64 protein-coding genes and 1 pseudogene (1 of these 65 cut by a window edge) are annotated in these 54,937 nt (G+C 55.8%); 52 read left to right on the top strand and 13 right to left on the bottom strand.

What is annotated here, in order from left to right:
* Positions 1–1,945: the 5' portion of a Tex family protein gene (locus ACZYUB_RS09775; RefSeq protein ID WP_463947479.1), read on the bottom strand. It extends 359 nt beyond the left edge of the window; 1,945 of the gene's 2,304 nt are visible here — the first part of the coding sequence; the start codon lies at positions 1,943–1,945; its stop codon lies beyond the left edge, outside the window.
* Positions 1,946–2,190: 245 nt separating this feature from the next.
* On the opposite strand from ACZYUB_RS09775, the gene greB reads away from it, so the two are divergent.
* A complete protein-coding gene (gene greB / locus ACZYUB_RS09770; RefSeq protein WP_463947477.1) occupies positions 2,191–2,676 on the top strand; it encodes a transcription elongation factor GreB in 486 nt (161 codons plus the stop codon).
* Positions 2,677–2,779: 103 nt separating this feature from the next.
* Here the strand turns inward: greB and pckA are convergent, their stop codons facing one another.
* The 3 genes from pckA to hslR all read right to left on the bottom strand — a co-directional run bounded on the left by pckA (position 2,780) and on the right by hslR (position 6,045).
* Positions 2,780–4,402 (bottom strand): phosphoenolpyruvate carboxykinase (ATP), encoded by a 1,623-nt coding sequence (gene pckA / locus ACZYUB_RS09765; RefSeq protein ID WP_463947475.1) that lies wholly within the window; start codon positions 4,400–4,402, stop codon positions 2,780–2,782.
* Between the two features lie 318 nt (positions 4,403–4,720).
* Positions 4,721–5,605 carry an Hsp33 family molecular chaperone HslO gene (gene hslO, locus ACZYUB_RS09760; protein ID WP_463947474.1) on the bottom strand — a complete coding sequence of 295 codons (885 nt, stop codon included), beginning with the start codon at positions 5,603–5,605 and terminating at the stop codon, positions 4,721–4,723.
* Positions 5,606–5,634: 29 nt separating this feature from the next.
* On the bottom strand, positions 5,635–6,045 hold the full coding sequence (gene hslR, locus ACZYUB_RS09755; protein WP_463947473.1) for a ribosome-associated heat shock protein Hsp15: 411 nt from the start codon (positions 6,043–6,045) through the stop codon (positions 5,635–5,637).
* Between the two features lie 184 nt (positions 6,046–6,229).
* On the opposite strand from hslR, the gene gspC reads away from it, so the two are divergent.
* From gspC to ACZYUB_RS09695, 12 genes are all read left to right on the top strand, one after another.
* A complete protein-coding gene (gspC, locus tag ACZYUB_RS09750; protein ID WP_463947471.1) occupies positions 6,230–7,123 on the top strand; it encodes a type II secretion system protein GspC in 894 nt (297 codons plus the stop codon).
* Between the two features lie 23 nt (positions 7,124–7,146).
* Entirely contained in the window at positions 7,147–9,159 is a 2,013-nt protein-coding gene (gene gspD / locus ACZYUB_RS09745) for a type II secretion system secretin GspD (RefSeq protein ID WP_463947469.1), read from the top strand.
* Between the two features lie 11 nt (positions 9,160–9,170).
* The gene (gspE, locus tag ACZYUB_RS09740; RefSeq protein WP_463947467.1) at positions 9,171–10,691 is read left to right on the top strand and encodes a type II secretion system ATPase GspE; all 1,521 of its coding nucleotides are present in this window, start codon (positions 9,171–9,173) and stop codon (positions 10,689–10,691) included.
* Between the two features lie 2 nt (positions 10,692–10,693).
* A complete protein-coding gene (gspF, locus tag ACZYUB_RS09735; RefSeq protein WP_463947465.1) occupies positions 10,694–11,914 on the top strand; it encodes a type II secretion system inner membrane protein GspF in 1,221 nt (406 codons plus the stop codon).
* 63 nt (positions 11,915–11,977) lie between these two features.
* Complete coding sequence (gene gspG, locus ACZYUB_RS09730) at positions 11,978–12,418, top strand: type II secretion system major pseudopilin GspG (RefSeq protein WP_463947464.1); 441 nt, start codon at positions 11,978–11,980, stop codon at positions 12,416–12,418.
* Positions 12,419–13,072 (top strand): type II secretion system minor pseudopilin GspH, encoded by a 654-nt coding sequence (gspH, locus tag ACZYUB_RS09725; protein WP_463947462.1) that lies wholly within the window; start codon positions 12,419–12,421, stop codon positions 13,070–13,072. It begins immediately after the preceding gene.
* A complete protein-coding gene (gspI, locus tag ACZYUB_RS09720) occupies positions 13,069–13,428 on the top strand; it encodes a type II secretion system minor pseudopilin GspI (RefSeq protein WP_463947460.1) in 360 nt (119 codons plus the stop codon). The genes gspH and gspI overlap by 4 nt, the downstream gene beginning before the upstream one ends.
* Positions 13,415–14,050: a type II secretion system minor pseudopilin GspJ gene (gene gspJ, locus ACZYUB_RS09715; protein WP_463947459.1), complete on the top strand. Its 636-nt coding sequence runs from the start codon at positions 13,415–13,417 to the stop codon at positions 14,048–14,050. The genes gspI and gspJ overlap by 14 nt, the downstream gene beginning before the upstream one ends.
* Entirely contained in the window at positions 14,047–15,045 is a 999-nt protein-coding gene (gspK, locus tag ACZYUB_RS09710) for a type II secretion system minor pseudopilin GspK (RefSeq protein ID WP_463947457.1), read from the top strand. Before gspJ ends, gspK begins: the two co-directional genes overlap by 4 nt.
* Positions 15,042–16,226 (top strand): type II secretion system protein GspL, encoded by a 1,185-nt coding sequence (gspL, locus tag ACZYUB_RS09705; RefSeq protein WP_463947455.1) that lies wholly within the window; start codon positions 15,042–15,044, stop codon positions 16,224–16,226. The genes gspK and gspL overlap by 4 nt, the downstream gene beginning before the upstream one ends.
* Complete coding sequence (gene gspM, locus ACZYUB_RS09700; protein ID WP_463947454.1) at positions 16,223–16,699, top strand: type II secretion system protein GspM; 477 nt, start codon at positions 16,223–16,225, stop codon at positions 16,697–16,699. Before gspL ends, gspM begins: the two co-directional genes overlap by 4 nt.
* Positions 16,696–17,451 (top strand): type II secretion system protein N, encoded by a 756-nt coding sequence (locus tag ACZYUB_RS09695; protein ID WP_463947452.1) that lies wholly within the window; start codon positions 16,696–16,698, stop codon positions 17,449–17,451. Before gspM ends, ACZYUB_RS09695 begins: the two co-directional genes overlap by 4 nt.
* A gap of 122 nt (positions 17,452–17,573) precedes the next feature.
* On the opposite strand, the gene yrfG is transcribed toward ACZYUB_RS09695, so the two are convergent.
* On the bottom strand, positions 17,574–18,314 hold the full coding sequence (gene yrfG / locus ACZYUB_RS09690; RefSeq protein ID WP_463947450.1) for a GMP/IMP nucleotidase: 741 nt from the start codon (positions 18,312–18,314) through the stop codon (positions 17,574–17,576).
* Between the two features lie 101 nt (positions 18,315–18,415).
* Between yrfG and nudE the strand changes: the two genes are divergently transcribed.
* Positions 18,416–18,979 carry an ADP compounds hydrolase NudE gene (nudE, locus tag ACZYUB_RS09685; protein ID WP_463947594.1) on the top strand — a complete coding sequence of 188 codons (564 nt, stop codon included), beginning with the start codon at positions 18,416–18,418 and terminating at the stop codon, positions 18,977–18,979.
* A 258-nt stretch (positions 18,980–19,237) separates the two neighbouring features.
* On the opposite strand, the gene metJ is transcribed toward nudE, so the two are convergent.
* Positions 19,238–19,558, bottom strand: coding sequence for a met regulon transcriptional regulator MetJ (metJ, locus tag ACZYUB_RS09680; RefSeq protein WP_463947592.1), 321 nt, complete (start codon positions 19,556–19,558; stop codon positions 19,238–19,240).
* A 168-nt stretch (positions 19,559–19,726) separates the two neighbouring features.
* Between metJ and metB the strand changes: the two genes are divergently transcribed.
* From metB to ACZYUB_RS09665, 3 genes are all read left to right on the top strand, one after another.
* Complete coding sequence (gene metB, locus ACZYUB_RS09675; RefSeq protein ID WP_463947448.1) at positions 19,727–20,893, top strand: cystathionine gamma-synthase; 1,167 nt, start codon at positions 19,727–19,729, stop codon at positions 20,891–20,893.
* 25 nt (positions 20,894–20,918) lie between these two features.
* On the top strand, positions 20,919–23,351 hold the full coding sequence (locus tag ACZYUB_RS09670; protein WP_463947446.1) for a bifunctional aspartate kinase/homoserine dehydrogenase II: 2,433 nt from the start codon (positions 20,919–20,921) through the stop codon (positions 23,349–23,351).
* 180 nt (positions 23,352–23,531) lie between these two features.
* Positions 23,532–25,196 (top strand): sensor domain-containing diguanylate cyclase, encoded by a 1,665-nt coding sequence (locus ACZYUB_RS09665; RefSeq protein ID WP_463947444.1) that lies wholly within the window; start codon positions 23,532–23,534, stop codon positions 25,194–25,196.
* A 123-nt stretch (positions 25,197–25,319) separates the two neighbouring features.
* Here the strand turns inward: ACZYUB_RS09665 and ybaK are convergent, their stop codons facing one another.
* From ybaK to argE, 3 genes are all read right to left on the bottom strand, one after another.
* A complete protein-coding gene (gene ybaK, locus ACZYUB_RS09660) occupies positions 25,320–25,784 on the bottom strand; it encodes a Cys-tRNA(Pro) deacylase (protein ID WP_463947442.1) in 465 nt (154 codons plus the stop codon).
* Between the two features lie 146 nt (positions 25,785–25,930).
* Entirely contained in the window at positions 25,931–28,561 is a 2,631-nt protein-coding gene (ppc, locus tag ACZYUB_RS09655; protein ID WP_463947441.1) for a phosphoenolpyruvate carboxylase, read from the bottom strand.
* A gap of 148 nt (positions 28,562–28,709) precedes the next feature.
* Entirely contained in the window at positions 28,710–29,855 is a 1,146-nt protein-coding gene (gene argE / locus ACZYUB_RS09650) for an acetylornithine deacetylase (RefSeq protein ID WP_463947439.1), read from the bottom strand.
* 240 nt (positions 29,856–30,095) lie between these two features.
* Between argE and argC the strand changes: the two genes are divergently transcribed.
* The 33 genes from argC to rplQ all read left to right on the top strand — a co-directional run bounded on the left by argC (position 30,096) and on the right by rplQ (position 49,572).
* Positions 30,096–31,103, top strand: coding sequence for an N-acetyl-gamma-glutamyl-phosphate reductase (argC, locus tag ACZYUB_RS09645; RefSeq protein ID WP_463947438.1), 1,008 nt, complete (start codon positions 30,096–30,098; stop codon positions 31,101–31,103).
* A gap of 14 nt (positions 31,104–31,117) precedes the next feature.
* The gene (argB, locus tag ACZYUB_RS09640; RefSeq protein WP_463947436.1) at positions 31,118–31,897 is read left to right on the top strand and encodes an acetylglutamate kinase; all 780 of its coding nucleotides are present in this window, start codon (positions 31,118–31,120) and stop codon (positions 31,895–31,897) included.
* Positions 31,898–31,951: 54 nt separating this feature from the next.
* Positions 31,952–32,869, top strand: a complete 918-nt coding sequence (locus tag ACZYUB_RS09635) for an ornithine carbamoyltransferase (RefSeq protein WP_463947434.1) — start codon at positions 31,952–31,954, stop codon at positions 32,867–32,869.
* Positions 32,869–34,080 carry an argininosuccinate synthase gene (locus ACZYUB_RS09630; protein WP_463947432.1) on the top strand — a complete coding sequence of 404 codons (1,212 nt, stop codon included), beginning with the start codon at positions 32,869–32,871 and terminating at the stop codon, positions 34,078–34,080. The genes ACZYUB_RS09635 and ACZYUB_RS09630 overlap by 1 nt, the downstream gene beginning before the upstream one ends.
* Positions 34,081–34,199: 119 nt before the next feature.
* Positions 34,200–35,585: an argininosuccinate lyase gene (argH, locus tag ACZYUB_RS09625; RefSeq protein ID WP_463947431.1), complete on the top strand. Its 1,386-nt coding sequence runs from the start codon at positions 34,200–34,202 to the stop codon at positions 35,583–35,585.
* A 334-nt stretch (positions 35,586–35,919) separates the two neighbouring features.
* Complete coding sequence (gene rpsJ, locus ACZYUB_RS09620) at positions 35,920–36,231, top strand: 30S ribosomal protein S10 (protein WP_005307944.1); 312 nt, start codon at positions 35,920–35,922, stop codon at positions 36,229–36,231.
* Between the two features lie 23 nt (positions 36,232–36,254).
* Positions 36,255–36,893: a 50S ribosomal protein L3 gene (gene rplC / locus ACZYUB_RS09615; protein ID WP_463947429.1), complete on the top strand. Its 639-nt coding sequence runs from the start codon at positions 36,255–36,257 to the stop codon at positions 36,891–36,893.
* 17 nt (positions 36,894–36,910) lie between these two features.
* The gene (gene rplD / locus ACZYUB_RS09610; RefSeq protein ID WP_463889620.1) at positions 36,911–37,516 is read left to right on the top strand and encodes a 50S ribosomal protein L4; all 606 of its coding nucleotides are present in this window, start codon (positions 36,911–36,913) and stop codon (positions 37,514–37,516) included.
* Positions 37,513–37,818: a 50S ribosomal protein L23 gene (rplW, locus tag ACZYUB_RS09605; RefSeq protein WP_460885163.1), complete on the top strand. Its 306-nt coding sequence runs from the start codon at positions 37,513–37,515 to the stop codon at positions 37,816–37,818. The genes rplD and rplW overlap by 4 nt, the downstream gene beginning before the upstream one ends.
* A 15-nt stretch (positions 37,819–37,833) precedes the next feature.
* On the top strand, positions 37,834–38,655 hold the full coding sequence (gene rplB, locus ACZYUB_RS09600) for a 50S ribosomal protein L2 (protein WP_460885164.1): 822 nt from the start codon (positions 37,834–37,836) through the stop codon (positions 38,653–38,655).
* A 22-nt stretch (positions 38,656–38,677) separates the two neighbouring features.
* The gene (gene rpsS / locus ACZYUB_RS09595) at positions 38,678–38,956 is read left to right on the top strand and encodes a 30S ribosomal protein S19 (protein WP_377150763.1); all 279 of its coding nucleotides are present in this window, start codon (positions 38,678–38,680) and stop codon (positions 38,954–38,956) included.
* A gap of 10 nt (positions 38,957–38,966) precedes the next feature.
* Entirely contained in the window at positions 38,967–39,299 is a 333-nt protein-coding gene (gene rplV, locus ACZYUB_RS09590) for a 50S ribosomal protein L22 (protein WP_460885165.1), read from the top strand.
* Positions 39,300–39,317: 18 nt separating this feature from the next.
* Positions 39,318–40,031, top strand: a complete 714-nt coding sequence (gene rpsC, locus ACZYUB_RS09585; RefSeq protein WP_460885166.1) for a 30S ribosomal protein S3 — start codon at positions 39,318–39,320, stop codon at positions 40,029–40,031.
* 13 nt (positions 40,032–40,044) lie between these two features.
* Positions 40,045–40,458 (top strand): 50S ribosomal protein L16, encoded by a 414-nt coding sequence (gene rplP / locus ACZYUB_RS09580; RefSeq protein ID WP_460885167.1) that lies wholly within the window; start codon positions 40,045–40,047, stop codon positions 40,456–40,458.
* Positions 40,458–40,649 carry a 50S ribosomal protein L29 gene (rpmC, locus tag ACZYUB_RS09575; protein WP_460885168.1) on the top strand — a complete coding sequence of 64 codons (192 nt, stop codon included), beginning with the start codon at positions 40,458–40,460 and terminating at the stop codon, positions 40,647–40,649. Before rplP ends, rpmC begins: the two co-directional genes overlap by 1 nt.
* Positions 40,650–40,898, top strand: a complete 249-nt coding sequence (gene rpsQ, locus ACZYUB_RS09570; protein ID WP_460885169.1) for a 30S ribosomal protein S17 — start codon at positions 40,650–40,652, stop codon at positions 40,896–40,898.
* Between the two features lie 144 nt (positions 40,899–41,042).
* Positions 41,043–41,411, top strand: a complete 369-nt coding sequence (gene rplN / locus ACZYUB_RS09565) for a 50S ribosomal protein L14 (protein WP_460885170.1) — start codon at positions 41,043–41,045, stop codon at positions 41,409–41,411.
* Positions 41,412–41,424: 13 nt separating this feature from the next.
* Complete coding sequence (gene rplX / locus ACZYUB_RS09560; protein ID WP_463947426.1) at positions 41,425–41,742, top strand: 50S ribosomal protein L24; 318 nt, start codon at positions 41,425–41,427, stop codon at positions 41,740–41,742.
* A 13-nt stretch (positions 41,743–41,755) separates the two neighbouring features.
* Entirely contained in the window at positions 41,756–42,295 is a 540-nt protein-coding gene (rplE, locus tag ACZYUB_RS09555) for a 50S ribosomal protein L5 (RefSeq protein WP_463947425.1), read from the top strand.
* Positions 42,296–42,306: 11 nt separating this feature from the next.
* Positions 42,307–42,612, top strand: a complete 306-nt coding sequence (gene rpsN, locus ACZYUB_RS09550; RefSeq protein WP_460885173.1) for a 30S ribosomal protein S14 — start codon at positions 42,307–42,309, stop codon at positions 42,610–42,612.
* A 21-nt stretch (positions 42,613–42,633) separates the two neighbouring features.
* The gene (gene rpsH, locus ACZYUB_RS09545) at positions 42,634–43,026 is read left to right on the top strand and encodes a 30S ribosomal protein S8 (RefSeq protein WP_463947422.1); all 393 of its coding nucleotides are present in this window, start codon (positions 42,634–42,636) and stop codon (positions 43,024–43,026) included.
* A 12-nt stretch (positions 43,027–43,038) separates the two neighbouring features.
* Entirely contained in the window at positions 43,039–43,572 is a 534-nt protein-coding gene (rplF, locus tag ACZYUB_RS09540; RefSeq protein WP_463947420.1) for a 50S ribosomal protein L6, read from the top strand.
* 9 nt (positions 43,573–43,581) lie between these two features.
* Positions 43,582–43,935: a 50S ribosomal protein L18 gene (gene rplR / locus ACZYUB_RS09535; protein ID WP_460885176.1), complete on the top strand. Its 354-nt coding sequence runs from the start codon at positions 43,582–43,584 to the stop codon at positions 43,933–43,935.
* A gap of 14 nt (positions 43,936–43,949) precedes the next feature.
* Positions 43,950–44,450 carry a 30S ribosomal protein S5 gene (gene rpsE / locus ACZYUB_RS09530; RefSeq protein WP_460885177.1) on the top strand — a complete coding sequence of 167 codons (501 nt, stop codon included), beginning with the start codon at positions 43,950–43,952 and terminating at the stop codon, positions 44,448–44,450.
* 6 nt (positions 44,451–44,456) lie between these two features.
* A complete protein-coding gene (rpmD, locus tag ACZYUB_RS09525) occupies positions 44,457–44,639 on the top strand; it encodes a 50S ribosomal protein L30 (protein ID WP_460885178.1) in 183 nt (60 codons plus the stop codon).
* A gap of 3 nt (positions 44,640–44,642) precedes the next feature.
* Positions 44,643–45,077: a 50S ribosomal protein L15 gene (gene rplO, locus ACZYUB_RS09520; RefSeq protein ID WP_460885179.1), complete on the top strand. Its 435-nt coding sequence runs from the start codon at positions 44,643–44,645 to the stop codon at positions 45,075–45,077.
* Between the two features lie 7 nt (positions 45,078–45,084).
* Positions 45,085–46,416: a preprotein translocase subunit SecY gene (secY, locus tag ACZYUB_RS09515; protein ID WP_463947418.1), complete on the top strand. Its 1,332-nt coding sequence runs from the start codon at positions 45,085–45,087 to the stop codon at positions 46,414–46,416.
* Positions 46,417–46,447: 31 nt separating this feature from the next.
* The gene (gene rpmJ, locus ACZYUB_RS09510) at positions 46,448–46,561 is read left to right on the top strand and encodes a 50S ribosomal protein L36 (RefSeq protein ID WP_005319705.1); all 114 of its coding nucleotides are present in this window, start codon (positions 46,448–46,450) and stop codon (positions 46,559–46,561) included.
* Between the two features lie 143 nt (positions 46,562–46,704).
* Complete coding sequence (gene rpsM, locus ACZYUB_RS09505) at positions 46,705–47,061, top strand: 30S ribosomal protein S13 (protein ID WP_460885181.1); 357 nt, start codon at positions 46,705–46,707, stop codon at positions 47,059–47,061.
* Positions 47,062–47,078: 17 nt separating this feature from the next.
* Positions 47,079–47,468 (top strand): 30S ribosomal protein S11, encoded by a 390-nt coding sequence (gene rpsK, locus ACZYUB_RS09500; RefSeq protein ID WP_012728351.1) that lies wholly within the window; start codon positions 47,079–47,081, stop codon positions 47,466–47,468.
* A 36-nt stretch (positions 47,469–47,504) separates the two neighbouring features.
* Complete coding sequence (gene rpsD, locus ACZYUB_RS09495; RefSeq protein ID WP_460885182.1) at positions 47,505–48,125, top strand: 30S ribosomal protein S4; 621 nt, start codon at positions 47,505–47,507, stop codon at positions 48,123–48,125.
* A gap of 24 nt (positions 48,126–48,149) precedes the next feature.
* On the top strand, positions 48,150–49,139 hold the full coding sequence (locus tag ACZYUB_RS09490; RefSeq protein ID WP_460885183.1) for a DNA-directed RNA polymerase subunit alpha: 990 nt from the start codon (positions 48,150–48,152) through the stop codon (positions 49,137–49,139).
* 43 nt (positions 49,140–49,182) lie between these two features.
* Positions 49,183–49,572, top strand: a complete 390-nt coding sequence (gene rplQ / locus ACZYUB_RS09485; RefSeq protein ID WP_460885184.1) for a 50S ribosomal protein L17 — start codon at positions 49,183–49,185, stop codon at positions 49,570–49,572.
* 190 nt (positions 49,573–49,762) lie between these two features.
* On the opposite strand, the gene rpoH is transcribed toward rplQ, so the two are convergent.
* The 4 genes and pseudogenes from rpoH to ftsY all read right to left on the bottom strand — a co-directional run.
* Positions 49,763–50,617, bottom strand: a complete 855-nt coding sequence (gene rpoH / locus ACZYUB_RS09480; RefSeq protein ID WP_463947415.1) for an RNA polymerase sigma factor RpoH — start codon at positions 50,615–50,617, stop codon at positions 49,763–49,765.
* Positions 50,618–50,925: 308 nt separating this feature from the next.
* Positions 50,926–51,879 (bottom strand): permease-like cell division protein FtsX, encoded by a 954-nt coding sequence (gene ftsX / locus ACZYUB_RS09475; protein ID WP_463947413.1) that lies wholly within the window; start codon positions 51,877–51,879, stop codon positions 50,926–50,928.
* Entirely contained in the window at positions 51,869–52,552 is a 684-nt protein-coding gene (ftsE, locus tag ACZYUB_RS09470; protein WP_463947411.1) for a cell division ATP-binding protein FtsE, read from the bottom strand. The genes ftsX and ftsE overlap by 11 nt, the downstream gene beginning before the upstream one ends.
* Before the next feature lie 3 nt (positions 52,553–52,555).
* A pseudogene (ftsY, locus tag ACZYUB_RS09465) lies at positions 52,556–53,500 on the bottom strand (signal recognition particle-docking protein FtsY); the annotation flags it as partial.
* A gap of 441 nt (positions 53,501–53,941) precedes the next feature.
* On the opposite strand from ftsY, the gene rsmD reads away from it, so the two are divergent.
* Positions 53,942–54,556, top strand: a complete 615-nt coding sequence (gene rsmD, locus ACZYUB_RS09460) for a 16S rRNA (guanine(966)-N(2))-methyltransferase RsmD (RefSeq protein ID WP_463947409.1) — start codon at positions 53,942–53,944, stop codon at positions 54,554–54,556.
* On the top strand, positions 54,553–54,873 hold the full coding sequence (locus ACZYUB_RS09455) for a DUF1145 domain-containing protein (protein ID WP_463947407.1): 321 nt from the start codon (positions 54,553–54,555) through the stop codon (positions 54,871–54,873). Before rsmD ends, ACZYUB_RS09455 begins: the two co-directional genes overlap by 4 nt.
* Positions 54,874–54,937: the final 64 nt, after the last annotated feature.

Here is a 54,937-nt window from a genome sequence, read left to right as displayed (position 1 = left end):
CCATCTCGGGTTGCAGATCACGAATGGTTTCCACCCCTTCCCGGAAGGTGGCAGTCTTGAACTCGGGACGCGGATCGCGGCCGGGTTTATCCAGTTCACCAATGATATCGCTGACGGTCGGTACTCCGAACTGAGGATCAGTAAACTCGGCGGGTTTGAGCTCTTTGAGGAGCGAACTGTTACCAATCAGTTCATGCACGGCTTTACCGGTACGCGCCAGGATGCGCTCGACCACCGGATAGGCCTCCGGGTGCACCGATGAGGCATCGAGCGGGTTATCGCCACCCTGAATGCGCAGGAAACCGGCGCATTGTTCAAAGGCTTTGGGGCCGAGGCGACTGACTTTGAGCAGTTGGGCGCGGCTGCGGAATGCCCCCTGTTCGTCACGATGGGCGACGATATTCTGGGCCAGGGTTTTGCTGAGGCCGGAAACCCGCGTCAGCAGCGGCACCGACGCAGTATTCACATCCACCCCGACAGCGTTCACGCAATCTTCAACCACGGCATCCAGATTGCGAGCTAACTGGCTCTGGCTGACATCATGTTGGTATTGACCGACGCCAATGCTTTTGGGATCAATCTTGACCAGTTCGGCCAATGGATCCTGCAGGCGGCGCGCAATCGATACCGCCCCGCGCAGTGAGACATCCAGATCCGGGAATTCCAGCGCCGCCAGCTCGGACGCGGAATACACCGAAGCCCCAGCTTCGCTGACCACCACTTTCTGCGCCTGACACTCGGGGTACTGTTTCAACATCTGGGCCACCAGCTTGTCGGTTTCTCGTGACGCTGTGCCATTGCCAATGCTGATGAGACCGACATTATGCTTCTGGCACAGGGCATGGATGGTCTGGATGGCTCGTTCAACCTGCATTTTGGGTTCAAACGGGTAAACCGTATCGGTTGCTACCACTTTGCCGGTGGCATCGACCACAGCAACTTTAACGCCAGTGCGGATCCCCGGATCCAGTCCCATGGTGGCTTTCATTCCGGCGGGGGCCGCCATCAACAGATCCTTGAGGTTGCTGGCAAAGACGCGGATCGCTTCCGCTTCGGCCAGCTCTCGGAGCCGCCCCAGTAATTCAGTTTCCATCTGGGTTGCCAACTTGATCTTCCAGGTCCAGCTGACCACGCTGGCGAGCCAATTGTCTGCTGGGCGGCCCTTGGTTTGAATGCCAACCTGATTCGCTATCATGGCCTCACAGGGGTGAGCTGTGGATTCGCCTTCGACACCGATGGCGAGGGCTAGGATCCCTTCGTTGCGTCCGCGCAGCATGGCCAAGGTGCGGTGGGAGGGGGTTTTGGCAATCGGCTCCTGATGTTCAAAATAGTCTTTGAACTTGGCACCTTCTTGCTCTTTGCCGGCCACCACTCGGGATTGCAGCAGGCCGTTTTGCCACAGGTAATTGCGCAGCTTATCCAGCAGGGTTGCGTTTTCGGCAAAGCGCTCCATCAGGATATAACGAGCACCATCCAGTGCGGCTTTGGTGTCGAGGATCTGTTGCTCCAGGTTCACAAACGCCTGCGCTTCTTGTTCCGGATTGCGGGTCGGATCGGTGTACAGCAACTCGGCCAGCGGTTCCAGACCCGCCTCAATGGCAATCTGGCCTTTGGTCCGCCGTTTTTGCTTGTAGGGCAGATAGAGATCTTCCAGCCGGGTCTTGGTATCGGCAGCGACAATGTCAGCGCGTAACGCGGGCGTTAACTTACCCTGTTCGTCGATAGCATGCAGGATGACCTGACGTCGCTCTTCGAGTTCACGTAAATAGCCGAGCCGTTGCTCCAGATTTCGTAGTTGGGTGTCGTCGAGCCCGCCGGTGATCTCTTTACGATAACGGGCAATGAAGGGTACGGTTGCACCTTCATCGAGTAAACGAACAGCGGCTTCGATCTGCTCGGGACGGGCATGGAGCTCGGTGGCCAGGATATGGGAAATGGATTGCATCGGGATTCTCTTCTGTAGCAACAACGGATCGTATCTGACGGCACACCCGATATCGGGCATCTGTTGTTTTATCGGGGGCTACAGCATAGCTCAGCTTGCCGGGAGCGAACAGCAGGGCAGAAAATGGTGCCGGATTCCGGGATCCCCATGCCAGGCTGAACGCTTAGCGCTTCAAACTCGGGGCCACAGTCGTTATAAAGAAGGCTCGCGTTTCCAGTCTGGATACTATTCCTCAAGTTTGCCCTATGAAAACAAATCTGATCACCCGAGAGGGTTATGAAGCCTTACAGCAGGAACTTGACCATTTGTGGCGTGAAAAACGACCGGATGTGACCAAAAAGGTGGCCTGGGCGGCGAGCCTGGGGGATCGTTCAGAGAATGCCGATTATCACTACAACAAAAAATTGCTGCGCGAAATCGACCGCCGGGTGCGTTATTTACGCAAGCGGTTGGAAGAGATCCGGGTCGTGGACTACTCCCCTCAGCAGGATGGCAAGGTCTTCTTTGGCGCTTGGGTCGAAATTGAGAATGACGCCGGAGAGAGCCTGTGTTTACGGATCGTCGGGCCGGATGAAATCTACCAGCGCAAGGATTACATCTCGATTGATTCACCGATGGCGCGCGCCTTGCTGAAGAAATCCGTGGATGATGAGGCGCTGGTGGAAACCCCCAGCGGAAAGAAAAGCTGGTATATCAATCGGATCCGCTATCCCTCCGCCAGAGAGTCCTGACCGGGATTTTGCCATTTTTCTCTGGCATGCAAGTAATGGCAAGCGATGAAAAACCAAACGGACCTTGCGGTCCGTTTGTCATATGGGACGGATTGGAGCTGGATCAAGGGAGTTGGGGTCCCGCCGCAACCAGTCGCTTGCCTTCCTCGTTGTCGGTGTAGGGCACAAAGTTTTTGATGAAGCGCCCGGCCAAATCGAGAGCTTTACTTTGCCATTCGGCATCACTGGCGTAGGTGTCGCGAGGATCCAGAATATGCGAGTCCACATTGGGCAATTCCAGCGGGATCGCCAGGTTGAATATGGGCAAGGTCTTCATCTCGGCCCGCTCGATGGAACCATCGAGGATGCCATCGATGATGGCGCGGGTGTCTTTGATGGAGATCCGTTTGCCGGTGCCGTTCCAGCCGGTATTGACCAGATAAGCTTGAGCGCCTGCGGCCTCCATGCGCTTGACGAGCTCCTCGCCGTATTTGGTTGGATGCAGCGTCAGGAAGGCTTTGCCGAAACAGGCCGAGAAGGTTGGTTGGGGTTCGGTGATGCCGCGTTCGGTGCCGGCCAGCTTGGCAGTGAAGCCGGACAGGAAATGGTACTTGGTTTGCTCCTTGGTCAGTTTGGATACTGGAGGTAACACCCCGAAGGCATCGGCGGTCAGGAAGATGACCTTGGTGGCATGCCCGGCAGCGGATACCGGTTTGACGATATTGTCGATATGGTACAGCGGGTAAGAGACCCGGGTATTTTCAGTCTTGCTGCCATCATTGAAATCGACAACGCCCTGCTCATCGACGGTGACGTTTTCCAGCAAGGCATCCCGGCGGATGGCATTGTAAATATCCGGCTCGGCCTCCTTACACAGCTTGATGGTTTTGGCATAGCAGCCGCCTTCAAAGTTGAAGACACCGCTGTCGTCCCAGCCATGTTCATCATCACCGATCAATGCCCGTTTCGGATCGGTCGATAGTGTGGTTTTACCGGTGCCGGAGAGACCGAAGAACACCGCCACATCGCCCTCTTTTCCCACGTTGGCAGAGCAGTGCATGGAGGCAATACCACGCAGCGGCAACAGGTAGTTCATGACCGAGAACAGACCCTTTTTCATCTCGCCGCCATACCAGGTGCCGCCGATAACCTGCAAGTTTTCCGTCAGATTGAAGGCGACAAAGTTTTCGGAATTGAGGCCCTGTTCTTTCCATTGCGAATTGATGCATTTGGAACCATTCAGCACCACAAAATCGGGTGCAAAGTCGACCAACTCCGCCTCGGTCGGGCGGATAAACATGTTTTTGACAAAATGCGCCTGCCAGGCCACTTCGGTGACGACTCGAACCTTCAATCGGGTATCCGGATTGGCTCCACAGTAGCCATCCACCACAAACAGGCGTTTGCCGGAGAGTTCTTCGCCGACCAACTGCTTGAGATGGGCCCAGACTTCCGGGCTGATCGGTTTGTTATCATTCTTGCCGCCATCGCTCCACCAGACTGTGTCTCGGGTCGTATCGTCCAGCACCAGATACTTATCCTTGGGTGAGCGTCCAGTGAAGACTCCGGTATCCACTTTGACCGCCCCCATCGAAGTCACGACACCGCGCTCGAAACCAGTGAGTGCGGGATTCAATTCTTCGATAAACAGTTGTTCATAGGAGGGGTTGCGTACGATCTCGGCTACATCGTGAATGCCGTATTGCTCGAGGCTTAATACATCAGCCAGGGTAGCTTGGTTTGCCATTGTCTTCTCCTGGTGTCGTAGCTGTATGGTCTATCTGGATCTGAGTCTAGACAGCGCTGACAGGGAGAAAAGCGACCCGAGTCAAAGAACCGGGATAGCTTATGAGCCGGATCGGGCGGATCTGTTGTCAGGCGCTGTGGATACGCCATTGAAATCATTTCATTCCAGTGACTTATACTGCGCAAGGCAAAATAGACAGATAAATAATGGCAATATAAAAGATGTGGATAATGTGCGATGCAGCACCAATTTTGTGCGGGCCCGGCGATAAAAAGGAGGCCAGTGGCCTCCTGCGGTAAATGGTTGGCGGCTTAGGAGTCAGTGTAGTGCGCCATCATTGCTGGCCAGGTTGTCACTGAACAATGCCTGAGCATCAATGGCATCAAACCGATAGTGAGTGCCACAGTAGTCACAGTGCATATCAACTTGCCCTTGCTCCTCAATCATGGACGCCACCTCACGTTGACCAAGCTGCAACAGCGCCTGTTCGCAACGCTGGCGGGAGCAGGTGCAGAGGAAGCGGATGTCCTGAGGCTCGAACACGCGGACTTCTTCTTCGTGGTACAGACGGTACAGGATCTCCTCGGCTGGCAAGGTGAACAGCTCTTCGTCCTTGATGGTATCCGTCAGTTTGCTCAGATGGTCAAACTGGTTGGCATGCTCCTCGCCACTGGCCGGGAGGGATTGCAACAGCATACCGGCTGCCAGCGGTGCATCCTGGGTGCCGCCGGTACGGATCCAGATCCGGGTGGCCAACTGTTCAGATTGCGCAAAATAGCTTTCCAGCGAGCGAGCCAGACTGTCGGCTTCCAGCGCAACTATGCCTTGATAGCGTTCGCCCTCCTCCGGGGAGATGGTGATAATCAACTGGCCATCGCCGACCAGGGCTTTGAGTGTCGGCTCGGCTGGCATCTCGCCTTCCCAGCGTGCCACGCCGCGCAGTTGCTGCTGGTGGTCGCCGTTGATGACCGCCAGTCGCACCGGGCCATTGCCTTGCAACTGCACCGTGATGGCGCCGGAAAATTTCAGGGTCGCAGTGAGCAAGCTGGTCGCTACCAGCAATTCGCCCAACAACTGGCGTACAGGCTCAGGATATGTCTGGGCCGCCGCCATCTGGTGAAAGGTCTCATCCAGTTGCACCAGTTCGCCGCGGACTTGGTAGTGTTCGAATAGATAACGATACAGTTGATCCGGTTTTTTCATCATCTCTCTCTATATGGTCTTGGCTGCGGTTATGACTCAGTGTTGTCCTGTTTGAGGCGGACTAATTGACGCCGTTGTTTCTTGTCCGGTCGCTGATCCGGATGCGGGGCGTACAGGTTGTTTAGCCGTCTGGCCTCGGCTTGACGTTCGCGCTTGATGCGGCTGGACTCCGTTTCGGCATACAGTTGTTGAGCCTCCGGAGCGCCGCGCCGCTGTTCGCTAAGCTGCAGTACAATGACTTCTTTTTCTTCGTCACTCTGCCGCAGGGTGATCAGGGCTCCGACTTCAAGCACTTTCCCGGGTTTGCTGCGTTGGCCATTGTAATGAACCTTACCGCCTTCAATCATGGCCCGAGCGATGGCGCGAGTCTTGTAGAAGCGAGCGGCCCACAACCACTTGTCCAGACGCACCGCGGTGCTGGCGGATTGGGCTTTTGTCATCGAATTGTCTCACCTTGTGACACTCGGAGCGATTATAACAGAGGATATCGACTGGCAGGATTCAGGAATTTGAACTAGCGCGGACTTGGTGGGTTGTCAGCTCTGAGCTGACGGGTGAGAATACCGAGCTCGTTCGCAGGGCGAGGATTCTGTCATTTTGGTATTGCGACATCAGGGAACAGGCATGGAACCACGGGATCGTCTTGTTAAATGGCTGGCTGGCTTGCCCATATCCCGATTAAGCCAGGGGGCATTCGGGATTTTGCTAATCCTCTGTTGTCAGCAGTTGGCCACTCTGACCTGGCAGTTGCTGCCTACGGCCAAGGGGCCCACACAACCCTTGATGCGTCCGACGCTGGCAGGTGGTAGCGGAGCACCTCAGGCCGCCAATCCGCTGGATGTGCGCTCTTTGCTGCAACTGGCGTTGTTTGGTAAAGCGGAGGCGCCCGCAGCCAAACGCCCAGTCGTCGGCAGTGCGGATCGGCAGCAGACGATGCCGCGCACGCGATTGAATTTGACGCTGACTGGAGTGCTGGCCAGTAATCAGGCCGATCGGTCGATTGCCATCATCATCAATGGTGGTCAAGAGTCGAGTTATGGCATCGGGGATCTGGTGGCAGGTACTCAGGCCAGGTTACAGGATATTTTACCGGATCGAGTGATCCTGGATAACCAGGGTCAGGATGAGACCCTGATGCTGGATGGTGAAGAGTTCAAGGCGCTGGGGCAACAGCAATCGACGGCCCCGGTGGCGAGCGGCAGCGCATCCGAGCTGGGCCAATTACGCAACGATCTAGTGAAAAATCCTGGAAAGTTGCTCGATTATGTCAACATTTCCCCGATCATGACGGACGGCAAGATGCAGGGATATCGTATCAATCCCGGCAAGGATGTGGCCTTCTTTCATCGGATCGGGCTGCAATCCAATGACCTGGCGGTCAGCATCAATGGCTATGACCTGCGCGATAATGGCCAGGCTATGCAAATCATGAATCAATTGTCCTCGATGACCGAGATGAACCTGACGGTGGAGCGTAATGGCCAGCAGCAGGATATCTACATCAAGCTGACGGAATAACCAAAACTGGAGTCACGCAGTTAATGAGTAACAAGGGAATCTCTACGCTACTGGCCTGTGTCTTGGCCGCGACCCTGCTGGGCAGTCCGGTTGCCCGGTCGGCCGAGTTTTCTGCCAGTTTCAAAGGAACTGATATTCAGGAGTTCATCAATACGGTCGGCAAGAACCTGAACAAGACCATCATTGTTGACCCTTCCGTGCGTGGCAAAATCAACGTCCGCAGCTATGACCTGCTAAACGATGAGCAGTATTACCAGTTTTTCCTGAGCGTGCTGGATGTTTACGGCTTCTCCGTGGTGACCATGGATAACGGCGTGCTCAAGGTGCTGCGCTCCAATACCGCGAAAACCTCCGGGATCCCGGTGGTGGATGATGCGGCCCCAGGCTCTGGTGACGAAATGGTGACCCGAGTGGTTCCGGTACGCAATGTCTCGGTGCGTGAGTTGGCGCCGCTGTTGCGGCAGCTCAATGACAATGCCGGTGGTGGCAACGTGGTGCATTACGAGCCCTCGAACGTACTGCTGATTACCGGGCGTGCCATGGTGGTCAATCGTCTGGTGGATATTGTCCGCCGCGTGGATAAGGCCGGTGACCAGGATGTGGATATAGTGCGGTTGAAATATGCATCTGCCGCCGAGATCGTGCGCCTGATCAGTGCCTTGACCAAGGATGACGGCAAAACCAGCATGAGCTCCTTGCTGGCACCGAAAGTGGTCGCCGATGACAGAACCAATTCCGTGGTGGTATCAGGGGATCCCAAGGCCAGGCAGCGGGTGATGCAGATGATCCGGCAGTTGGACAAGGATCAGCAAAATGACGGCAACACCAAGGTGTATTACCTGAAATATGCCAAGGCCAAGAATCTGGTCGAAGTGCTGACCGGTGTCAGCAAGAGTATTCAGGATAAGAAGCAGGGGGGTGGCCAGCCGGGTGCTGCTACTGCTAAAAAGATGAGCATCGAAGCGGATGAACAGACCAATGCGCTGGTTATCACCGCCCAACCCGATGAGATGCAGGAGCTGGAGAAAGTGATCTCCCGACTGGATATCCGTCGCGCTCAGGTCCTGGTCGAAGCGATCATCGTCGAGGTCGCCAATGGCACGGGCGCACAACTGGGCGTGCAATGGGGTAATACCAATGCGGGTATGGTGCAGTTTGCCGACAGCACCACCTCCCCACTTCCAGTTAGTACCTTTGTCGATGCGATTGGCTCGGATCCCAGCGATGCGAGCAAGAGTGCGCTGGCCGGCGTGTCGGGGGCGGCACTGGGTTTCTACCATGGTGACTGGTTTGCCTTGTTGACAGCCTTGCAGACCGATTCCAAGAGTGATGTCTTGGCGACCCCAAGTCTCTCCACCATGGATAACCAGGAAGCCGAGTTTAATGTCGGGCAGGAAGTGCCGGTTAAGACCGGTTCCCAGAGTTCGACCGATGCATCAACGGTGTACAACACCATCGAACGTAAGACTGTCGGTACCAAGTTGAAATTTAAGCCGCAGATCAACGAAGGCGATTCGGTACTGCTGGAGATAGAACAGGAAGTCTCCAGCGTGGATAGCGCCAGTGCCAATAGCGATCTTGGTTCTACCTTTAATGTGCGCACCATCAAGAATACCGTGCTGGTCAAGAGTGGCGAGACTGTGGTGCTCGGTGGTCTGTTGGACGAGAAAACCAATGAGGTGGTCTCCAAGGTGCCTTTGCTGGGGGATATCCCAGTACTGGGCGAACTGTTCAAATCTACCAAGACGGATAAAACCAAGCGTAACCTGATGGTGTTTATCCGCCCGGTGATCCTGCGGGATCCGGTGACTTACTCCGGGATTTCCAACGCCAAATACAGCATGTTCCGCGCCGAGCAACTGGATCGGGCCAGTAAGGGTTTGCGCCTGATGCCCGATGAGATAACCACGCCAGTGATGCCGGCCTATGGTTCTGGTGCCGCTGTTTCGCCTGAGTTGCAAAAAGAGATCGAGCAGTATCGCACCAAGCAGGCCGAGGCCGCAGCTGCGGGTCGTGCTACGACCCAAGGCCAGTGAGGGAGGTGCCGGTGTTGGAGCAGTCACAGGAGGTTCTCGGCGCCGAGTCACAGGCGGAATATGGTGATGGAGTCCGGTTACACTTTGCGTTTGCCCGTGATCGCGGCGTCATTCTCGAAGGGCAGGAGGGCGAGTTGCGTCTTCTGTGTCGGCCAGGTGTATCACCGGAGACCCTGCTCGAGGTGCGTCGCGTAGCCGGAGCACCGTTCCGGGTCGAGTTTCTGGAAACGGAAGCCTTCGATGAGCACCTGATGATGAGCTATCAGCGCGACTCATCCGAGGCGCGGCAGATGATGGAGGATATCGGCAACGAGGTCGACTTCTTCACCCTGGCCGAAGAGTTGCCGGATAACGAAGATTTGCTGGATGCCGAGGATGATGCTCCGATCATTCGGCTGATCAACGCCATGCTCAGTGAAGCCATCAAGGAAGAGGCGTCGGATATTCATATCGAGACCTTCGAACGGCACCTGATCATCCGTTTCCGCATCGATGGTGTGTTACGTGAAATTCTGCGCCCGCATCGCAAGCTGGCATCACTGCTGGTGTCGCGAATCAAGGTCATGTCCAAAATGGACATTGCCGAGAAGCGGGTGCCCCAGGATGGCCGGATTGCCCTGCGTATTGGTGGCCGCGCGGTCGATGTCCGGGTTTCGACCATGCCCTCCAGCCATGGCGAGCGGGTGGTATTGCGCTTGCTGGACAAGAACAACGTCCGTCTGGAACTGAAACAGCTGGGCATGACCGCGCGCAATCGGGAACATATCTCGACCCTGATCCGCAAGCCTCATGGCATTATTCTGGTCACCGGACCGACCGGTTCGGGCAAGAGTACCACCCTGTATGCCGCGCTGTCGGAAATCAACTCCAAGGATCGCAACATCCTGACGGTGGAAGATCCTATCGAATATGACCTGGAGGGCGTCGGCCAGACCCAGGTTAATACCAAGGTCGACATGACCTTTGCTCGCGGCTTGCGTGCCATTTTGCGTCAGGATCCGGATGTGGTGATGGTTGGGGAAATCCGTGATCTGGAAACCGCGCAAATTGCCGTGCAAGCCTCGCTGACGGGGCACCTGGTGATGTCGACCTTGCACACCAACACCGCCATCGGCGCGGTTACCCGCTTGCGGGACATGGGCATTGAGCCCTTCTTGCTGTCGACTTCGTTATTGGCTGTTCTGGCCCAGCGCCTGGTGCGAACCCTGTGTCCGCACTGCCGTGAGCCTCATCAGCTGACCGAGCAGGAAAAACTGTTGCTGAGTATTCCAGCGCAGGACAATCCCACCATCTACCGACCTAAGGGGTGCGAGGAGTGCAACTACTCCGGTTATCGTGGCCGCACCGGTATCCATGAATTACTGCTGGTGGATGAAGCGGTTCGGGAGGCGATCCACGCCGAAGCGGGTGAACTCGCTATCGAGCGCATGATCCGCGCCCATACCCCGAGCATTCGCAGCGACGGTCTGGATAAGGTGATGCAGGGCATCACCAGTCTGGAAGAAGTGCTGCGGGTCACCCGGGAGGATTAGCCATGGCTGCTTACGAGTATCAGGCCCTGGATGCCAAAGGCCGCCGCAAGCAGGGCGTGCTGGAGGCTGACTCCGCGCGCCTGGTGCGTCAGCAACTGCGTGAGCAGGGACTGACACCATTGGAAGTCACGGAGACGGTAGAAAAAGCCCGACGGGAGGCGAGCGGTTTTTCATTGTTTCGACCGTCGGTGAGTACCGGCGATCTGGCGTTGATCACCCGTCAGCTGTCCACCCTGGTGGCGGCTGCCCTGCCGATTGAAGAGTCGCTCAAGGCGGTAGCCGAACAGTGCGAGAAACCCAAGCAGCGTACCCTGATCTCGGCGGTGCGCGGCAAGGTGCTGGAAGGCCATGCCATGGCCGAGGCGATGGCAACCTTTCCATCGGTGTTTGACCAACTCTATCGCGCCATGGTGGCGGCTGGGGAGAAATCCGGTCACCTGGAAAAAGTACTCAACCGGTTGGCGGACTACACCGAACAGCGCCAGCTGATGAAGAACAAGCTGATGCAGGCGATGATCTATCCGATTGTGTTGACGCTGGTCGCAGTCGGCGTGATCGCGATCCTGCTCTCCTCTGTGGTACCCAAGGTGGTCGAACAGTTCGTGCACATGAAGCAGGAATTGCCGCTCTCGACCCGCATCCTGATGGGGGCCAGTGATTTTGTTCGTGACTATGGTCTTGGCATGGTGCTGTTGATGGGGTGTGCCTTGCTGTTTTTCCGCTGGTGGAACCGCAAGCCGGAGCGGCGGATCCGCTATCATGCCTTGCTGTTGCGTTTACCGGTCATCGGTCGGGTCGCGCGCGGCATCAATACTGCCCGCTATGCCCGCACCTTAAGCATTCTCAACTCCAGCGCCGTACCCTTGCTGGAAGGGATGCGCATCAGTGGTGAGGTGTTGACCAACGATTATGCCCGCGCCCGGCTGGTGGCCGCCTCGGAGCGGGTGCGGGAAGGTAGTAGCCTGCGCACGGCCTTAGAGCAGACCAAGCTGTTTCCACCCATGATGCTGCACATGATCGCCTCGGGTGAACGCAGCGGCGAGTTGGACAGCATGCTGGAGCGGGCGGCGGATAACCAGGATCGGGAGTTTGAAAGTCAGGTCAATCTGGCACTCGGGGTGTTTGAACCGGCGCTGGTGGTGTCGATGGCAGCGATCGTGCTGTTTATCGTCATGTCGATCCTGCAGCCGATCCTGGAGTTGAATAACATGGTGAGCATGTAACGGCCCTGGGTCGTTCCGGCTCGCCTGGCCTTTAAGTTAGCGACGTTATAACGGGAGTTTTTCATGTCTACACAGCGTCAAGGTGGTTTTACCCTGCTCGAAATCATGGTGGTCATCGTTATCCTCGGCATTCTGGCCAGTCTGGTGGTGCCGAACCTGATGGGGAACAAGGAGCAGGCCGATCGGCAGAAGGCGGTCAGCGATATAGTGGCGCTGGAAAATGCCCTCGACATGTACAAGCTGGACAACAGCCGCTTCCCGACCACGGAGCAGGGGCTCGAAGCCCTGGTGACCAAGCCGCAAAGCGAGCCGGAGCCTCGTAATTACAAGGAGGACGGCTATATCCGTCGTCTGCCGCAAGACCCGTGGGGCAATGCCTACCAACTGATGAGCCCGGGTGAGCACGGCAAGATCGATGTCTTCTCCATGGGGCTGGATGGCGAAGCCGGTAGCGATGATGACATCGGTAACTGGAATATGGACCAGAAGAAGGGCAACGAATAAATGCCCAGCAAGAGCCGTGGCTTTACCCTGATTGAGATCATGCTGGTGATGGTGATTATCGGCTGTGCGGTCGGCATAGTCGTACTCTCCATACCCGGCGTAGGTTCCCGGGGTGACGGCGATATCAAGACCCAGAGCGAGCGCCTGCAGGCTCTGGTCAGCCAGATTGCCGAACAGGCGATGCTGGAGGGGCGCACCATAGGTCTGCGGGTCGACAAGAGCGGCTATCAGTTTATGGTGCGCCAGCAAAAAAGTACGGATCAGACCGTGACGACCGAGCCGAACCAGGTCGCGACGGCTTGGGACGATCAAGTCTGGGTGAACTACGAAAAAGAGAAGTTGCTGACCAAAGCCACCTTCCCGGAGGGCACCGAAGTCGAACTCGAGCTCGGGGGGCTGGCTCTGGACAACGAGGAGAATCGGGTTGGTCTGGAGAAGGTCGACTGGTTTAGCCAACGCGATGAAACCAATCCTGAACCTCAAATCCTGCTGCTGCCCGGTGGAGAGATCACCCCATTCCAGCTGACGCTGACGCCACCCGTGGATGAGGAAGCCAACGAGCTGGATAAAAACTATATCCAGCTGCGGGGCGATGAAACCGGCCAAGTCCGGGTACTGACCCGGGCCGAAGTGGAAGCCGAGGAGAAGGAATGAGAGTCCGCGGTATGACCCTGCTCGAGGTGATGGTGGCTCTGGCCATTTTTGCCGTTGCCGGGTTGACCGTGGTGCGTACCGTGTCGCAACAGCTGGTCGGTCTGACTCTGCTGGAAGAAAAGACCATTGCCACCTGGGTGGCGGATAACCGCCAGGTCGAGGTTGCACTGCGTAAGAACTGGCCGGGTTTATCATGGACCGAAGGCAAGGAAGAGATGGCTGGGCAGACCTGGTACTGGCGCTGGCGCGGCGTGGAAACCCAGGATTCGAATTTTCGGGCACTAGATGTTGAGGTTCGCAGTGAAGAAAAGGCCAAAAATCCTCGCATGTCACTGCGTACTTATGTCTCCCGCTAAACGGTTTCGTGCGGATCGTTACCGTTCGGCGGGTTTTACCCTGCTGGAGGTGCTGCTGGCGTTGGTGATCCTGGCAGGACTGAGTCTGAGTGCTTATCAGGTGCTCCAGGGCGTGATGCAAAATGACGCTCAGACCAGGATCAAGGTCGAGCGCCTGGCAACGCTGCAGCGGGTATTCACCATGCTGGAGCGGGATTTTAGCCAGGCAGTCCCAAGAGGCTCACGCACCAATGGCGAGATGAGCAAGGTGGTGTTTCAGGCAGCCCGTTTCCAGATGGAGAGTGATGACTGGTCGGTCTCCTTTGTCCGCAATGGCTGGTTTAATCCAGGTGCTCAACTACCACGCTCCAACTTGCAGAAGGTCGGTTATCGATTGCGTGAGAATAAGCTGGAGCGGCTGAGCTATCTGTATGTGGATCCCGCGGTCGGCACCGAACCTGTGGTGACCCCTCTGCTGGATGGCGTGAAAGGTTTCAAACTACGTTTCTATGCCAATGGGCTCTGGGCTACCGAGTGGAGTAACACGGCTCAACTTCCCAGAGCCATAGAGCTCGAGTTGGAGCTCACTGATTATGGCGTGCTGCGGCGGTTGTTTTTATTGACGCAGGCGGGAAGCCAATGAAGCAGCAACGAGGCGTCGCGTTATTGGTGGTTCTGCTGATCCTGGTGGTTATGGTGGTCCTGGCTGCCAATATCAGCAATCGCTTCCAGACCGAACTGTTCCGCACCTCGAATCTGGTGCGACAAAGCCAAGCCAAATGGTACGCCTTGGGCGCGGAAACCCTGGTGATCAAGACGCTGAATCAGGATATCAAGGACAGTCAAGATCGCACCCATCTGGGCCAGTACTGGGCTACCCCCAACCAGGTGTTTCCGGTGGATGAAGGCGTGATCATGGGGGATGTGAGAGACGGACAAGCTTGTTTTGATCTCAACGCCATCAATGGCGGCAGTGCCACCGCAGAGAGCAATCTGCCATATAACGCTAATGTTTTTAAACACTTATTGATGGCTGTTAATGTCGATGAGTTTGATGCCAGCCAGATCACCGATGCCCTGCGCGACTGGGTGGATACCGACGATGAACTGGTTTCCAGTCTGGGGGCGGAGGATTCCTGGTATCAATCGTTGAGGGTCCCCTATCTGGCGGCCAATGGGCCGTTGGTCGATGTCAGTGAGTTACGTCTGGTTCGTGGTATCAGTGCCAGCATTTATCGACGGTTGCAGCCTCTTGTCTGCGCTCTGCCCCCGACGGCGCAAGGTGCAGCCGTCGAGTTGAAAGTCAACGTCAATACCTTGCGTGAAGCCCAGGCGCCTTTGTTGTCTGCGCTGTTTCTCGGGCAAATGAGCAATGATGAGGCGTTGAGTGTCTTGCAGGCGCGTCCCAAGGATGGTTGGCAATCAGTAACAACCTTCATGACGATTGCCGAGGTCATGAATGCCAATAGCGGGCTGGGTGACAAGGTGCAAAAAAGCATCGATGTGAAGAGTTACTTTTTTGAGGCTCGCTTGCAGATTGAGATGGATGAGGTGCAGGTGCGCTTCATCACACTATTCAAGCGACAGAGTAACAATAAGGTCGTCGTGATCCGCCGACAGTACGGAGGCTCGGAGTGAACGAATATTTGGTGATCCGTCTTGGCGTGCGCGCCACGGATCCAGTGCATTGGCTGGTGTGGTCCCAGAGTGAACGGGAAATTATTGCCAGCGGAACTCTGGTTGATGCTGCCGAACTGGCGTTACTCAAGGAGCGGGCTGGTGGCCGACCTGTGATTGGTCTGGTGCCCTCTTCCGAAGTGCTGTTCCGTGAGGTGACGCTGCCGGGCAAGCTGACCCGGCAGAGCCTCAAGGCATTGCCGTTCCTGCTGGAAGAAGAGGTGGCCAGCGATGTGGAGTCCCTGCATCTGGTGGTGTTAGGCAGCCAGGGCAAGCAGGTGTCGCTATTGGCGGTGGATCATAAGCGCATGAGCCAGTGGCTCGGCTGGATCGAGACTGCAGGCTTGAGCCTCAAGCAGTTACTGCCGGATGTGCTGGCGTTGCCGCGTGCCGATGAGGGTTGGAGCGCCGTCAAACTCGGCGACCAGTGGCTATTCCGGCAGAGTGAATATGCTGGCATGCAAGTCGAAGAGGCTTGGCTGAATGTGTTACTGGCCGGTTTTGAGCCGTTGCCGACCATCAGCAGCTACAGTGCACCGCCACAGGACGCCCCAGGTGAGTGGCTGGTCGAGCCCGCCGAGCTACCGATGCGTTTGCTGGCGTTGGGCGCGCCGCTGGCTCGGGGCAATTTGCTCAGTGGTGAGTATCGTATCCAGCCGGAATGGCAACGTCTGTGGCGCCCCTGGCGCAAAGTGGCACTGCTGGCAGCGACTCTGCTGGTGCTGCTGGTGAGCAATCGGGTGCTCTATTGGCAAGAGGTTCGTGCCGAGGCCGCCAGCCTGCGGGCCCAGAGTGTCCAGCTTTACAAACAGCTGTTTCCCGGTGAAACCCGGGTGATCAATCCGAAAACCCAGATGAAGCAACATCTGCAGGCTCTTGGGTCGTCGGGCCAGCAAGCGGGTTTTATCCGTCAGTTGATGAAGCTGGTGCCGGTGTTTACCCAGTCCAGTGGTTTGACGCTGGAGCAGCTGCGCTTCGATCAGAAACAAGGTGAGTTCCGACTGCAGGCGACTGGCAATGGTTATCAGGACTTTGATCGCTTTCGCCAGCTGACGGCCAATGATTTCACGGTCAAGCCGGGGGATATGAAGAGTAACAACGGTAAGGTACAGGGCACCCTGATCCTGAGGAGTAAATCATGAGCAGTTGGTGGAACAGCCTCAGTGGACGGGAGCGACAATTGGTGGGTGTTGGCGGCATTTTGCTGCTGATTGCCCTGCTGTATTGGGGAGCGTGGCGGCCGCTGATCCAGGGGATCGAGACAGCGGAGCAGCAGCGGGATGTGCAGCGCGGAACCCTGGCCTGGATGCAGCTCCGGGCAGCCGATCTGCCCCAGGGGCAGGGACGCACGGGTCGCCAGCCGGATCTGGGGGCCACGTTGGAGGCGGTTGCAACCACCACCTCCAAACAGTTGGGGCTCTCCCTGACCCGACTCCAGCCGCTGGATAAACAGCTGCAGCTTGAGTTGAATCCGGTGGAATTTGAACGCTTGATGAACTGGCTGGTGATCATGGAGCGGGATTATGCCGTCTCGGTGCAGATGATTGAGTTGGCGGCCGAAGGAGGGAAAGGGATGGTGAAGGTTCGCCGTTTGCAAGTGGGGCGTAATGAATGAAGCGTATCCTGTTGACCGGTGTATTCGCGGTTGCCTGTTATCTATTCTTTTTGCTCAGCCAATGCCCGGTGGCCCGGGTCCTGCCCTGGTTTCCGCTACCACCAGGCCTGGTGTTGAGCGGGCCGAGTGGTACCCTTTGGCAGGGTGATTTCGAACAGGTGATGTGGCGGGGCAAATTGTTGCAGAAAGTGGGCTGGCGTCTGCCGCTGAGCCGCGTGCTGCTGTTTGACCCTGTGATTGAGTTGGAATTCAAGGATCGCAATACGCTGCAGGGGCAAGCTGAGCTAGGTTGGGCCTCGGGCATCCGCTGGCGAGATGTCGATTTGCGTGCAGATGCGGCCTGGTTATTGAGCCAGGCGCCAATGCCCTTACCGGTTCCGGTGACCGCCACGGGCGATGTGCGATTGCAGCTGGCTGAGCTGATTGTGACGCCGCAGCAGTGCGTCACCCTGACCGGCAAGTTGCTCTGGCGTGGTGCCGAGGTGCAGAGCCCGATGGGCGCTCTGCGCCTGGACGATGCCAGGGCGCAGTTGAGCTGTGAACAGGGTAAATGGGTAGCCAAGGTGCAGCAAGACTCGCCACAGCTGAAGCTGAATGGCCGTGCCGAGCTGGATTTCAAGGGGAACTACAGTTTTCAGGGTACCTTGACACCGGGTGTCGAATTGCCGCCCTCGTTTGCCCAGGGGATGAATTTTCTTGGTCAGCGGGATAGCCAGGGTGCGATTCGTCTGAACTATGTGGGGCGCATTTAGGTGAGGTGCCTCTGGTCGCCGGTTCTGGGAATCATCAGCAGGGGGGTCTGAACTCCCTGATAAAAAGGCGCTTCCGGCGCCTTTTTGTTTTCTGTGCGTTCGCTGAACCCAGGTTGCAGCGTCTAGAGCTGCGGGGCGTGGTCCTCGGCTAGGGAACTATGGCGCTTGCGTGCTGGAATCTGACCGTCTGAGTGCCGGGAATGAGCGAGAAGATCCGGGATTAATACACCGTAGTCGCTGATCGCGGGAATATCGGCAAATTGCTGATGAGGTTGCTGGCTGTCGGGATTGAGAATACCCAGCAGATGGGCAATACCGAACTGGCGCGCGGCGAGCAGAATGCGCCGGGAGTCATCGATGAACAGGGTTCGGGCCGGCTCAAAGGCTAGGCGCTCATGCAGGGCTTGCCAACAGGACTGATGTTCCTTGGACGTTCCGAATTCATGGGTGGAGTAGAGGCCATCCAGATACTGATCGAGCGCGGTACGCTGGATCTTCAAGGCCAGACTATCCGGATGAGCATTGGTGAATAAAAATAACTGCCGGCCAGAGTGGCGCAAGGCCTCGAGAAAGGGTCGCGAGTCGGCGCGCCAACGGACCTTGTCGGCAATCTCCCGCTTCAATGCCAGGATATCGAGCCCTAACTGCTCACTCCAGTAATCGGTGCAGTACCAATTGAGGGTACCTGCCACTGCGGCAAATATCGGCTCCAGTTCGCGCCGGGCATCATCCAGTGGCATGCCGCGCTCCTGGCCCCAACGTTCGGGTACCAGACGCTGCCAGAAGTAGTTGTCAAAATGTAGGTCAATCAGGGTGCCATCCATATCCAGCAGCACGGTATCGATCTCTTGCCAAGCGAGCATGGTGTTCCTTGTCCGACTTTGCTTACAATGGCCACCTGAAGACGGGTTCATCCACAACGGATGCCCGCGGTGGCGGAGGCGGCGATTATAGCCGAACAATGATGACGCGGGACAAGAGCAAACCCCAGATACTCAAGCAGGAGCTGGTGGCCCAGAGCCGGCTGTTCAAGGTGGAAGCACTGCACCTGCGTTTTACCAATGGCACCGAGCGCATTTATGAACGGATGCAGGGCGGTCACCGCGGCGCCGTCATGCTGGTGCCGCTATTGGATGATGACACCCTGCTTCTGGTGCGCGAATATGCGGCCGGTACCCATAGTTATGAGTTGGGTTTTCCCAAAGGCGTGATCGATGCCGGTGAAAATCCGGCGCAGGCGGGGAATCGGGAGTTGATGGAAGAAACCGGCTATGGCGCTCGCGAGCTGATCCCGCTCAAGCAGGTCTCACTGGCACCGGGTTTCTTTGCCAGCCGCATGGACCTGTTGCTGGCGCGAGATCTCTATCCAGAGTGGCGGGAAGGGGATGAACCGGAGCCGTTGGAGCTGGTTCGCTGGCCATTGGCCGACGCCGAAGTGTTACTGGACGATCCCGAATTCAACGAGTCGCGTAGTGTGGCGGCGCTGATGTTGGCTCTGCGCTGGCTGCGTCAGCAGGATCTGCCTTGATTTCGGGTCGGCGCACTATTATTCATATCGCGATGAAATCGTTTTCTGTCACGGTCCAGGGCCGGTGGCTGACATAAACTAGCGGCATGGATCCGAGGCATTGCCCATGCGGATCAGGAAAAATCCACTGCAAAAATCTGTCTCTTTGTTTGATATCGCGACCCATGGGTCGCGTTTTTTTTGCCGCAGGATTGCGGCCATAAAAAAGCGACCGCCAAGGGTCGCTTCTCATCGAGTGACTCGCGAACAGACGCGAGATTACTCGTCGAACTTTTCGATGGCCTTGCCCAACTGGATCATGATGCGCTGGGCCGTATCTGGAATATCATCGGGTTGGTCTTTGCGCAGATCATCATCGCCGGGCAGAGGCTGGCCGGTGAAGGCGTGCAGGAAGGCTTCGCACAACAGCTCACTGTTGGTGGCGTGACGGAGATTGTTGACCTGACGGCGTGTCCGCTCATCGGTAAGGATCTTGAGCACCTTGAGCGGGATCGAGACAGTTATTTTCTTGACCTGTTCGCTCTTTTTGCCGTGTTCGGCATAGGGACTGACATAATCGCCGTTCCACTCTGTCTTCATCATGCACCCGTTATCTGGTTGTTCCGGCGCGATTTTAACCCGTATAGCCAGTAATGGCAATCCAACAGCAAAGCCATTTAGACGTCTGGAAGTGTTGACGGCTTTTGTGCGGACCAGTAAGGTGTAGGCTGCATTCTACTTCTATTTTCCAGCAGGCCAGGGGGCATCATGGCGGAGTACAAACAACAGACGCACGCAGTCAAATCCGGGATCGGCGTGGATAGTCAGTATGGCGCCGTCGTGCCACCTATCTATCTCTCCACCAACTACACCTTTGCCGGCTACGGCGAAAAGCGCCAGTTCGACTATAGCCGCTCTGGAAACCCGACCCGGGAGACTCTGGGCCAAGCCTTGGCGGCGCTGGAAGGCGGTAGTGGTGCCGTGATCACCGGTACTGGAATGGGGGCTGTTAACCTGGTGGCAGAGGCCCTGCTGCGTTGTGGCGATTTGCTGGTGGCCCCGCACGACTGTTATGGCGGCAGCTATCGACTGTTTCAGCATGTTGCGGCGCGTGGCAATTACCGGGTGCTGTTTGTCGATCAGGGAGATCCGGTTGCGCTAGCGGAGGCCCTGGCACAGAAGCCCAAGCTGGTATGGATCGAAACCCCCTCCAATCCGCTGCTGCGGGTGGTCGATGTCACGGCCATCTGTGCAGCCGCGCATCAGATTGGGGCTCTGGTGGCGGTGGATAACACCTTCTTGTCCCCCTTGTTACAGCAACCGCTGCAGTTGGGGGCCGATGTGGTGGTGCACTCCACCACCAAATACATCAACGGCCACTCCGATGTGGTGGGTGGGGCCGTGATTGCCAAGGATCCGCAACTGGTCGAACAGCTGGCCTGGTGGGGCAATTGTCTGGGCCATACAGGTGGTGCTTTTGACTCCTATCTGACGCTACGGGGGTTGCGTACTCTGGCGCCTCGCCTGCGCACTCATCAGGAAAATGCGGCCGCCATCATCAGCTACCTGCAGCAACAACCGTTGGTACGCAAAATTTACCACCCCAGCCTGCCGACTCACCCGGGGCATGAGATTGCCAAACGCCAGCAACAGGGCTTCGGCGCCATGCTCAGTTTTGAAGTCGATTTCACTCTCGAACAAATGCAGTGTTTCCTGATGGCACTGGAGCTGTTCTGTCTGGCAGAATCTCTGGGCGGTGTCGAGAGTCTGGTGGCCCACCCGGCCAGCATGACCCACGCCGGTATGGATCCTGCGGCACGTCTGGTTGCCGGTATTACTGATCAGCTGCTGCGGCTGTCAGTGGGTATCGAACATGCGGATGACCTGATTGCCGATCTGGACCAAGCCTTCGAGCGGGCCAAGGCCTGCGCCTAATTTTTCTTTGTTGTCGGGGAGCATCATGTCACAAGCTGCAGCGGTATCGGCAGGTCGTCAGGTTCACAAGTTTGGAGGCAGCAGTCTGGCCGATCCCAGCTGTTACCGCCGGGTCGCCGGGCTGATTGAACAGCAGGGGCGTGGAGACGAGCTGATCGTCGTCTCGGCGGCGGGCAAAACCACCAATCGTCTGATCCAGCTGCTGGATGCTACCGAGGCGGGTGAACATGCACTGGCCGCTGTGTTGACTGCGCTGCAAACCTATCAGCAAGGGTTGATCGATGGCTTGCTGGAGGGCGAATCCCACCAGCAGTTATCCGCTGCATTACAGGCGGATTTGCAGAATATTTCACTGTCATTGAGTCAGTCCCCTGACCACCTGGAACGAAACCGTCTGCTCTCCTTTGGCGAGGTGTGGTCGGCGCGTTTGCTGGCCGCCTTGCTGGTGGAGCGCGGGAATGCGGCCACCTGGCTGGATGCTCGGCGCTTTTTACTGGCCGAAGAGGCCGCATTAGCCCGGGTCGCGGTTGCCGCATCTCGTGAGCGTTTGCAGGCGATCCTCCATGAGTTGGGCGAGCAGCGCGTGGTGGTCACCGGCTTTATCGCCGCCGATGCCGAAGGGCGGACCTTGTTGCTCGGGCGTAATGGCTCCGACTATTCGGCAACCCTGCTCGGTGCGTTGGCGGGAGCCGAAGCCACCACCATCTGGAGTGATGTGGCCGGGGTTTATAGCGCCGATCCGCGGCGGGTTAAATCGGCCCATCTGCTGGAGCGTCTTTCCCTGGCCGAAGCTAACGAACTGGCACGCCTGGGTTCGCCTGTACTGCATAGCCGTACCTTGCAGCCGGTGCTGGATAGCCAGCAACGACTGGCGTTGCGCTGCAGCTATGATGCCGACTCCGGCTCGACCCAGATCCTGCGTCGTAAATCGCTGGTCAAAGGGGCCCGGATAGTAACCTCTCTGGATCAGGTCGTATTGCTGGAGTTGAAAGTGTTGCCCCAGCAAGGCTATGCCGAAGCCATCGCGACCATCGAAGGGGCGTTGGCCCAGCAACAACTAGCCGCTCTGGCCATTCATCATCAACCGGACCGTAAACTGCTGCGGTTGGCCTATACCCCGGAGACGGCCCCCAATGCCATGGCTCTGTTACTGGAGTTGCAGCAGCAGGGGTTGTTTACCGGACTGGTTCAACGGGAAGGCTATAGCCTGTTGGCGCTGGTAGGGGCTGGTGTCTGTGATCATGCCGAGCAGTGTCATCGTTTCTACCGTCTATTGGCGGATCAGCCGCTGGAATTTATCCAGACCAGCAAAGAGGGCTTGAGCCTGATTGCCATCGTGCGGGAAGTCACATTGGAGCCGCTGTTGCTGGCGCTGCATGCCACTTTGTTTCATCAGACTCGTCGTGCCGGGATAGTGCTGTTTGGACGCGGCAACATCGGCAGTCAGTGGTTAAACCTCTACGCCCGCGAAAAGGCGCGCTTGGAGGCTGAACACCATCTGGAGTTGACGCTATACGGCGTGTTTGATTCGCGCGGCGGTATGTTGTCGGATCACGGCCTGGATCCTCTGGTGATGGTGGATCACTTTCATCCCGAATCTTTCACCATGCCTGAGCTGTTGGCTCTGCTCGAACAGCATAGCTTTGATGGTTTGATCCTCATTGATTTGACCGCCAGTGAGGAGCTCAGTGCTTACTATCCGGATTTTGGCCAGATTGGGGCTCACCTGATCACAGCCAATAAATTTGCCGGTTCGGCGCCGGTCGATTTTTATAATCGGGTCAAGCAGAGCTTTGCCGACCATCAGCGGCAATGGCGTTACAACGCGACTGTGGGCGCCGGCTTGCCGATCCAGAGTACCTTGCAGATGCTCTCCCACTCAGGCGACCGCATCCATGGCGTCAGCGGGATCTTCTCCGGCACCTTGAGCTGGCTATTTCAGCAGTATGATGGCTCGCGTCCCTTTTCCGAGCTGGTCGAGGAGGCTTGGCAGCACGGCTTGACCGAGCCGGATCCCCGCGAGGATCTTTCGGGGCAGGATGTGCGGCGCAAATTGCTGATCCTGGCCCGTGAGGCTGGCTTTGCCCTGGAGCCAGAGCAAATTACGTTGCAGAATCTGGTACCCAATGCCTTGCGCCGCGTCAGTCGGGAAGTGTTTATGGAGCGGTTGAGCGAGATGGATGACAGCCTGCTGGATGCCATCGAAGAGGCGCAACATCATGGCAAATTGCTGCGGTATGTGGCGCGACTGGAGCGGGATGGCCGGGCGAGTGTTGGCCTGGAGGCGCTGGAGCCTCATCATCCATTTGTCAACTTGCGCCCCTGTGACAACATCTTCGCCATCGAGACTGACTGGTACCGTAGCAACCCCTTGATCCTGCAAGGCCCAGGGGCCGGGCGCGAGGTGACGGCGGCAGCGGTACAAGCGGATCTCTGGACCATCTGCGCGGCACTTTAACTATCTGCCGGCCTCCCTCCGTTGGGGGAGGCGGCGCTTCAAGCGGAATCATTTGCCCGCGATTGACGGCATATCCGCGAGCTATCCGGCATTTCCTCTCTGCCAGCAAGACAACTATTCTTGATACAAGATAAACTCGGGTTGTCGGGTTGTCGGGTTGTCGGGTTGTCGGATTCTCAGATGATGCGTTTTTGGTTTTCATTGCTGTTTTTGGTTCTTCTGAGTCCGGGGGGGCAAGCCCTGCCGGTGCTTGACCTGGCGTCACCGCACATGGCGATTGGCGAGGCCGTCTCAGTACTTCGTGATGATGAGGGACAGCTGTCGTTGCGTCAGGTGATGGCTCTGCCTTCGGACCGTTTTGCCCCGCTCGGGCAACCCGTGGCCAGTCATACTTTCACTCGTGCCGCCTACTGGTACCGCTTCAACGTTGAAAATCACTCTTTGCAGCCGTTGACTCGGATCCTGTGGTTGTCACAGGCGTGGCTGGATCGGGCCGATTTTGCCGTGGTGTCGCCGCAGCAGCAGATCACGCTGTTACCGGGAGGCAATGGGCTGCCGTTTGCGCAACGGGCGATTGCGCTGCCGTTACCGAATGTGCGCCACAACTTTGAACCGGGGCGTTCGACAGTCTATCTGCGCGTGCAGACACCGGATCCGTTTATTGTCTCTATCAATCTGATGACCGAAGGAGAGTTCCTCTATGCGCAGATGATTGATGGCATTCTCGGTGGTCTGGTCTACGGCGCGATTCTCGCGATGCTGCTCTACAACCTGCTGTTGTATATGGGTACCCGCGAGACATACCAGCTGGCCTATGTCGGCTATCTGGCGACGTTCCTACTGATGAATGCGGCTTATAACAACTACACATTCCCGCTCTGGTTTGCCGACTGGCCAGCCGGGCAGGATTGGATGCAGTCCGGTGCTATCTTCCTGTTCCTTTGTGCCGGTCTGGCCTTTACCCGCTCTTTTCTCGATCTGCAACATGGCCACCAACGGCTCTACCGGGTGACGACGGTCGCTCTCTACCTGCTGGTTGGGTTAGGGCTGATCGGGCCGTTGATCGGTTATCCAGTGCATGTCGAGTTGTCGATCATCCTCTCATCACTGGTCAGCTGCTACTCGTTTGTGATGGGTCTCTATTCGTGGTTGCAAGGCAACCGCTCGGCGCGTTTCTTCCTGCTGGGGACTATGAGTGGTTTGGTCGGCACTATGGTGACGGCTTGCACTGTTATGGCATTCATTCCTTTTCACTACATTACCTACAAGGCGCTCGACTTTGGTCTCGTCGTTGACGGTATCCTGATGTCGCTGGCATTGACGGACCGCATCAAACAGGTTCGCGAACAGCGACTGCGTGCTGAACTTGATTCGCGCACCGACAGCTTGACGGGGCTCTACAATCGGCGCGGCTATCAGGAGATCAGTCAGCTTGGTTGGTCAAGGCTAACGCAGCGACAACTGCCACTCTCCGCAATGCTGATCGACATCAACTACTTCAAGCAGGTCAATGATGCGTATGGCCACGCGGCAGGAGATGCGTTGCTGCAGCATGTTGCCCTGCTGCTGCGCCATCAATTGCGCAAGCTCGACTATGCCTTCCGCATGGGGGGCGATGAGTTCCTGCTGCTGTTGCCGGGGATCGACTGCGGACAAGCCAGCCATCTCGCCGAGCGCCTGCGAAAGGCGATGGAGTGTACTCCGTTACGCTGGGAGGGGAACGAGTTGCCGATCTCGGTCAGTATCGGCCTCAGTGAATGGCAGCCTGGCGAAGAGAACCTGGAGGCTCTGCTGCGTCGGGCAGACAGCGCCATGTATCAACAAAAACCCGCTCGCTTGGGTTAGCTGGCGCTTAAATAAAACTTAATAGTCCATGTAACTGACCCTTCGTCGAGCCGATGTAACCCGAACGGGAGGCTGTCGTATGGTCCCCTGCTACCTCTGGATTGATTCGATAGCCTCGACGAGCTACTCCTCGCCGATCGGGGCCACTGTCGCCCCCAGCAATTGGATGAAGTCCTGGGGATTGATCTCGACCGACAGACCGCGCCGACCGCCACTGACTAGTATGGTGTCCTGGGTTAGCGCTCGGGCATCCAGCAGGGTAGGTAGCTGTTTTTTCTGGGCAAAGGGGCTGATGCCGCCGACTTTGTAACCCGTGAGGCGTTCGGCATCCGCCGGCTTCATCATCTCCACCTTCTTCAGCTTGGTCGCTTTGGCGACTTCCTTGAGACTCAGCATGCAGGAGACCGGGATCACCGCAGTCACCACCTGCTTATCCTGGTGTACCAGCAGGGTCTTGTAGACCTGTTCCGCGGGTAGCCCCAACTGGGCGGCAGCATGAAGGCCAAAATCCTCGAGCACTTCGCACTCGTAGCTGTGGGTGTTGAAGTCGATACCGGCGATTTTCAGAAAGCGGATAGCAGGGGTCATACACCTATTCTCCTTGGTAAGATGGCTCAGGATCAGCGGAGCCTTGTGATGTGCTGGTTATGGTCGAGCGGAATGTGAGCTAGGGTACTGCTCGGCAGCAGAAACGAAAAGGCCGGGATTGCTCCCGGCCCTCTTTTACCTGCGGACTAGCCCGTATTGCGCATCCCGGCAGCGATCCCGGCAATGGTCACCATCAGCGCCTGGTCAACTTGCGGATGCAGCTCGTCCGGTGTACTCCGGGAGCGATTCAGCAGCTCCACCTGCAGCACGTTCAACGGATCTGTGTAGGGGTTGCGCAGCTTGATGGATTCCTTGATCCATGGCTGGTCATCCAGCAGACCACCTTGCGGCCGCAAGCGCAGCACCACCTCGGTGGAGGCCTTGAGCTCGGCGCGCAGGCGTTGCCCCAGCGGCCAGAGGTTTTCCGGTGCCAGACGTTGGTCATAGTACTCGGAGAGCCACATGTCAGCCTTGAGGAATACCATCTCCAGCATTTCTAGACGGGTGCGGAAGAATGGCCACTCCTTGCTCATCTCGATCAGCAGCTCTTCCTTGCCTTCGGCCACCACGGTATTAAGCGCAATGTGGGTTCCCAGCCAGGAGGGCAGCATCAGACGATTCTGGGTCCAGGCAAAGATCCACGGAATGGCCCGTAGGGACTCCACACCGCCATTCGGCTTGCGCTTGGAGGGACGGGAGCCCAGCGGCAATTTACCCAGCTCCATTTCCGGCGTAGCCGCACGGAAGTAGGGAACAAAGTCCGGCTCATCCCGAATGATGCTGCGGTAGTGGTCGCAGGAGACTTGCGCCAGCTGCTCCATCACTTCACACCATTCGCGCTTCGGCTTCGGCGGTGGCAACAGGTTGGCTTCCAGCACCGCACTGGTGTAGAGCTTGAGGCTGGTGATGGCAACGGCCGGCAGACCAAACTTGAAGCGGATCATTTCGCCCTGCTCGGTCACGCGGAAGCCACCCTTCAGGGATCCTGGCGGTTGAGAGAGGATCGCCTGATGAGCCGGGCCACCGCCACGACCCACAGTACCACCGCGGCCATGGAACAGGTTGAGCTTGAGGTTTTCGCGTTCAGCGATCGCCACCAGCTCTTCCATCGCCCGGTATTGGGCCCAGTTGGCGGAGATCATGCCGGCATCCTTGGCGGAGTCGGAGTAGCCGATCATCACATACTGCTGGCCCTGGATGTAGCCACGGTACCAGTCGACGGAGAGCAGACGGTTCATCACCAGAGCGGCATTTTGCAGGTCATTCTGGGTTTCGAACAGCGGCGCCACTGGCATGCGGAATGGGCAACCTACTTCCTTGAGCAGCAGTTGCACGGCCAGGACGTCGGAAGGCTGACGGGCCATGGAGATGATGTAGATGCCAAAGGCACCCGGATCGGTTTCGGCGATGACGCGGCAGGTATCCAGAACTTCCTGATTTTCTGCGTTCGGTTTCCAGTCGGGCGGCAACAGCGGACGGCGGGAGTTGAGTTCGGTCAGCAAGAAGGCTTGTTTATCTTCCTCACTCCATTGCGCGTAATCTCCCAGTCCCAGATAGCGAGTCAGTTCGGAGAGGACGTCGCCGTGACGCTCGCCATCCTGACGGATATCCAGCTTCAGCAGGGTGATGCCGAAACAAGCCAGCTTGCGCAGCACATCCAGCAACAGACCATCGGCAATGATGCTCATGCCACAGGCATGCAGGGAGTGATAACACAATTCCAGCGGTTCACGCAGCTGCTCGGTGCGGCAGATGAGATCGCGGCTCTCGGTGTACTGACCTTGCAGACGCGCGGTCAGGTTCTGCAGGGTCTCTTTGATGTCATCCCGCAGAGTGCGCAGCAAGAAGCGGTACGGTTCTGTGTTGTCACCGGCAATGGCGCGCAATTCCGGGCTGGCATCCATCATCGACAGCTCGGAGACCAGCTCCTGTACGTCATTCTGGAACAGGCTCAGTGCAACCCAACGGGAGGTCAGCAGCACTTCGCGGGTCACTTTGGCGGTGACAAACGGGTTGCCGTCGCGGTCGCCACCCATCCAGGAGGCAAAGCGCACCGGTGCGACATCCAGCGGCAGGCGCAGGCCGAAGTTTTCTTGCAGCCGTTCATCCAGTTGGCGCATGAAATTCGGAATGGCAGGCCACAGATTGTTTTCGATCATCGCGAAGCCCCACTTGGCTTCGTCGACCGGCGTCGGGCGCTGTTCGCGAATTTCGTTGGTATGCCAGGCCTGGTTGATCAGCTGCTCGATGCGTTGCAGGATGATCTTGCGCTCACGCTCGCTCAGGTCGCACAGCTCCAGTTGCTCCAGACATTCGTTCAACTGGACGTGTTTGTGGATCAGGGTGCGACGGGTCACTTCCGTCGGGTGGGCGGTCAACACCAGCTCGATATCGAGCTCACGGATCGCGGCAATGATCTCTTGTTCGGAGTGGTTGCTGGCCTTGAGCTTGGCAAACAGCTTGTCGATGGCATCCGGGCCACTGTGATCTTCATTATGACGAGATACGGTGTGGAACTGCTCGGCCACGTTGGCCAGGTTCAGGAACTGGCTGAATGCACGAGCAACCGGCAACAATTCGTCGTCGCTCAAGCCGTGCAGCGTATCCAGCAGATTTTGCCGTGCCTCTTCATTTCCTTGGCGAGAGGATTTGGCCAACTGGCGGATGGTTTCGATTTTAGCCAGAAACTCTTCACCCAGATGATCCTTGATGGTCTTGCCCAAAAGCTGACCCAACAGGCCCACGTTGCCACGCAGTGCCGCGTACTTCTCATGCATAATCGTCCGTCCCTTCCCTTTTGTTGTGAGGATTACCACAAAATTGTCCCCACCGGCCGAGGGTACAATCTATCCGTAATCTGTTAGCCAGGTCAAATCTTGAGCCCGCTTAAAGTGCAAATTTATGCGAATTTTGCGCCGAAGTGGGTCATAGGCAGAAGCGTTGCACCAGATGTTTCAGTACTTCGGTGGTGGGAGTGACGAAAGACAGGTCGAGATACTCATCCGGTTGGTGGGCCTGGGTGATGTAGCCAGGACCCAGCACTAGCGTGTCACAGCCCAATTGCTGCACAAACGGTGCCTCGGTACAGTAATTGACTGATTCCGCGCTGTGGCCGGTGGCGCGCTCGGCTTCGGTGATCAAGACCGAAGAACTCTCGCAGGCATAAGGCGGTATGGGTTCATGCATATGGCTGATGTGCAGGCAGCCGGGATGGCAGGCATGGATCTCGCTCAGGTTTTCTTCCAGCATCACCATCAGCTCCTGAGGGCTGACGCCCGGGATGGGGCGTAGGTCGATCTGCAATTCGCAGGCACCGCAGATCCGGTTCGGGCTGTCGCCACCATGGATGGCGCCAAAGTTGAGGGTTGGATGCGGCACCTTGAAGTGGGAATTGTGGTATTTTTTCGACAAATCTTGTTGTAGCAGCGTCAACTTGCCCAGCACCTTGTGCATGATCTCGATGGCATTGACGCCATTGGCCGGGTCCGAGCTATGACCGCTCTTGCCGGTGACGCGGATCGATTCCGACATATGGCCTTTATGCATCATCACCGGCACCAACCCGGTCGGCTCACCGATGACGGCATAATCCGGCTTGATAGTGGCGGCCTCGGCAATAGCACGAGCGCCGGCCATGGTGGTCTCTTCATCGGCAGTGGCCAGAATGCGCAGTGGCTTTTTCAGCTGGCGCAGATCCATCTCCTGAACCGCCATGGCAATAAAGGCAAAAAAACCCTTCATATCAATGGTGCCCAAGCCATAGAGCCGATCGCCCTCCTGGGTCACGGTAAATGGATCCTTACTCCAGCGCCCGGCGTCGAAGGGGACGGTATCGGTATGACCTGCCAGCAGTAGGCCGCCATCCCCCGATCCCAGCGTCGCCACCAGATTGAATTTGCCCGGCAGATCGGGGAGCGGGGTGATATCGCACCGAAAACCCAGCTGGCTGAACCAGTCGGCCAGCAGTTGAATGACCCCCTGATTACTCTGATCCCAGGCTGGATCTGTGCTGCTAATTGACGGAATCGCGATGATATCCCGGTATAACGTAAAAAAATCCAGATTTGCCATACATCCTCCTTGCAGCCCAGATACTAATTTGATAAATAATATAAATGCAAGTTCGATGCATAAATATTAAGATGTGTCGGGCGCTAAACGGTAAGAGACTATTTGTAAGGTAATGTTGATGTCCTGTCACTTCATAAACAATCGACGACGCAACCCTGCTTGATGCTGCATCAGCTTGCAGCCTTTGTTTCCCGTTGTACCCCGATACCTAAACTCTGCTGAGCCATTACGGAAATTGTCATGCTGAATGTCGTCATTATTGGAGCCAGTGGTTATGCCGGTGCTGAATTGGCTGCCATGGTACAGAAACATCCGCACCTGCACCTGAAGGGACTCTATGTTTCCGCCAACAGCCAGGATGCCCACAAACCATTTGCGGCCCTGTATCCGCGGTTTGCCGGTTTGGTGGACTTGTCCATCCAGCCGCTGACGGAACAAGGGATGGAGGAGGCCAAGGCGGGAACCGATCTGGTTTGTCTGGCGACCGCCCATGAGGTGAGCATGGATTTGGCTCCGCAATTCCTGGCGGCGGGTATCAAGGTGTTTGACCTATCCGGGGCTTTCCGGGTCGAAGAGCAGGGTTTCTACGACGAATATTACGGTTTCAGCCATAACCAGCCCGAGTGGTTACAGCAAGCTGTCTATGGCTTGGCCGAGTGGAATGAAGAGGCCATTGCCCAGGCTGAGTTGGTAGCCGTTCCGGGATGCTATCCCACCGCCTCGCTCTCGGCCCTGAAGCCGCTGATGAATGCAGGCCTTATCAAGGCGGGTACCACGCCGATTATCAATGCGGTGTCCGGGGTCTCCGGTGCCGGACGCAAAGCGGCCATCAATACCAGCTTCTGCGAAGTCAGTCTGAACCCCTATGGCGTGTTCAAGCACCGCCATCAGCCGGAAATCAGTCACCACTTGGGAACCAAGGTGCTATTCCAGCCTCATTTGGGTAATTTCATTCGTGGTATTCTGGCGACCATCTACGTGCAACTGGCCGATGGCGTGACGGCTGAACAGGTGGATGCGGCCTACGCGAGTGCCTATGACGGCAAACCTATCGTTCGCTTGAGTGCCCAATGGCCCTCCATCGCCGGTGTCGCCGGAACTCCGTTCTGCGATCTGCATTGGCAGGTCGAGGGGGATCAGCTGATCGTGGCATCGGCCATCGACAACCTGCTTAAAGGCGCTTCCTCCCAGGCCATGCAGTGCATCAACATCAATTATGGATTCGAGCAGACCGCGGGTCTGCTGTAACGGAGCAAACGGATATGGCCAACAATACCCTGATTATCAAACTCGGCGGCGCTCTGCTGGAGAGCGACGAAGCCCTTGGCGCCCTGTTCGACGGACTGACCCAGTTTCTGGAGCAGCAACACAGACCTCTGGTGCTAGTGCACGGTGGCGGTTGCCTGGTGGACGATCTGCTCAAGGGGCTGGGCCTCAAGAGCACTAAGAAGAATGGTTTGCGGGTTACCCCGTTCGAGCAGATCCCGATCATTGCCGGGGCACTGGCTGGGACGGCCAACAAGCAGATGATGGCCAAAGCCATCCAGCATGGCATCAAGACCGTTGGTCTCTGCCTGGCCGATGGTGGCTTGTGTAACGTCACCCAGCTGGATCCCGAGTTGGGCGCAGTAGGCGATTGCCAACCGGGCGATGCCTCCTTACTGCATAGTTTGCTGGATGGCGGCTTCCTGCCCGTGATCAGCTCCATCGGTATTACCGCCGAAGGCCAGTTGATGAACGTTAATGCTGATCAGGCCGCAACCGCCATTGCCGAGGCACTGGGTGCCGATTTGGTGATGCTCTCCGATGTCAGTGGCATTCTGGATGGCAAGGGACAGTTGATCCACGAGGTGACGCAAGCCAAAGCCGATGAGCTGATTGCCAAGGGCGTCATCACGGGTGGCATGGAGGTCAAGGTCAAAGCGGCACTGCATGCTTCCGCCAGCCTGGGGCGTCCGATCTGTGTTGCCAGCTGGCGTTATCCGGATCAGCTGAGCAAGTTGCTGGCCGGTGGTGATATCGGTACCCGCATTTCGGCCTGATAGGCAAAGCGCACTCATAGCGCAACAAGAAGAATGACTTTTAAGGAGAGCGGCATGCGGCACCTGTTAACGACCAAGGAATTCAACCAGGAAGAGTTGCTGGAACTGATCCAGCTGGGACGTGCCATGAAGGCCAATCCAGCCGGATTCCGCGCCAGCCTGGCGAACAAGAGCATAGTCACCCTGTTCGAGAAACCCTCCCTGCGTACCCGGGTGACCTTTGACATCGGGATCCATCGCCTCGGTGGACATGCCGTCTATCTGGATCAACAAAATGGCGCCATGGGCTCTCGGGAAACCGTCAAGGATTTCGCGGGTAACCTGTCCCGCTGGTGCGAAGGCATAGTGGCGCGGGTCTATGACCACAAGACTCTGCTGGAGTTGCGGCAACATGCGACCGTACCGGTCATCAACTCGCTGTGTAATCTCTACCATCCTTGCCAGGCGCTGGCTGACTTCATGACCATCGCCGAGAACTATGAGGATTTGGCCAAGGTGAAACTGGCCTATCTGGGGGATGGTAACAACGTGGCTCACTCGCTGCTGATTACCGGTGCTATTCTGGGTACCGATGTGACTGTGGTTGCGCCGAAGGGCTGCGGTCCGGATGCCCAGATCTTCAATGAAGCCGCGGAGCTGGCTAAATTGACTGGCGCGCGTCTGGCCGTCACCGATAGTGTTCAGGATATTGTCGGTTTCGATGTGGCCTATACCGATACCTGGGTTTCCATGGGTGACAATACCCCGCTGGAAGCGGTAAAAGATAAATTCATGCCCTACCAGATCAATCAGGGGCTGCTGGATAACACCGGGATCCGCCATGTGCTGCATTGCCAGCCTGCGCACCGGGAAATGGAAATTACATCTGACGTCATGGATGGCCCGGCCTCCCTCATCCTGGATGAGGCAGAAAACCGGATGCACGCGCAAAACGCTGTCCTGCACACACTGATCAATCAAGGAGACAAATAATGGAAGGCATCAACAAGGTTGTACTGGCTTACTCGGGCGGTCTGGATACTTCGGCCATAGTGCCTTGGCTGAAAGAAAACTATAACTGCGAAGTGATCTGCTTCGTTGCCGACGTAGGGCAGGGTGCTGATGATTTGGAAGGGGTCGAGCAGAAAGCCATCGCTTCCGGTGCCTCCAAGTGTATCGTCAAGGATCTGAAAGAAGAGTTCGTCAAAGACTACGTCTACCCGACTCTGAAGACCGGGGCCATCTACGAAGGCACCTACCTGCTGGGTACTTCCATGGCTCGTCCGGTGATCGCCAAGGCCATGGTCGAAGCGGCCATTGCTGAAGGTGCCGATGCTATCGCCCACGGTTGTACTGGCAAGGGTAACGATCAGGTGCGTTTTGAAGGCGCAGTTGCCGCTCTGGCTCCGCAGCTCAAGGTGATTGCTCCATGGCGGATTTGGACCATGCGCTCCCGTGAAGAGCTGCTGAATTACCTCTCCGAGCGTAATATTCCGTGCAAGGCCTCCATCACCAAGATCTACAGCCGTGATGCCAACGCCTGGCACATCTCCACCGAAGGTGGCGAGCTGGAAAGTACCTGGAACGAAGCGTCTGAAGCCGTATGGCAGTGGACTGTCTCTCCGGAGCAGGCACCGGATCAGGCCGAATATGTGAAGCTGACCGTCGCCAATGGCGAAGTAGTCGCCGTTGATGATCAGGCGCTGAGCCCCTATGAAGTCCTGGTGACCTTGAACGAACGCGCCTCCAAGCACGGCGTCGGCCGTATCGATATCACCGAAAACCGTCTGGTCGGCATGAAGTCCCGTGGTTGCTACGAGACTCCGGGCGGTACCGTCATGATGGCTGCGCTGCGCGCCGTGGAAGAGCTGGTGCTGGATAAGACCACCCGCGCCTGGCGTGAGAAGCTGGGGGCCGAGTTCTCCCATCTGGTGTACGACGGTCGCTGGTTCACGCCGCTGTGCAAGGCCATTGTGGCTTCAGCCGATGCCATCGCCGAAGATCTGTGCGGTGAAGTGGTGCTGAAGATGTACAAGGGCTCCGTGAATGCAGTACAGAAGCGCTCGGCCAACAGCCTCTACTCCGAAGACTTCGCCACCTTCGGCGCCGATGAAGTGTACGACCAGAGCCATGCCGAAGGCTTTATCCGTCTCTACACCCTGGCCAGCCGTATTCGTGCCTTGAAAGAGCAAAGCAAGAAATAAAGGCGGCATTTGCTGCTGTCGGCTTCCTGCGACTCGAGGTGGTGCAGGAAGCCCTCATTTTCTGACTCCTGCCGTGGCGGGAGTCGTCATTTTATAGCGCAAATTTTGGAGATGAGACCATGGCATTGTGGGGCGGACGTTTCAGTCAGGCAGCCGATACCCGGTTCAAACAGTTCAATGATTCCCTGCGGTTTGATTATCGCCTGGCGGAACAGGATATCATCGGCTCTGTGGGCTGGTCGCGGGCTCTGGTCTCGGTCGGCATTCTCAGCACGGACGAACAAGCGCGCTTGGAACAAGCGCTAACCAGTCTGCTTGCCGAGGTCCAGGCTGATCCGGAGCAAATTCTGCAATCTGATGCCGAAGACATCCACTCCTGGGTGGAAGGCAAACTCATCGCACGCGTCGGCGATCTGGGTAAGAAGCTGCATACGGGGCGTTCGCGCAACGATCAGGTTGCCACCGATCTGAAACTCTGGTGCAAGGCTCAGGGTCAGGTGCTGTTGAATTCAATCCATCAGCTGCAGCAGGCTCTGGTGGCTGCGGCCCGGGTGCACCAAAGCGCCGTATTGCCCGGCTACACTCACCTGCAGCGGGCGCAACCCGTGACCTTCTCCCACTGGGCGCTGGCTTATGTCGAGATGCTGGAGCGGGACTTCAGCCGCTTGCAGGATGCGCTGGCGCGGTTAAATCTGAGCCCGCTGGGCTGCGGCGCTCTGGCGGGCACTGCTTATGCCATCGACCGCGAGGCACTGGCGCTGGATCTGGGGTTTGCCGGGGCTACCCGCAACAGTCTGGATTCGGTTTCGGATCGGGATCATGTGGTCGAACTGATGAACTGTGCCAGCCTCTCCATGGTCCATCTGTCACGCTTTGCCGAAGATCTCATCTTCTTTAATACCGGCGAGGCTGGATTTGTTGAGCTCTCCGATAAGGTAACCTCGGGATCCTCTCTGATGCCACAGAAGAAGAATCCTGATGCCCTGGAGCTAATCCGTGGCAAAGCCGGTCGGGTCGTAGGTGCGCAGATGGGCATGATGATGACCCTCAAGGCCCTGCCATTGGCCTATAACAAGGACATGCAGGAAGACAAGGAAGGCTTGTTTGATGCGCTGGACTCCTGGCATGACTGTCTGGATATGGCTTGTCTGGTGCTTGAGGATATCAAGGTGAATCAGGCGCGCACTCTGGCGGCGGCACAGGGCGGCTATGCCAATGCCACCGAGTTGGCCGACTATCTGGTGGCCAAAGGTATCCCGTTCCGTGAAGCGCACCATATCGTTGGGGAAACAGTGGTCTATGCTATCCAGGTGGCTAAGCCGCTCGAAGAGCTGGCCCTGCCTGAATTCCAGCAGTTCAGCCCTGTGGTGGCCGAGGATGTGTACCCTATTCTTTCCCTGGAGTCGACGCTGGCCAAGCGTGTGGCCAAGGGGGGGGTTGCCCCGGAGCAGATCGATGGCGCCTTGGTCTACATGGAGCAGCATCTGGCACAACGAAACGTCTGAGAAAGTTTCGATTTGGTCAGAAACTAACGGCTGTTTGTTGTTGAGCGAATCTGTTTGCGGGGTCTGATGGACCCCGTATTTTTGTCCATTGGCCAGCAGGATAGATAATAGACAAAAAAGCAGAATTACCCTTGCAAGAGTCAGGTTGATCCGTATAATACGCGGGCTTGTCAATCTGACAGCAGAGCCAACAGGCTCGGTTCAAACGGCTTGCCGGATGAACCACACAGTCTCCCCGATTTGGGGAGAAACGTTATGAAACGACCTCCGGGGCCAATATGGGTTCTTCGGGCGGTTTGTTTTATGTTCTTTTATCCATTTGGAGCTCTGGTAAATGCAGAACCAAAGAATTCGCATCCGCCTGAAGGCGTTTGATCACCGCTTGATCGACCAGTCTACTGCGGAAATCGTCGAAACTGCTAAGCGCACTGGCGCTCAGGTACGCGGCCCGATTCCGCTGCCGACGCGCAAAGAGCGCTTCACCGTACTGATTTCTCCACACGTGAATAAAGACGCACGTGATCAGTATGAAATCCGCACTCACAAGCGTCTGGTTGACATCGTTGAACCGACTGACAAGACCGTTGACGCTCTGATGCGTCTGGATCTGGCAGCTGGCGTCGACGTACAGATTAGCCTGGGTTAATTACGGAATAGAGGTTGATAACAATGACAATCGGTCTTGTAGGTCGCAAGCTGGGTATGACTCGCGTCTTCACTGAAGACGGCGTGTCCATCCCTGTGACTGTTATCGAAGTTGAAGCAAACCGTGTGACTCAGGTTAAGTCTCTGGAAAGCGACGGCTACGTTGCCATCCAGGTTACCACCGGTGCAAAGAAGGCTAATCGCCTGACTGGCGCCGAAGCTGGTCACTTTGCTAAGGCTGGTGTAGATGCTGGTCGTGGTTTGTGGGAATTTCGTCTGAACGAAAGCGAAGTAGCTGACGTTGCTGTCGGTGCTGAGCTGAACGTTGGCGTTTTCGCTGACGTCAAGAAAGTAGACGTTACGGGTACCTCCAAGGGTAAAGGCTTTGCCGGTACTGTAAAGCGCTGGAACTTCCGCACCCAGGACATGACTCACGGTAACTCTCGTTCACACCGTGTACCGGGTTCAATTGGTCAAAACCAATCACCGGGTAAAGTGTTCAAGGGTAAGAAAATGGCCGGTCACCTGGGCAACGAGCGCGTCACCGTGCAGTGCCTGGATGTGGTTCGTGTCGACGTTGAGCGCAATCTGCTGCTGGTTAAAGGCGCAGTTCCAGGCGCAACCAACGGCGATGTGATCGTCAAACCTGCCGTTAAAGCGTAACGTCTGAGGAGATAGTAATGGAATTGGTAATGAAAGACGCCCAAGGCGCTCTTCAAGTTTCCGAAACTACCTTCGGGCGTGAGTTCAACGAAGCCCTGATTCATCAGGTAGTCGTAGCCTACGCCAATGGTGCGCGTCAGGGTACTCGCGCTCAGAAGAGCCGTTCTGAAGTGTCTGGTGGCGGTAAGAAGCCATGGCGTCAGAAGGGTACTGGTCGTGCTCGTGCGGGCAGCATTCGCTCCCCGATCTGGCGTTCAGGTGGCGTGACTTTCGCCGCTCGTCCGCAAGATCACAGCCAGAAGGTAAACAAGAAGATGTACCGCGCCGCTCTGCAGAGCATTCTGTCCGAGCTGGTACGTCAAGAACGTCTGATCGTGGTTGAGCAATTCGCAATCGATGCGCCGAAGACCAAGGATCTGGTTGCCAAGCTGAAGAGCATGGACCTGAAAGACGTGCTGATCGTCACTCCGGAAGTGGATGAGAACCTGTTCCTGGCCGCCCGTAACCTGTACAAGGTTGACGTGCGTGACGTAACTGGCCTCGACCCGGTTAGCCTGATCGCTTTCGACAAGGTATTGATGACTGCTGAAGCAGTGAAGCAAATCGAGGAGATGCTGGCATGATCCGTGAAGAGCGTCTGCTGAAAGTTCTGAAGGCTCCGCACATCTCTGAGAAGAGCACCATGGTGGCTGAAAAGCTGAATACCATCGTGTTCAAGGTTGCCACTGACGCGACCAAAGCGGAAATCAAGGCTGCAGTTGAGAAACTGTTCGAAGTTAAAGTTGAAGCTGTACGCACCCTGAATGTGATGGGTAAGACCAAGCGTACTGGTGCTCGTGTTGGCCGTCGTTCCGATTGGAAGAAAGCCTACGTGACACTGGTTCCTGGTCAAGACATCGACTTCATGGGCGGCGCCGCCGAGTAAGAGGAGTCTTAGCAAATGGCAATTGTAAAATGTAAGCCTACTTCTCCGGGTCGCCGTCACGTCGTCAAGATCGTCACCCCGGAACTGCACAAGGGCAAGCCATTCGCCGCCCTGGTGGAAGAGAAGCGTAAGAGTGGCGGTCGTAACAACAACGGCCGTATCACCACCCGTCATATCGGTGGTGGCCACAAGCAGCATTACCGTCTGGTCGACTTCAAGCGCAACAAGGACGGGATCCCGGCCAAAGTTGAGCGTCTGGAATATGACCCGAACCGCTCCGCGCACATCGCGCTGGTGCTGTACGCAGACGGCGAGCGCCGCTACATCCTGGCTCCCAAGGGCCTGAAAGCCGGCGACCAGATTGCTTCTGGTATCGATGCAGGCATCAAGGTAGGTAACACTCTGCCGATGCGTAACATCCCGGTTGGTACCACTGTCCACGCTATCGAAATGAAGCCGGGCAAGGGTGCTCAGATTGCTCGTTCTGCTGGTGCATTCGCTCAGATCCTGGCCCGTGAAGGTAGCTATGTGACTCTGCGTCTGCGCTCCGGTGAAGTACGTAAAGTGCTGGCCGAGTGCCGCGCCACCATTGGTGAAGTCGGTAACTCCGAGCACATGCTGCGTCAACTGGGTAAGGCTGGTGCCAAGCGCTGGCGCGGTGTTCGTCCGACTGTTCGTGGTATGGCCATGAACCCGGTTGATCACCCGCACGGTGGTGGTGAAGGCCGCAACAAGGGTATGCAACCTGTATCTCCTTGGGGCACGCCGGCTAAGGGTTACAAGACCCGTAAGAACAAGCGCACCGACAAGTACATCGTACGTCGTCGTAACAAGTAATTCTTTTTAAAGAGGAATCACCATGCCACGTTCTCTCAAGAAGGGTCCTTTTATTGACCTGCACTTGCTGAAGAAGGTAGAGAAAGCGGTGGAAAGCGGGGACAAGAAGCCAATTAAGACTTGGTCCCGTCGTTCAATGATCATCCCGAACATGATCGGTTTGACCATCGCTGTCCATAATGGTCGTCAGCACGTACCGGTTTACGTTTCCGATGAAATGATCGGTCACAAGCTGGGTGAGTTTGCGCCAACTCGTACTTATCGCGGTCATGCCGCTGATAAGAAGGCCAAGAAGAAATAAGGGGTAAATGATGGAAGCTATCGCTAAACACCGTTTCGCCCGGACTTCTGCCCAAAAGGCTCGCTTGGTCGCTGACCAAGTGCGTGGTCTGACGGTTGACAAGGCTCTGAACCTGCTGACCTTCAGCCCGCGTAAAGCGGCTGTACTGGTTAAGAAGGTACTGGAATCTGCCATTGCAAATGCCGAGCACAATGAAGGTGCAGACATCGACACGCTGAAGGTTGCCACCATCATGGTTGACGAAGGTCCATCCATGAAGCGCATTCGTCCACGTGCCAAAGGCCGCGCGGACCGTATCCTGAAGCGTACCTCCCACATCACTGTGGTAGTGTCCGACCGCTAAGAGGCTAGGAGATAAGCAATGGGTCAGAAAGTACATCCTAATGGTATTCGCTTAGGAATCACCAAGCCTTTCAATTCGACTTGGTTTGCGAGTACTAAAGACTTCGCAGACAACCTGCACGGCGATTTCCAAGTCCGTCAGTACCTGACCAAGGAACTGAAGGCTGCGTCTGTGTCTCGTATCGTAATCGAGCGTCCGGCCAAGAGCATCCGTGTGACTATTCACACTGCTCGTCCAGGTGTGGTTATCGGTAAGAAAGGTGAAGATGTTGAGAAGCTGCGCAAGTACATCGCCAAGATCACTGGCGTGCCTGCACAGATCAACATTTCCGAAGTGCGTAAGCCTGAACTCGACGGCAAGCTGGTTGCTGATAGCATCAGCTCCCAACTCGAGCGCCGTGTTATGTTCCGTCGTGCCATGAAGCGCGCGGTACAAAACGCCATGCGTCTGGGTGCCAAGGGTATCAAGGTAGAAGTCAGCGGCCGTCTGGGCGGCGCCGAAATCGCGCGTACCGAATGGTACCGTGAAGGTCGCGTGCCCCTGCACACTCTGCGTGCTGACATCGACTACGCTACCTCTGAAGCACATACCACCTACGGCGTCATCGGCGTCAAGGTTTGGATCTTCAAGGGCGAGGTTCTGGGTGGTATCGCAGCTGTTAACGCAGCCGCAGCAGCCGCTCAACAAGAGCCGGCTCCTGCCAAGCCGAAGCGCAAGCCTCGCGGTAAGTAAGGAGATTCGGTAAATGTTGCAACCTAAGCGTACAAAATTCCGTAAAGTCCACAAGGGCCGTAACCGTGGTCTGGCGAATGCCGGCAACGAAGTTTCCTTCGGTTCCTTTGGCCTGAAAGCGGTAACTCGCGGTCAACTGACTGCTCGTCAGATCGAAGCAGCCCGTCGTGCCATGACTCGTGCTGTGAAGCGTCAAGGTAAGATCTGGATCCGTGTATTCCCGGACAAGCCAATTACTGAAAAGCCCCTCGAAGTTCGTATGGGTAAAGGTAAGGGTAACGTGGAATACTGGGTAGCCCTGATCCAGCCTGGTAAGGTCCTGTACGAGATGGACGGTGTGCCTGAAGCCCTGGCTCGTGAAGCGTTCGCCCTGGCGGCCGCTAAACTGTCAGTTAAGACCACTTTCGTAACTCGGACGGTAATGTGATGAAAGCACAAGATCTTCGCCAAAAGAGCGTAGAAGAGCTGAAGGCTGAACTGATCGGTCTGCTGCGTGAGCAGTTCAACCTGCGTATTCAAGCCAGCACTGGTCAACTGTCTCAGACTCATACTCTGAAACTGGTACGTCGCGACATCGCTCGCGTCAAGACTGTTCTGAACGAGAAGGCGGGTGCGTAAATGACCGATAAAATCCGTACTCTGCAAGGCCGTGTCGTTAGCGACAAGATGGACAAGTCCATCACCGTAGCTATCGAGCGCAAGGTAAAACACCCGATCTACGGGAAGATTATCGTGCGTACCACCAAGCTGCACGTACATGACGAAAACAACGAGTGCAAGACTGGTGACCTCGTGGAAATCCGCGAGTGCCGCCCGTTGTCCAAGACCAAGTCCTGGACCCTGGTTGCTGTCGTTGAGAAGGCCTAAGGTCTTCGCCTGATAGGAACGGCCCTACCCGGGCCGTTCTTTTTTTCAACTACCAATCGCGGATCGGCTGTGGTATTATGCCGCGCCTTTAGTGGGCAGCCAGTCCCGAAAGGGAACAGTAGTAAAGTAAAGCGGAGCACTCACATGATCCAAATGCAAAGTATGCTGGACGTCGCCGACAACTCCGGCGCTCGCAGCGTAATGTGTATTAAGGTTCTTGGTGGTTCGCACCGCCGCTACGCCGGTATCGGCGACATCATCAAAGTTTCCATCAAGGAAGCGATTCCTCGCGGTAAAGTGAAGAAGGGTGATGTAGTAAATGCGGTGGTCGTGCGCACCAGAAAAGGCGTTCGCCGTCAGGATGGCTCTGTCATCCGTTTCGACCGCAACGCGGCTGTGCTGTTGAACAACAACCATCAGCCGATCGGTACTCGCATCTTCGGCCCAGTGACTCGTGAACTGCGTACTGAAAAGTTCATGAAGATCGTGTCCCTGGCCCCTGAAGTACTGTAAGGAGTCGAGAAACATGGCAGCTAAAATCCGTCGTGAAGACGAAGTAATTGTTTTGACCGGTAAAGACAAGGGCAAGCGTGGCAAGGTCACTCAAGTCCTGGTTCAGCACGGCAAAGTAGTAGTAGAAGGCGTTAACCTGGTGAAGAAGCATCAGAAGCCGGTTCCGGCTCTGGGCACTGCTGGCGGTATCGTTAGCAAAGAATCCCCGATTGACGTATCCAACGTTGCGATCTTCAACCCTGCTTCTGGCAAGGCGGATCGTGTTGGTTTCCGGATTGAAGATGGCAAGAAAGTACGCTTCTTCAAATCCAATGGTGAACTTGTAAAGTAATTGGAGTTTAACGATGGCGAAACTGCATGATGTTTACAGACAAAAAGTAGCCAAGGAACTGATGACTCAGTTCGGCTACCAGACTGTCATGCAAGTCCCTCGGATCGAAAAGATCACCCTGAATATGGGTGTCGGTGAGGCCTTGGCGGATAAGAAAATCCTGGAAAACGCAGTTGCTGATTTGGCTGCTCTTTCTGGTCAAAAGCCGCTGATCACCAAAGCTCGCAAGTCCGTTGCTGGCTTCAAGATCCGTGAAGGCTACCCGATCGGTTGTAAAGTAACCCTGCGCGGCGAGCGTATGTGGGAGTTCCTGGAGCGTTTGATTTGCATCGCTATGCCCCGTATTCGTGACTTTCGCGGTGTAAGCCCGAAGTCCTTTGACGGTCGTGGCAACTACTCCATGGGCGTACGTGAGCAAATCATCTTCCCCGAAATCGACTACGACAAGGTCGACAAGGTTCGCGGTCTGGATATCACTATCACGACCACTGCGAAGTCCGACGAGGAAGGCCGAGCTCTGCTGGCTGCCTTTAGCTTCCCATTCCGTAAGTAAGGTGTAGGGTTATGGCAAAACTTTCCATGAAAGCACGTGAAGTAAAGCGTGCCAAACTGGTCGAGAAGTTCTTCGAGAAGCGTTCTGCACTGAAGGCGATCATCTCTAACGTAGCTACATCTGATGAAGCTCGTTGGGAAGCTGTGCTCAAGTTGCAACAACTGCCTCGTGATTCCAGTCCGATTCGTCAACGTAATCGTTGCAACATCACTGGTCGTCCGCACGGATACCTGCGCAAGTTTGGTCTGTGCCGCATCAAAGTGCGTGAGCACATGATGAAGGGCGAAATTCCTGGCCTGAAGAAGGCTAGCTGGTAATCGATCACGGGAGTAAGACAAATGAGCATGCAAGATCCGATCGCGGACATGCTGACCCGCATTCGTAACGGTCAGGCCGCAGCGAAAGTTTCGGTTGCTATGCCTTCTTCCAAGCAGAAAGTGGCAATCGCCCAACTGCTGAAAGAAGAAGGTTACATTGCTGACTACAAAGTTAGCGGTGACGTAAAGGCCGAACTCGAAGTTGAATTGAAGTATTTCCAAGGCAAGCCGGTTGTCGAGCTGATTCAGCGCGTTAGCCGTCCTGGTCTGCGTATTTACAAGAAGCGTGGCGAACTGCCGAAGATCATGAATGGTCTGGGTATCGCCGTCGTCTCCACGTCAAAAGGTGTGATGACTGACCGTGCAGCCCGTAAGGCTGGCATGGGCGGTGAGATCATCTGCTACGTAGCCTAAGGAGGTAGGAAAATGTCTCGTGTTGCTAAGGCACCCGTCGCGATTCCTGCCGGCGTAGAAGTAATTCTAAATGGCCAGGAAATTAGTGTTAAAGGCAAGAACGGTACTCTGAAGCGTTCTATCAATGCCGCTGTTGTTATTACCAAGGAAGAGAACGTCCTGAAGTTTGCTCCTGTCGACGGTGTCGTTGGTGCTGATGCTCAGGCCGGTACTGCTCGTGCCCTGGTGAACAACATGGTAATTGGTGTTACCGCTGGCTTCGAGCGCAAGCTCCAGCTGGTAGGCGTAGGCTATCGTGCCCAAGCTAAGGGCAAGACTGTCGGCCTCTCTCTGGGCTTCTCTCACCCGGTCGAGCACGAACTGCCGGAAGGCGTTACTGCTGAATGCCCGACTCAGACTGAAATCGTTCTGAAGAGTGCTGATAAGGCGCTGTTGGGCCAAGTAGCAGCGGACATCCGCGCCTACCGTCGTCCAGAGCCTTACAAGGGCAAGGGTGTACGTTACGCCAATGAAGTCGTACGTACTAAAGAAGCTAAGAAGAAGTAAGGTAACACTATGGACAAGAAAGCAGCTCGTCTCCGTCGTGCTACTAAAGCACGCAAGAAGATGCAGGAACTGGGTGCGACTCGTCTGGTGGTTCACCGTACTCCGCGCCATATCTATGCGCAGGTTATCGCACCGAACGGTTCCGAAGTGTTGGCCTCTGCCTCTACTGTAGAGAAGGCCATCGCTGAGCAAGTTAAATACACTGGTAACGCTGATGCCGCTGCCGTTGTGGGTAAGGCAATCGCTGAACGTGCGTTGGCAAAGGGTGTTACCACCATTTCCTTCGACCGTTCTGGTTTCCAGTACCACGGCCGTGTAGCCGCTCTGGCTACAGCAGCGCGTGAAGCCGGTCTTCAGTTCTAAGGTAGGGGTCGAAAATGTCTAAAGTCGAAACTCAAGCCGGTGATCTGCAAGAGAAGCTCGTCGCAGTAAACCGTGTATCTAAAGTAGTTAAAGGTGGTCGTATTTTCTCCTTCACAGCTCTGACTGTTGTTGGTGATGGTAACGGCCGTGTAGGTTTCGGTTACGGTAAGGCTCGTGAAGTTCCTGCTGCCATTCAAAAGGCAATGGAACAAGCTCGCCGCAACCTGACCAAGGTTGAGCTGAACTCAGGTACCCTGCACCATGCGGTGAATGGTACCCACGCTGGTTCCAACGTGTTCATGAAGCCTGCTTCCCAAGGTACTGGTATCATCGCCGGTGGCGCGATGCGTGCAGTACTGGAAGTGGCTGGCGTACATAACGTGTTGGCTAAGACCTACGGCTCCACCAACCCGATGAACGTGGTTCGCGCTACCATCGACGCTCTGGCTCACATGAAGTCTCCTGAGCAAGTCGCTGCGAAGCGTGGCCTCAGAGTCGATGAAATTCTGGGATAATGCGCCATGGCTAATAAAACTGTAAAAGTAACTCAGACTCGCAGTGCGATCGGTCGTCTGCCGAAGCACAAGGCATCTCTGCGTGGCCTGGGCCTGCGTCGCATTGGTCACACCGTTGAGCTGGAAGATACTCCATGCGTCCGCGGTATGATCAACCAGGTTTTCTACATGGTGAAGGTGGAGGAGTAATCCATGCGTTTAAACACTCTTTCTCCGGCCGCTGGTTCTAAGCCTGAAAAGAAGCGTCGGGGCCGTGGTATCGGTTCTGGCCTGGGCAAGACCTCTGGTCGTGGTCATAAGGGTGCCGGCTCTCGTAAGAGCGGTGGCACTCGCGTCGGATTTGAAGGCGGTCAAATGCCGTTGAAGATCCGTCTGCCGAAGTTCGGTTTCTATTCTCGTAAAGGTGCTGTGACTTCTGAAGTCCGCCTGCACGAAATTGCAGCCGTTGAAGGTGACGTAGTTGACCTGAACACCCTGAAGCAAGCTGGTGTTATCACCAAGAACATCGAGTTTGCTAAAGTCGTGCTTTCTGGCAAAATCGAGCGTCCGGTAACCGTACGTGGTCTGAGCGTCACCAAGGGTGCACGTGCAGCCATCGAAGCCGCAGGCGGCAAGATCGAGGAATAATAAGTACATGGCTAAGAAACCAGGATCAGATGTAAAGGGTGCACAAGGTGGTCTCAGCGAGCTGAAGAGCAGACTGCTGTTCGTGCTCGGTGCCATCATTGTGTTCCGTGCCGGCTCCTATGTGCCGATTCCTGGGATTGATGCCGCCGTACTTGCTGAATTGTTCCAGCAGCAAAAGGGAACCATCATTGAGCTGTTCAACATGTTCAGTGGTGGCGCCCTGTCTCGTGCCTCCATCTTCGCGCTGGGGATCATGCCGTATATTTCGGCATCGATCATCATCCAGCTGTTGACGGTGATTCATCCGGCTTTAGCTGAGCTGAAGAAGGAAGGGGAAACTGGTCGTCGCAAGATTAGCCAGTACACTCGTTACGGCACTTTGTTGTTGGGTACGGTTCAGGCATTCGGTATCGCAACCGGTCTACCAAATATGATGCAAGGTCTGGTCGCAAACCCAGGCTTCGGCTTCTATTTTACGGCTGTGGTTAGTTTGGTCACTGGCACCATGTTCCTGATGTGGTTAGGTGAGCAGATTACCGAGCGCGGTATCGGTAATGGTATCTCGTTGATTATTTTCACGGGTATCATTGCAGGTTTGCCGCATGCGATTGGCGCTACGGCTGAGCAGGCGCGTCAAGGCGAATTGCACATCCTGCTGCTGTTGTTGCTGGCAGTGATTGTATTTGCAGTCACCTACTTTGTAGTGTTTGTGGAGCGTGGACAGCGTCGTATCGTTGTTAACTATGCCAAACGCCAACAGGGTAATCGGGTGTTTGCTGCACAAAGCACTCACTTGCCGCTGAAGCTCAACATGGCCGGTGTTATTCCTGCGATCTTCGCATCCAGCATTATTCTGTTCCCGGGGACGATTGCGTCCTGGTTTGGGCAGGGTAACTCATGGGTAGCCAACTTGCTGCAAGAAGTCTCTATGACCTTGCAACCTGGGCAGCCGCTCTATGAATTGCTGTATGCTGCGGCCATCATTTTCTTTAGTTTCTTCTATACCGCGCTGGTGTTTAACCCACGCGAGACAGCAGATAACTTGAAGAAAAGTGGCGCGTTTATTCCCGGTATTCGTCCGGGTGAACAGACTGCGAGGTTCATTGATAAGGTGATGACTCGTCTGACATTGGCAGGCGCTCTGTACATTACATTTATCTGTCTCGTGCCCCAGTTCCTGATGACGATGTGGAACGTCCAGTTCTATTTCGGCGGCACCTCGCTGCTGATTATTGTCGTGGTTATCATGGACTTCATGGCTCAGGTACAGACCCATATGATGTCTCATCAGTATGGTGATGTTCTGAGAAAAGCTAATCTGAAAGGCTACGGCCGGTAAGACTAGTTTCACAGTTACGCGGAGTTAAGCAATGAAAGTACGTGCTTCCGTTAAGGCCATCTGCCGTAACTGCAAGATCATCAAGCGTCACGGTGTGGTGCGTGTGATCTGCAGCGAGCCTAAGCATAAACAGCGTCAAGGCTAATAAATTTACGGTTGGTACTTGAAAAAAAAAGTTAGGCTGGCTAAATTAGCCAGCCAACTTTTGTTGTGCACTATGACGGCCGCCATGTATCCGGAACGGGCTTTATGGCGGTCAACAATATATTTAGCTTTAGGAGTGGGATAGTGGCCCGTATCGCTGGCATTAACATTCCTGACCATAAGCATGCAGTCATCGCTTTGACTGCGATTTATGGCATTGGTAATACCCGCGCAAAATCAATTTGCGCAGATGCAGGTATTGCCGAGGATGTGAAGATCAAGGATCTGGACGAAGCTCAGATCGAAAAACTGCGTGAGCAAGTTGCCAAGTTTACTGTTGAAGGTGACCTGCGTCGCGAGATTTCCATGAACATCAAGCGCTTGATGGATCTCGGTTGCTACCGTGGTCTGCGTCACCGTCGTGGCCTGCCAGTTCGTGGACAACGCACCAAAACTAACGCGCGTACCCGTAAGGGTCCTCGTAAGCCGATTAAGAAGTAAGCGGGAAGGTGTAGAAAATGGCAAAAGCTCCGACTCGTGCTCGCAAGCGCGTTAGAAAGCAAGTAAGCGATGGTATCGCTCACGTTCATGCATCTTTTAACAACACGATCGTAACCATTACTGACCGTCAAGGTAATGCTCTTTCATGGGCTACTGCAGGTGGTTCTGGTTTCCGTGGTTCTCGTAAGTCTACTCCGTTCGCTGCTCAGGTTGCTGCTGAACGTGCTGGCGAAATTGCCAAAGAGTATGGCGTTAAGAACCTGGAAGTCATGGTGAAGGGCCCAGGTCCTGGCCGTGAGTCGTCAATCCGTGCTCTGAATGCGGCTGGTTTCCGCATTACTAACATCACAGATGTGACTCCGATCCCGCATAACGGTTGTCGTCCTCCCAAGAAGCGCCGCGTGTAACTGAGCCTCTTGGTATAGGATTGTTGGAGAAAGAACATGGCAAGATATATCGGTCCTAAGCTGAAGCTTAGCCGTCGTGAGGGCACTGACCTGTTCCTGAAGTCAGGCGTTCGCGCGATTGACTCAAAGTGCAAAATTGATACTGCGCCTGGTCAACATGGTGCGCGCAAGCCGCGTCTGTCTGACTACGGTGTTCAGCTGCGTGAGAAGCAGAAAGTTCGTCGTATTTACGGCATTCTGGAAAAGCAGTTCCGCACGTACTACCGCGAAGCTGCCCGTCAGAAGGGTAATACCGGCGAAAACCTGTTGCAGCTGCTGGAAGGTCGTTTGGACAACGTCGTTTACCGTATGGGCTTTGGTGCTACCCGTGCCGAATGCCGTCAATTGGTAAGCCACAAAGCCATTGTTGTTAATGGTCGCGTTGTTAACATTCCTTCTTACCAGGTTTCTCCTGAAGACGTTATCACTGTTCGCGAGAAGGCGAAGAAACAAGCTCGTATCAAGGCCGCATTGGACTTGTCTACGCAGCGTGAAAAGCCGACTTGGGTTGAAGTTGACGCAGATAAGATGGAAGGCGTTTACAAGCGTCTGCCGGAACGTTCTGATCTGTCCGCCGACATTAATGAACAGCTGATCGTCGAGCTTTACTCCAAGTAAGGCTAGCTTCTAAGAGAGGACATAATGCTGGGTTCTGTAACAGATTTTCTTAAGCCACGCCTCGTTGATATTGAACAACTGAGTCAGACTCACGCGAAAGTGACGCTTGAGCCGCTGGAACGTGGTTTTGGTCACACCCTGGGCAATGCGCTGCGCCGCATTCTCCTTTCTTCCATGCCGGGTTGTGCAGTCACGGAGGTCGAGATCGACGGCGTACTGCATGAGTACAGCAGCAAGGAAGGTGTACAGGAGGATATCCTTGAGATCCTGCTCAACCTGAAAGGCATTGCTGTGCGCTTGGAAGGCAAGGATGAGGTTACCCTATCTTTGACCAAGTCTGGTGCGGGCCCTGTTACTGCAGGCGACGTCATTCATGGTGATGACGTCGTTATTCTCAACCCGAATCACGTGATTTGTCACCTGACCGGCGCTCATGCTGAAATCAGTATGCGTCTGAAGGTGCAGCGTGGCCGTGGTTATGTACCTGCATCTGCTCGCGTCCACAGCGATGATGAAGAACGTCCAATTGGCCGTCTTCTGCTGGATGCCGCGTTCAGTCCTGTAGTTCGCATTGCTTACAATGTCGAAGCTGCACGTGTCGAGCAGCGTACTGACCTGGACAAGTTGGTTATCGATATGGAGACCAACGGCACACTGGATCCTGAAGAAGCAATCCGGCGCGCAGCTACTATTCTGGCTGAGCAACTGGAAGCCTTCGTGGACCTGCGTGATGTCAGCGTGCCCGAGAAGAAGGAAGAGAAGCCGGAGTTTGATCCGATCCTGCTGCGTCCTGTCGACGATCTGGAACTGACAGTTCGTTCTGCGAACTGCCTGAAGGCTGAAGCCATCCATTACATTGGTGATCTGGTGCAGCGTACCGAAGTCGAGCTTCTCAAGACTCCGAACCTCGGTAAGAAGTCCCTGACTGAAATCAAGGACGTCTTGGCCTCCCGTGGTCTTTCTCTGGGCATGCGCCTCGAGAATTGGCCGCCCGCCAGCCTCGCTGATGAGTAATCCAGATTACGGGTCTCACAGATTAAGTTAGAAGGATAAGGTCATGCGCCATCGTATGAGTGGTCGTCAACTGAACCGGAATAGCAGCCATCGTCAGGCTATGTTCCGTAACATGGCCAGCTCCCTGGTTCGTCATGAAATCATCAAGACGACTCTGCCTAAGGCAAAAGAGCTGCGTCGTGTAGTTGAACCTCTGATTACACTCGCCAAGATTGACAGTGTTGCTAACCGTCGTCTGGCATTTGCCCGCACTCGCGATAGCGAAGTTGTTGGCAAGCTGTTCACCGAATTGGGTCCGCGCTACCTGGAGCGTGCTGGTGGTTACACCCGCATTCTCAAGTGTGGTTTGCGTGCCGGTGACAAGGCTCCTATGGCTTATATTGAGCTGGTAGGTCGCCCTGCAGCCGCTGAGGCTGTCAGCGTAGAAGAGTAATTTACTCTTCTCTTATGAAAAGCCGGGGATTACCCCGGCTTTTTGTTTTTGTGCTTCGCTATGGTTTATTTTCTATCCCTCGCGATACCGCCTTCCCAATCACACAACTTTTGGGAATCTGTTGGACATTAAAAAATTCTAAAAAAATACCGGCGCCAAGGCCGGTATCAGTAAGACATGGTGGGCTGAGTTAGCCTTCGAGCGCTTCCTTCAGACGCTTCAGCGCGTTCTTCTCCAGCTGGCGAACACGCTCTGCTGATACGGAGTACAGATCAGCTAACTCCTGTAGTGTTGCTTTGTTTTCATCCAACCAGCGGCGCTTCACAATATGCTGGCTTCTTTCATCAAGGCGCAACAATGCTTGTCCCAGCTTGTTTTCGGCATGATGTTCCCAGTTATCGCTTTCAAACGTGGCAGCCAGATCCGAGTTTTTATCTTCCAGATAATGAACTGGGGCGTAGGCGACACCCTCGCCATCTTCATCGTCATAGCCATCATAGGCCACGTCATGGCCGCTCATGCGCGCTTCCATTTCGACCACTTCTTGCGGCGTGACGCCCAAGTCATCAGCTACCGCACGGATCTCTTCGCCGCTGAACCAGCCTAAGTGTTTTTTAGATTTACGCAGATTAAAAAATAGTTTCCGCTGCGCCTTGGTGGTCGCAATTTTAACCATGCGCCAGTTCCGCAGCACAAATTCGTGAATTTCCGATTTAATCCAGTGCACGGCAAAGGAGACCAAGCGAACGCCGATACCGGGATCGAAGCGCTTAACTGCCTTCATCAGGCCAATATTACCTTCTTGCACCAGGTCGGCTTGCGGCAAGCCGTAGCCGGCGTAGCTACGAGCGATATGAACCACAAAGCGCAGATGGGACATAACCAATAAACGCGCAGCCTCAAGATCGCCCTGCTGCTGCAAGCGCTCTGCCAGTTCACGTTCCTCATCAGCCGTCAGCACCGGAATGCTGTTTACCGCCTGAATATACCCTTCCAGACTACCCTGGGGGACTAGAAACATGGATTGTTGAATAGCTGTCGTCATCGTTAACCTCTTTACCTGTTCCTGCGGACTGTATCACACCGCTCGGTGGCGATAAACGTCTGGATCCGTCACCAGGATCATCTTATATACATAAAAAAGGGGGAAACTTTCAAGTTTCCCCCTGAAAAAAGCATGTTGGTGAATGCACGTCTCTAGCCCGTCAAACATGCCCCCGAGTTGATGGTTTGTAACCATCGGCTCGAGTTTAACCCTCGATACTCAGAGTGTCAGAATCAGGAAAAAGTTCCGCAAAAATAATCACAGATCGTGCCTGTCTCACACTCATAAGCGATTCTGATTTGAAAAATCTAACCGGGTTCAATTTCCCGGATATGGCGATAGACAGAAAACCATGCGGCACCCATGCCTAACAGCACACTGAGTCCAAGAAGGCTTAATCCCTCATCAGCGGTCAAGCCGACCAGCCGGAACGAGCTTTCGTACAACGATGCCAATTCAACGACTACGCGCTCACTCCAGAGCATGAGCACTTCACACAACCACCAGGCTAGCAAGCCGCCGATAAAACCATACCAGAGACCGAGATATAGATAGGGGCGATAGATGAAACTATCGGTAGCTCCCACCAATTTCATGACCTCAATCTCGGCTCGGCGTCCGAGAATATTCAGGCGCAGGGTATTGGCCACCGTTAGCAATACGCCCAGCAGCAGCAACGTGGTGATACCTTGAATAGAATGTCGTAGCAGGCTGACGATGCCATCCAACCGCTCCAGCCACTGCATATCCAACTTGCCCTGTTCGACTTCCCTCTCCTGGATCAGCTTGGCTAGTAATTCCTGAGCTCCTTGAGCCGTACGATACTGCGGCTGCGGGGTCACCTCCAGAACCGGAGGTAGAGGGTTATCGCTTAGGTAATCCATGGCACCGCTAAATCCCGACAAAGCGCCAAACTCGGCCATCCCCTGGGCCGGCGAGATATAGCGGACGGCGGCAACCTCCGGCAAGGCTTTGATGCGTTCACTTAAGGTCAAGGCTGCTTTGTCGTCGCTGGCTTTATGCAGATAGAGAGTGATCTGGGTGCCACTCTGCCACTGCTGGCTGACGAGCTCCGCATTCTTCAGTACTAGGTAGAGGGTTGCTGGTAGTGCCAGGCTAATGCCGATCACGGCTATGGTCATCAAGGAGGTCAGCGGGGCAAACCAGATCCCGGCCACGGCCCGACGCGCCTCTTGCAGGTGATGGTAGAAGAACAGTGACAGGGTACGGGATACGTTCGAGGTGTGGCGCTTACGCTTCATTGCGATCTCCAGAGACTTGATCACCCGTCAGCCGCCCCTCGCAGAGGGTTAGTGTGCGGCAGCCACTGGCGCGGATCAGCCCTTGATCATGGGAGGCAATGAGTACCGTGACTCCGACATCATTGAATTCGGCAAATAGCTGCATGATATCGGCTGCCAGTTGCGCATCCAGGTTACCAGTGGGCTCATCCGCCAATAACAGCGGTGGGGTATTTACGATGGCACGAGCGATGCCGACCCGTTGCTGTTCGCCCCCGGAGAGCATCAATGGCAGATAACCGGACTTGTCATGGAGACCGACTTTGTCCAGCGCGGCCGAGACGCGTTTTTGTGCCTCGGCGGGAGTGAAGCCATCGATGATCAGCGGTAGGGCTACGTTGTCGTATACGGTGCGATCCATCAGCAGGCGGTGATCCTGAAAGATCATGCCGATCTGGCGGCGAATATAGGGGATATCACTGCGGGAGATGCGGCTAACATCATGGCCATGGAAGCTGATGCGTCCGGCGCTGGGGCGCTCCATGACCCCGATCAGTTTTAACAGGGTACTTTTCCCTGCGCCGGAATGGCCAGTGAGAAATGCCATTTCGCCCTTCTGCAGATGAAAGCTGATTTTCTGCAAGGCTTGGTGGCCACCCGGATAGTGCTTGCTGACCTGTTCGAAACGAATCATGGGCTAGTTTGATTCCCGGCTAAACAATGCTTCGATAAAATCATCGGCCTGGAACGGGCGCAAATCTTCAATGCTTTCGCCCACGCCGATGTAGCGGATTGGAATGCCGAACTTGTCAGCCACTGCGAAGATGATGCCGCCCTTCGCGGTGCCATCCAGTTTGGTCAGAGTGATACCGGTAATGCCAACGGCTTCATCAAATAACTTCGCTTGGCTGAGGGCATTCTGACCGGTTCCGGCATCCAGCGTCAGCATCACTTCGTGAGGCGCTTCTACATCCAACTTCTTCATCACGCGGACGATTTTTTTCAGTTCTTCCATCAGATGGGCTTTGTTCTGCAAACGGCCAGCGGTATCGGCGATCAGCACATCCACGTTCCGAGCCCGTGCCGCCTGGAGGGCGTCAAAAATCACCGATGCCGAGTCCGCTCCGGTGTGCTGGGCAATGACCGGTATCTGATTGCGTTGTCCCCACACCTGGAGCTGCTCGACGGCGGCGGCGCGGAAGGTATCTCCAGCCGCCAGCATCACGCTTTTACCCTCCTGCTGGAAGCGCTTGGCCAACTTGCCGATGGTGGTGGTTTTGCCGACGCCGTTGACCCCGACCATCAAGATGACGTGAGGACGCTTGCTACCGTCGATGACAAGGGGCTGATCGACCGGCTTGAGAATGTTGGCCATCTCCTGTTTCAACAGGTCGTAGAGGGCTTCTGCATCCTTGAGTTGACGGAATGAGGCTTGTTCGGTCAGGTTGCGGATGATGCGCGATGCGGTCTCGACGCCCAAATCAGCGGTCAGAAGCTGGGTTTCCAACTCCTCAAACAGATCATCATCCAGTTTTTTGCCGCGGAACAGGGCCAGGAAACCAGCCCCGATATTCTCCCGGGTGCGCATCAGTCCCTGCACCAGACGGCCAAAGAATCCTGCAGTCTTGGGTTTATTCTGGGTCTCAGCCTGCGAAGGAGCTGTTGCTTCGAGAGTAACTACTTCCGTTTCCGTCTCAGCCGCGAATATCGTACTGGCTTCGGCTTCGGCTTCGGCTTCGGCTTCGGCTTCGGCTTCGGCTTCAGTTTCAGGCTGTGGCTCGGCTCCCCCGATGGCATAGGGCTCTGCATCCTGGATTGCTTCAGTAGCTGTGCTAGCTCCGGCGCTGGAGTTACCCACCTCAGTGACTGGTGATGAATCGAGCTCGACCGCCTCGGGCGCTGCGTCGACGGGGGATGCTGTGTCATCGGCCGAACGGCCGAGACCTAGCCACGACAGGAAACCTTTCTTTGCCATTACAACTTACTCACTCACAGTGGGGCTGCTAGAATGGCAACCCCTTGGTCGGTATAGGATGGATCAATAGACGCCTATACTATCACTATATTCCGGTGAAGAAACGCGATGCCCCGAAGCAACCCCAAGCCTGCTCCTCGTCCCCAAAGCGGGAGTGGTCGCAGTGGCTTTATCCGCCTGATCAGTGGTCAATGGAAAGGCCGCAAACTCCCCGTGCGTGAAGTCGAAGGTCTGCGCCCGACCACGGACCGCATCAAGGAGACACTGTTCAACTGGTTGGCCGCCGAGGTGCGGGACAGCCGTTGCCTCGATTTGTTTGCCGGCAGTGGCAGCCTGGGATTTGAAGCACTCTCTCGCTATGCTCGCCATGTCACCATGGTGGAGATGGATAGAGGGGCTGCCCAGCAGTTGAGCAAGAACCTGTCGACGTTACAGAGTCAGCAAGCGACCATTATCCAGCGGGATGCTTTGTCGCTGCTGGCGGAGCCTGGTGAGCCGTTCGATATCATTTTTCTGGATCCACCCTTCCGCCGGGATCTGCTGGACACTGTTTGTCAGCGTCTGGAGTCGGGCGGCTGGTTGAGCGATGACGCGCTGATTTATATCGAACGTGAACGGGAGGGGCGCGCGCCGCAGCTGCCGACCAATTGGCACTTGCTGAAGGATAAACAGGCCGGACAAGTGTGTTATCAGCTTTACCAACGGGAGAGTACTGCACCATGAAGATTGTATTGTGGTTGGCCAAATTGATTGTGCTTGGCTTCTGGGTTGGTGCCGTCTATTTCACCTTTATCCATCCACTGCCGGGTAAAATCAGTACCCTGATCCCGGCGTTTGCCGTGCTGATGTTGCTGGTTCATGGCATACAAGCGGCTTTGTTGACCTTGATTGCCAAGGGGCTGATCCCGCTGAGCGCCAAGCACTATGTTTCAGTGCTGTTATTTGGTTTTTTCACCATGCTGGAGTTGCGCGAACAGTTGTTCAAAGCGGCTCAGGCTCAGAGTGAGGCTCTACAGGCGCGCAAGAAAGATCAGCCATAGAGCTGAAATCATTCATGCGCTTTGGACGCTTGGAATTGAAACGAAAAAAAGCCAGTCGATAGAC

This window comes from Pseudaeromonas sp. HNCC25DJ182 (assembly GCF_055413365.1).
This window is presented reverse-complemented; position numbering and strand designations above follow the sequence as displayed.

Coding starts and splice junctions, on each gene's coding strand:
- greB (WP_463947477.1), top strand. CDS start 2,191: ATGAAAACAAATCTGATCACCCGAGAGGGTTATGAAGCCTTACAGCAG.
- pckA (WP_463947475.1), bottom strand. CDS start 4,402: ATGGCAAACCAAGCTACCCTGGCTGATGTATTAAGCCTCGAGCAATAC.
- hslO (WP_463947474.1), bottom strand. CDS start 5,605: ATGAAAAAACCGGATCAACTGTATCGTTATCTATTCGAACACTACCAA.
- hslR (WP_463947473.1), bottom strand. CDS start 6,045: ATGACAAAAGCCCAATCCGCCAGCACCGCGGTGCGTCTGGACAAGTGG.
- gspC (WP_463947471.1), top strand. CDS start 6,230: ATGGAACCACGGGATCGTCTTGTTAAATGGCTGGCTGGCTTGCCCATA.
- gspD (WP_463947469.1), top strand. CDS start 7,147: ATGAGTAACAAGGGAATCTCTACGCTACTGGCCTGTGTCTTGGCCGCG.
- gspF (WP_463947465.1), top strand. CDS start 10,694: ATGGCTGCTTACGAGTATCAGGCCCTGGATGCCAAAGGCCGCCGCAAG.
- gspG (WP_463947464.1), top strand. CDS start 11,978: ATGTCTACACAGCGTCAAGGTGGTTTTACCCTGCTCGAAATCATGGTG.
- gspH (WP_463947462.1), top strand. CDS start 12,419: ATGCCCAGCAAGAGCCGTGGCTTTACCCTGATTGAGATCATGCTGGTG.
- gspI (WP_463947460.1), top strand. CDS start 13,069: ATGAGAGTCCGCGGTATGACCCTGCTCGAGGTGATGGTGGCTCTGGCC.
- gspJ (WP_463947459.1), top strand. CDS start 13,415: ATGTCTCCCGCTAAACGGTTTCGTGCGGATCGTTACCGTTCGGCGGGT.
- gspK (WP_463947457.1), top strand. CDS start 14,047: ATGAAGCAGCAACGAGGCGTCGCGTTATTGGTGGTTCTGCTGATCCTG.
- gspM (WP_463947454.1), top strand. CDS start 16,223: ATGAGCAGTTGGTGGAACAGCCTCAGTGGACGGGAGCGACAATTGGTG.
- ACZYUB_RS09695 (WP_463947452.1), top strand. CDS start 16,696: ATGAAGCGTATCCTGTTGACCGGTGTATTCGCGGTTGCCTGTTATCTA.
- yrfG (WP_463947450.1), bottom strand. CDS start 18,314: ATGCTCGCTTGGCAAGAGATCGATACCGTGCTGCTGGATATGGATGGC.
- nudE (WP_463947594.1), top strand. CDS start 18,416: ATGACGCGGGACAAGAGCAAACCCCAGATACTCAAGCAGGAGCTGGTG.
- metJ (WP_463947592.1), bottom strand. CDS start 19,558: ATGAAGACAGAGTGGAACGGCGATTATGTCAGTCCCTATGCCGAACAC.
- metB (WP_463947448.1), top strand. CDS start 19,727: ATGGCGGAGTACAAACAACAGACGCACGCAGTCAAATCCGGGATCGGC.
- ACZYUB_RS09670 (WP_463947446.1), top strand. CDS start 20,919: ATGTCACAAGCTGCAGCGGTATCGGCAGGTCGTCAGGTTCACAAGTTT.
- ACZYUB_RS09665 (WP_463947444.1), top strand. CDS start 23,532: ATGATGCGTTTTTGGTTTTCATTGCTGTTTTTGGTTCTTCTGAGTCCG.
- ybaK (WP_463947442.1), bottom strand. CDS start 25,784: ATGACCCCTGCTATCCGCTTTCTGAAAATCGCCGGTATCGACTTCAAC.
- ppc (WP_463947441.1), bottom strand. CDS start 28,561: ATGCATGAGAAGTACGCGGCACTGCGTGGCAACGTGGGCCTGTTGGGT.
- argE (WP_463947439.1), bottom strand. CDS start 29,855: ATGGCAAATCTGGATTTTTTTACGTTATACCGGGATATCATCGCGATT.
- argC (WP_463947438.1), top strand. CDS start 30,096: ATGCTGAATGTCGTCATTATTGGAGCCAGTGGTTATGCCGGTGCTGAA.
- argB (WP_463947436.1), top strand. CDS start 31,118: ATGGCCAACAATACCCTGATTATCAAACTCGGCGGCGCTCTGCTGGAG.
- ACZYUB_RS09635 (WP_463947434.1), top strand. CDS start 31,952: ATGCGGCACCTGTTAACGACCAAGGAATTCAACCAGGAAGAGTTGCTG.
- ACZYUB_RS09630 (WP_463947432.1), top strand. CDS start 32,869: ATGGAAGGCATCAACAAGGTTGTACTGGCTTACTCGGGCGGTCTGGAT.
- argH (WP_463947431.1), top strand. CDS start 34,200: ATGGCATTGTGGGGCGGACGTTTCAGTCAGGCAGCCGATACCCGGTTC.
- rpsJ (WP_005307944.1), top strand. CDS start 35,920: ATGCAGAACCAAAGAATTCGCATCCGCCTGAAGGCGTTTGATCACCGC.
- rplC (WP_463947429.1), top strand. CDS start 36,255: ATGACAATCGGTCTTGTAGGTCGCAAGCTGGGTATGACTCGCGTCTTC.
- rplD (WP_463889620.1), top strand. CDS start 36,911: ATGGAATTGGTAATGAAAGACGCCCAAGGCGCTCTTCAAGTTTCCGAA.
- rplW (WP_460885163.1), top strand. CDS start 37,513: ATGATCCGTGAAGAGCGTCTGCTGAAAGTTCTGAAGGCTCCGCACATC.
- rplB (WP_460885164.1), top strand. CDS start 37,834: ATGGCAATTGTAAAATGTAAGCCTACTTCTCCGGGTCGCCGTCACGTC.
- rpsS (WP_377150763.1), top strand. CDS start 38,678: ATGCCACGTTCTCTCAAGAAGGGTCCTTTTATTGACCTGCACTTGCTG.
- rplV (WP_460885165.1), top strand. CDS start 38,967: ATGGAAGCTATCGCTAAACACCGTTTCGCCCGGACTTCTGCCCAAAAG.
- rpsC (WP_460885166.1), top strand. CDS start 39,318: ATGGGTCAGAAAGTACATCCTAATGGTATTCGCTTAGGAATCACCAAG.
- rplP (WP_460885167.1), top strand. CDS start 40,045: ATGTTGCAACCTAAGCGTACAAAATTCCGTAAAGTCCACAAGGGCCGT.
- rpmC (WP_460885168.1), top strand. CDS start 40,458: ATGAAAGCACAAGATCTTCGCCAAAAGAGCGTAGAAGAGCTGAAGGCT.
- rpsQ (WP_460885169.1), top strand. CDS start 40,650: ATGACCGATAAAATCCGTACTCTGCAAGGCCGTGTCGTTAGCGACAAG.
- rplN (WP_460885170.1), top strand. CDS start 41,043: ATGATCCAAATGCAAAGTATGCTGGACGTCGCCGACAACTCCGGCGCT.
- rplX (WP_463947426.1), top strand. CDS start 41,425: ATGGCAGCTAAAATCCGTCGTGAAGACGAAGTAATTGTTTTGACCGGT.
- rplE (WP_463947425.1), top strand. CDS start 41,756: ATGGCGAAACTGCATGATGTTTACAGACAAAAAGTAGCCAAGGAACTG.
- rpsN (WP_460885173.1), top strand. CDS start 42,307: ATGGCAAAACTTTCCATGAAAGCACGTGAAGTAAAGCGTGCCAAACTG.
- rpsH (WP_463947422.1), top strand. CDS start 42,634: ATGAGCATGCAAGATCCGATCGCGGACATGCTGACCCGCATTCGTAAC.
- rplF (WP_463947420.1), top strand. CDS start 43,039: ATGTCTCGTGTTGCTAAGGCACCCGTCGCGATTCCTGCCGGCGTAGAA.
- rplR (WP_460885176.1), top strand. CDS start 43,582: ATGGACAAGAAAGCAGCTCGTCTCCGTCGTGCTACTAAAGCACGCAAG.
- rpsE (WP_460885177.1), top strand. CDS start 43,950: ATGTCTAAAGTCGAAACTCAAGCCGGTGATCTGCAAGAGAAGCTCGTC.
- rpmD (WP_460885178.1), top strand. CDS start 44,457: ATGGCTAATAAAACTGTAAAAGTAACTCAGACTCGCAGTGCGATCGGT.
- rplO (WP_460885179.1), top strand. CDS start 44,643: ATGCGTTTAAACACTCTTTCTCCGGCCGCTGGTTCTAAGCCTGAAAAG.
- secY (WP_463947418.1), top strand. CDS start 45,085: ATGGCTAAGAAACCAGGATCAGATGTAAAGGGTGCACAAGGTGGTCTC.
- rpmJ (WP_005319705.1), top strand. CDS start 46,448: ATGAAAGTACGTGCTTCCGTTAAGGCCATCTGCCGTAACTGCAAGATC.
- rpsK (WP_012728351.1), top strand. CDS start 47,079: ATGGCAAAAGCTCCGACTCGTGCTCGCAAGCGCGTTAGAAAGCAAGTA.
- rpsD (WP_460885182.1), top strand. CDS start 47,505: ATGGCAAGATATATCGGTCCTAAGCTGAAGCTTAGCCGTCGTGAGGGC.
- ACZYUB_RS09490 (WP_460885183.1), top strand. CDS start 48,150: ATGCTGGGTTCTGTAACAGATTTTCTTAAGCCACGCCTCGTTGATATT.
- rplQ (WP_460885184.1), top strand. CDS start 49,183: ATGCGCCATCGTATGAGTGGTCGTCAACTGAACCGGAATAGCAGCCAT.
- rpoH (WP_463947415.1), bottom strand. CDS start 50,617: ATGACGACAGCTATTCAACAATCCATGTTTCTAGTCCCCCAGGGTAGT.
- ftsX (WP_463947413.1), bottom strand. CDS start 51,879: ATGAAGCGTAAGCGCCACACCTCGAACGTATCCCGTACCCTGTCACTG.
- ftsE (WP_463947411.1), bottom strand. CDS start 52,552: ATGATTCGTTTCGAACAGGTCAGCAAGCACTATCCGGGTGGCCACCAA.
- rsmD (WP_463947409.1), top strand. CDS start 53,942: ATGCCCCGAAGCAACCCCAAGCCTGCTCCTCGTCCCCAAAGCGGGAGT.
- ACZYUB_RS09455 (WP_463947407.1), top strand. CDS start 54,553: ATGAAGATTGTATTGTGGTTGGCCAAATTGATTGTGCTTGGCTTCTGG.